The sequence below is a fragment of the Rhizobium subbaraonis genome (assembly GCF_900220975.1).
In the GTDB taxonomy this organism is placed as follows: domain Bacteria; phylum Pseudomonadota; class Alphaproteobacteria; order Rhizobiales; family Rhizobiaceae; genus Mycoplana; species Mycoplana subbaraonis.
Genome location: NZ_OBQD01000002.1, coordinates 432,558 through 479,667, shown reverse-complemented (window position 1 = coordinate 479,667; position 47,110 = coordinate 432,558). Strand labels below are relative to the sequence as shown.

Genomic DNA, 47,110 nt, shown 5'->3' with positions numbered 1-47,110 from the left:
TCTTCTCGAAAGTCATGACACGGTTCCTTCTCTGAGTTGCGCAGAATGATCTTAGCATCTCGCGCGACGGGTTCGGAGGGCCGTCCACATCATCAATTTTACTGTCGGCAAGCTGGTGAAATTCGACAAGCAGCCGGTCAGTTTCACCGCTGGACTGCGCTATTGGGCCGACGCTCCGGAGAATGCCCAGGAGGGCCTTGGCTTCCGGTTCGTGGTGACCTTCCTGTTTCCACAATAGGCCTCGACCGGGGACGAACGCGCTGAGCGCATGGTCGCGACCACCAGCCTGCTGCAACATGCGCGACCTGCCAGCTTCGCCAATTGCCGCGCATGGGGCGCCATCCTGCCGCCGTCCATGATCGGGTCATGGGTTGCAGCCGACTGAGCCTGCTGCACTGGAAGGGGACGCGCGCTCGTTTCCAGTGCGATCTTGCCGAAGGCTTGTCGCCCGCCTTCGAGATCCACCACGGCGGGCCGGTGAAGACGATGGGTGACGGGCTACCGCCAAGCCTCCCCAAGGTCTGGGTGCAACCGGTGGGATGAACATGCGACGTATCCATCTAGCATGTGCGGATGCCGGCCGAGCAAGAAGCGAGGGCTAATATTACAGTCACAGCGCATCGTTGATTCCGCTATCTTTTCGCGCCTAGTTGATGAATAATGAATTTGAGGGCTGATTTATTTCGTGAGCATCGCCTGCCGCACCTGCGGAGCGAGAACTATGCCTAGAGTGGCGCCGGCCGAGCGTGCACTCCAATCCTACATTGCAGCCAGAGACAGTGGAATTCCCCGATACTGACGCATGGAGGGCCGAGGATCATGGGCTTCAACAAAATTTCTCGTCAATTTCGATCCGGCCTCGCCGTCGGCATGCTGCTGGCGGGGACGGCCAGCCTGGGTTGGGTCGATCCCCTGTCCGCGCAAACTCAAACTGCAGCGACCCCTGCGACGCAAGATCAGGCACAGGAACAGGAGCCTGACCTTCTCACCGAGGACGAACTGGAAGTCCTGGTCGCGCGGATCGCGCTCTACCCCGACGAGCTGGTCGCACTGGTCAGTTCGGCATCCCTCTATCCTCTTCAGATCGTCGAGGCCCAGCGCTTCCTCGACCAGAAGAAGACGAACAAGGATCTCCAGCCCAAGGAAAGCTGGGACGACAGTGTCATCTCGCTGCTCAACTATCCCGAGATCGTCAAGATGATGAGCGACGATCTGGACTGGACCCAGTCGCTCGGCAGTGCGCTGGCCTATCAGCAGAAGGACGTGCTGATGGCGATCCAGACCCTGCGCGACAAGGCGGTCGCAGATGGTGTCATCAAGACGGACGACAAGGTGAAGGTGGTGAACGAGGGTGACAACGTCGTCATCCAAGCGGCGGATCCGGAAAAGATCTACATTCCGCAGTATGAGCCGCAAATGCTCTACGAGCCCGGTTATGCGCCGGCGCCGATCACCTACTACGACGACCCTTATCCGAGCTACTATTATCCGACCGCGCCCTATTTCGCGGCTGCGATCGCGGGGGGCGCGATCTGGGCCGCGACCGTCGACTGGGACGACTGGGGTGTCTGGGGTGGCAATTGGGGCGGAGACGTCGATATCGACTGTGACAAATGCTTCAACGACATCGATATCGACCGCGACAAGTTCAAGATGGGCGATGTCGACTGGAAGAACATCGACCGGTCCAAGATCAACTTCGACAAGAACCAGTTTGCCAACGTCGATCGCGACAAGTTCAAGAATGAGTTCAAGGGCAACCGCGACAACAACATCGCCAACCGGGCCAAGGATGTGCGGCGCAGCGGCGGTGACAAGATTGCCAATCGTCCAGGCAAGGTTTCCGTCGACGATATCCGCAAGAGCAAGGTGGATGCCGACCGGGCGCGTCAGCGCGCGGGGAACGCGGACCGTGGCGACGTCCAGCGCCGCGCGGATGCCCAGCGCCGGGACGGCCAAGCGGCCAGTGCCCGTCGGGACGGCGGAAACGTGGCCAATCGCGCCAGTGCAGGCGCCAAGCAGAAGAGTGCGAACCGGAAGGTCACCAAGCCGAAGCCCGGAGGACAGGTGCAGAAGCGCTCGGGCAATCGCCCCTCGGCCATGGGCAACGTCAGCAGCAAGAAGCACACGCAGGTCTCGTCCAATCGTGGGCGCCAGTCGTTGAGCGGCGGCGGTAATCGCAGGCCGCAGGCCAGCCGTGGCGGCGGTCGAGGCGGTGGCCACGCCCGGGCCTCACGCGGCGGCGGCGGTCGCGGCGGCGGTCGTCGTTGAAGATAGCGATCAGGAGGCACAGATGTTGAAAAATGCGCGTATCAGGATCGCATCGTCGGTGTTCGGAGCGGTCATTCTTGGCGGAACGGTCTTCTCGCCGGCGGTTCTTGCGGCGGAGCCGGCAGAGGACCTGTCGCTTGACGACTTCATCTCGGCGCAGGAACCGCCCGAGTTTGCCACGCCGGAGCAGGCCGTCGAGGCATTCAAGGCGGCCGTGAACAACAGCGACTTCGACAAGGTGGCGGAGCTTCTCGGCCTCGATCCGGCTAAGGCAAAGGCCAGCCCGGGCGCCATGGACACGTTTGCCGACATCCAGGCCGGCGTGAAGGAGAAGGTGGTGCTCGATGACCAGGGACCGGACAAGGTCCTCGAGATCGGAAACATTCTCTGGCCGCTCCCCTTCCCCCTCGTGGAAAAGGACGGAAAATGGGCCTTCGACACCCATGCCGGGCTGGACGAGATCGCCGACCGGCATGTCGGCGAGAACGAGCTGGCGACGATCGATACGCTGAAGGCCTATGTCGATGCTCAGGAGGACTATGCATCGGAAGACCGGGACGGCGACGGCGTGCTCGAATACGCACAAAAGGTGATCAGCGCCGAGGGGCAGCGTGACGGGCTCTACTGGCCTTCGGATCAGGGTGACGGCGGGGAAAGCCCAGCCGGTCCGGCCCTTGCCGATGGAGACGCGTTCGAACGGGCGAAGGCGGGCCAGGGCTATCACGGCTATCGCTATCGGATTCTCACCGGCCAAGGCGATAACATTGCCGGCGGTAAATACGACTACGTCATCAACGGCAATATGATCGCGGGCCACGGCATTGTCGCGTGGCCGGTCCACTATGGGATCACCGGCGTGAAGACGTTCCTCGTCAACAAGAACGGCATCATCTACGAGGCCGATCTTGGCGAGAACACGGCGCAGATCGCATCGAGGATCCGCACCTTCAATCCGAACGATGAGTGGGATATCGTCAGCGACTAGAACGTCTCCTCCTCTTCCGGCAGGTCGAGCTCCTCGGGTAGACAGGCTTCGGCGTGCTTTTTGCGCATGTCGTTGTCACAAACCGCTGCACACTTTTGCCCGACATGCCTGGAAAAAGCGCGGCGATGCCGTCGATCGGCATAGCAGTTCGTCGCATCAAACTCGGTCGCCCCTAACTTGATGTTATGTTTGCTGCGAACTGGGTATTTGCCGTTAAACGACAATTCGGAAATGCTGCTTTCGACCCTGCAGGCGGGTAACGCCCTGACCTGACGCATAGGGGAAGAAAGGGCAGGCCATGACTGAAACGATCCGCCTTGGTCTGGTGGGCGACAATATTGCAAAGTCGCTTTCTCCGCGTCTGCATGTGCTGGCTGCCGCGCAGAACGGATGCCATGTCGTCTATGACCGGCTGATGCCCGCTGAACACGGCAAGACGTTCGACGTGCTGTTCAACGAGGTGTCCGCTGGCGGTTATCGGGGCGTGAACATCACTTACCCCTACAAGGAAGATGCTGCCGCCCGGGTCAAGATCGATGATCCGCTCGTCGCCGCCATCGGCGCCGTCAATACTGTGCTGTTCGATGAGGGTGGCCCGCACGGCTTCAACACCGACTATTCCGGTTTCATTGCCGCCTACCGACGCATTCGAGGCGATGCGCTGCCCGGTGCGGTGCTGATGATCGGCGCGGGAGGGGTCGGCAAGGCGATCGCGTTTGCCCTTGTCGCGCTCGGCCTGCGCGAAATTCGCATCGTCGATCGTGACCTGCCACGAGCTGACGGGCTCGCTCAGGCACTGAAGGCTGCGTGTCCCGCTCTGCTGACGGAAACGGGCGCGGATGCGGCCGTCCGTGCCAGGGGCGTGGCCGGGATGGTCAACTGCACACCGGTCGGCATGGTCGGGCACGAGGGGACGCCGCTTATGCGCGCCGCCATGGTCGGCGCGCAATGGGCTTTCGACGCGGTGTACACGCCGCCGGAGACGCAGTTCCTGCAGGACGCGGCCGCGGAAGGTCTGCAGGTGATATCCGGCTACGAACTTTTTGTCGGTCAGGGTGTTGACGCCTGGCGCATCTTCACCGGCCTGCCCGTCGATGAGGCGCGCCTGCGCGAGGCGATGGCTGGCTGAAGCGCTGTTGATTGTGGCTTGCCACCCGCACCGCGCAGATGCTCAATCCTTCAGGTCCAGCGGAGAGAGGTCGACAGCCACGGCGCATCCGCTCTCGGCTGCCGCGCGAATGGCATCCAGCACGATCAGATTGGCCGTTGCGTCGCGCGCGGATACCAGCGGCGTTCCGCCTTCCCTGATCAGGTTGCCGAAGTGCCGGAGTTGCTCCTCGTAAGGATCAGCCGCCTCCACTTCGAGAATCGTCGGCTGCAAGCGGCGCGTCCAGTCCGGCTCGCCCTCCGGTTCCCACAGCGTCAGGTCCGGGAGGGACAGCCCTGCCCGGCTTCCTGCGTAGTGGTGGGCGGTCACCGGATGGGCCGGGAAGCGGACGGGATTCTCGCCCGCAGTCAGATCCCAGGCCCACGGGCCCGTAGCAGCATCCGATATGCACAGGGTCGCCAGGCCGCCGTTCGCAAAGGTCAGCGCCACGGCAGCGGTGTCCTCGACGGCGAAGCCGCGCCGACCGTTGCTGGCGATCGCCTGTACCGTGGCGACTTCTCCGAAGAAATGCCGAAGCAGATCGATTTCGTGGACGAGGTTGATCAGTAGCGGCCCCCCTGCCCCCGGCGTGCGGCGCCAGGCTGCCTCGAAATAGGAGGGCGGCTTGGCGAGCGAGCAGGTGACGGTGGCCATCACGAGATTGCCGATCCGGCCGGCTCGTATGGCTTCGTGCGCCTTGCGGATGATCGGGTTGTGGCGACGATGATGGCCGACCAGAAGCGGCCTGCCGCCTTCCTCGGCGATTTCGATCAGCCGAAGGGCGGAAGCGAGGCTCTCGGCCACCGGCTTCTCCAGTAGCACGGGGATTCCCGCTTGCAACAGGGCTTCGGAGATCGGCAAATGGGTTTCGTTCGGCGTGGCGACAATGGCCGCATCGGCAATTCCCGCATCGATCAATGTGGCTACGTCCGGCAGGCAGGGCACGCCCAGCGATCGGGCCAGAGCCGCGCCCGGCGGCGCGGGATCGATGATTGTCGCAAGGTACTGGCCCTCCATCCGTGCCAGCGTGTCTATATGTGTGCGTCCGATGGCGCCGGCGCCGATTACTGCCACACCGATTGATCCAGTCATGATATCCTCCCTGATCCGCCCTGAGGCTACCAGAGCAGCGATATTATTGGAACTAAAGTTTATTGTTGAATGACATTCTATTTTTTGCGATATTGATCCGCGCCGGCCGAACGCCCGCGCCATTTTGGGAGGAATGCTGAATGGGAGCCGTGTGGGCGAAAACGGTATGTGCACTTCATGCCGCGCGTAGTTCGCCTTGTGCCGCAATGCAGGCCGGACGTGTGCAAGGGGATTGGCCGGCATGAGGCGGATACTCGTCACCGGCGGCACCGGTTTCGTCGGCGTTCGCAGCATTGCCGCGCTGCGTCGTGCCGGTAACGCCGTTCGTGTGTTCGATCTGGCGCCGAAGCCCGATCGCCTTCCTCCGTCCCCCGACATCGAGGTCGTCACCGGCGACATTGCCGACACCGCGGCCGTTATCGCTGCGGCAAGCGGTTGCACCGGAATCGTCCATCTCGCCGGCCTCATGACCGCCGATTGCGCAAGGGATCCGCTGCTTGGAGCACGCGTCAACCTGATCGGCAGCCTCAATGTGTTCGAAGCGGCAAAGGCAGGTCGCCTTCCTATCGCCTATCTGAGCACCGCCGGCGTCTTCGGGCCGGAGGATCCGGTCCATCCGAACCCGATGACCATCTACGGCGCGACCAAGCTCGCGGTCGAAGGTGCTGCACGCGCCTTCAACCTCGATCACGGCGTTGCCAGTCTCGGCTTGCGGCCGTACATCATCTATGGGCCCGGCATCAGCGCTGGAATCGCGGCCGGTCCGTCGATCGCCATCGCGGCGGCAGCGCGCAGGGAGCCGGCCGAAATCCGCTTCTCCGGCCGCGTTGGCTTCGTCCACGTGGACGATGTTGCGCATATGCTGGCTGCGGCAATGTCTGTGCCGCTGACCGGCGCAACCGTCGTGACGATGGCGGGTGAAACGGCCGACATGACAGATTTCGTCTCCGAACTTCGCCGTCAGACCGGATGGTCGGATGTAACCATCAGCGGCGATCCGTTGCGTATTCCCGCCGATCTTGCTTCCGATCCCGTTCCCGGTTTTCTGGGCTCCCAGCCCGTGACCGGCATCGCTGCCGGAATTGAAAGGTCGCTCGCCGAATTGCGGCAGGTTGCCGGCAAGGAATCGTCCAATGTTTAGCGACCATCGTCCATTTCCCGGATGCAGGCGGCGTGATTTCTTCGAGGATCGAAGGAGGAGCAGGGCGAGTGCTTTTCGGGTCGGGATTTCCGTAGACCTGAAGCCTCGATGCCAATGTGTGGATATGCCGGACTGGCGGCTGCCACTTAACATGATGTTATGGAAATAGCCCAATCGGTATTCGTCAACAAGCCGTCTACGCGGATATAGTGACACAAGTTGTCCATCTGGGAGATGGTGGGGAGTATCGACTGAAAAGAAATCGCGGCGCCGGGAGGAGATCAAGGTCGCCGCGTTCCGAGGAGCAGTCCGTTGGCCTGTCGATCGGATCGTCAGCAATGATCATTATTGGGAGGAACGCAATGATCAGAAGACTTCTTTCGACGGCCGCCATCGTGATGGCGCTCGGCGTCGCACCCGCACTCGCAGAACTCAAGATCGGCTCCATCATCGAACTCTCCGGCCCCGGTGCGGCGGCCGGAACGAACTTCCGCGATGGCGTGAAGATGGGTTTCGAGGAGATCAATGCCCAGGGCGGCATCCTGAAGGAGCAGGTGTCGGTCCTTGAATACGACAGCCAGACCGACCCGCAGGTTTCGCGCGCCATGGTGCAGAAGGCCATCGACGATGGCGTCTATGCGATCACCGGCACGGTGTTCTCGTCGTCCACGGTGGTGAACATGCTGGTTGCAAAGCAGTACGGCATCCCGCAGTTCACCGGCTCCGAGGCGCCTTCGATCACCGCCAAGGGCAATCCCTACATCTTCCGGACCGCGTTCGGCTCGCAGAAGGGCGTGCCGAAGATGGTCAAGTACATGGTCGAGAACATGGGCGTGAAGAAGGTGGGCGTCGCCTGGGCGAATACCGAATTCGGCAAGGGCGGCCATCAGGCATTCGTCGCTGAGATGGAGAAGGCTGGTATTCCGATCGTCGTCGACGTGCCGGCCGAGCAGGCGCAAGCCGACTTCTCCGCCGACGTTTTGAAGCTGAAGAATTCCGACGCCGACGCCATCTTCGTTTATTTCACCGAAGAGGAGAGTGCCCGCTTCCTCCGCGAAGCGCGCAAGCAGGGCATCGACAAGCCGCTGATCGGCGAAACGACGCTGATCGGGCACAAGGTGATCGAGCTGGCCGGCGATGCTGCCAACGGCGCCATGGGGCATGTCGGGTTGACCCCGGATGCCAACATCCCTGCCCTCACCGAAATGGTGGAGCGCTTCAAGACGAAGTACAACTACACCCCCGACCATAACGCCATCAAAGGCTATACCGCTGCCTGGACGTTGAAGTACGTCACCGAGATGGTCGGCAGCCCGGATAGCAAGGCGATTGCCGAAAAGCTGCACGGCCTAACGCTCAAGGCTTCCGAGTACCCGGGCGTGCTGATGGACGTCAGCTGGGACGAGACGGGCGAAATGTCCCGCGAGAGCTTCTTCGTGAAGGTCGAAAACGGCAAGCAGGTCGTGCAGGCAGTCCTGCCGCCGAACTAAGCTCGATCCGCTAATCAAGGCCGGCGACGGATGACGCCGCCGGCCGCCATTCATCATTATTCGCAGAGCCGACCAACAGCCCTTGAAGGACGAAACCATGGCCGAGCTTATCCAGATTCTCGTTTCCGGCCTCGCCGCCGGTTCCATCTATGCGCTCGCCGCCGTAGGCTTCACGCTGCTTTGGCAGGCGTCGCAAACGATCAACTTCGCCCAGGGCGAATTCGTCATGCTCCCGGCCTTCTTCGTGCTCATCGGCATGACCGTTCTCGGCCTGCCGATGTGGACATCCATCCTGCTGGCACTGGTGCTGTCGCTGCTGATCCTTGGCGTGGCGTTCAAGCGGCTGATCGTGGAGCCGATGCTGCCGCACGGCACCCTCCCGCTCGTCATCGCCACCATCGCACTCGGCCTGCTTCTGAAGGAGAGCGTGAAGGAGTTCTACGGCGCCACGGCCCAGCCCTTTCCGGCGATCTTCCCGCAAACCGTCTACAATGTCGCCGGCGCCAGCGTTTCCGTGCAGGACATCTGCAATCTGGTCGTCTCGATGCTGGCGATCGGCGGCCTGCAGCTGTTCCTGAACCGCACCCGGACGGGCCGCTGCATGCAGGCCAGCGCCCAGAACCCCGCCGTGGCCGAAATTCTCGGCGTCAACGTCAAGCGCATGGTGCTCTACACCTTCCTTATCAACGCCGCCCTGGCCACGATCGCCTCGGTACTGATCTCGCCGATCTACCTCGCCAAGTTTTCGAACGGTGAGACGCTGGGCCTCGTCGCCTTCATCGCCGCCATCGTCGGCGGCTTCAACCAGATCCGCGGCGCGCTTGTCGGCGGTCTGCTGATCGGCGTGATCGACAACCTCTCGGCCGTCTACATCTCCGCCCAGTATCGCTCCGCCATGCCGCTCCTGCTGCTTATCGCCATCATCCTGCTGCGCCCGCAGGGGCTGCTCGGCACCCCGGAAGGGAGAACCGTATGACCCGCTACCAGCCCATTCTCATCGCACTCGGCATCGCCGCACTGCTCTTCGCGCCGATCGGCCAGGGCAACTACATCATCTACACGCTCTGCTCCTGGCTCTTGTTCTCGATCGCGGCCATGGGCCTGAACCTGACGCTCGGCTATGCCGGCCAGGTCAGCCTCGCCCAGGCCGGCTTCATGGGCATCGGCGCCTACATCACCGCGCTGATGACGCTGAACGGCATCCACTGGAGCGTCGCGGCGCTGATCTCGATCTTGTCGAGCTTCGCCGTCGGTCTCCTGCTCGGCTATCCGGCGCTGCGCGTGCAGCATCACTTCCTGGCCTTCGTGACGCTCGCCTTCAACACGCTGCTCTTCCTGGTCCTGCGCAACGAAGAGGAGATCACCGGCGGTTCGTTCGGCCTCGTCGGCATGGAACGCCCCACCTTCTTCGGCATCAGCACGGACAGCAACCTGGCCTTCTACTATTTCTCGCTGGTCTGCTTCCTGCTGGCTGCAGCGGCCATGTGGTGGATCCTGCGCTCACCGTGGGGCCGGGCCTTCAAGGCGCTGCGCGAGAACCCGATCCGCGCAGAGAGCCTTGGCCTCAAGATTCGTCGCCAGACGCTGCTCGCCTTTGCCATCGGCTCTGCTTTCGGTGGTCTTGCCGGCGCGCTGCAGACGCCGCTCGTGCAGTTCATCGAGCCCAGCAGCTTTGCCCTCATCCATTCGCTCAAGCTCCTGCTGATGGTGGTCGTGGGTGGCTCCGGCTTCTTCTTCGGCCCGATGCTCGGCGCTGCCGTCGTCATTCTGCTGCCTGAAATGCTGCGTTTCACCGAAGGCTATTACCTGATCATCTACTCGGCGCTTGTGATCGTGCTGATGGTCTATTCGCCGAACGGCCTGATCGGCCTCGGCCAGAAGCTCGCCGAGAAGATCAAGCCCCGGCAAGAAGCCCGCCGCGATCTGAAGGAAGGGGTCCAGCTATGAACATGCGCGCCGATACCACCAATGCACCCATCCTCTCGGTACGCAACATCTCCAAGCAGTTCGGCGGCATCCGGGCGGTCAACGGGGTCAGCTTCGATGTCCGGAAGGGCGAGATCCTGGGCCTGATCGGACCGAACGGCTCCGGCAAGTCCACCCTCTTCAACTGCATCCTCGGCCAGCTCAAGCCGACCGAGGGGCATTGCGAGATCAACGGCCGCTCGACCGACGGCGTGCGCCCGGCTGACCTCTCGCTGATGGGGGTTGGCCGCACCTTCCAGCAGCTCTCGGTCTTCCCGAAGATGAGCGTGCTGGACAACGTCATCCTCGCCGGCCAAGAGCACCAGGGCTCGATGCTGTCGCGCCTGCTGGGCAAGCCGGACGCGGGGCTGACCGAGAAGGCGGAACAACTGATCGAATTCTTTCGCCTGACGCCTTACCGCGACACGCCAGCCGGTTCCCTCTCCTACGGCCAGCAAAAGCTCGTGGATGCCGCGATGGCCTTCATGGCGGGGCCGGGGATCGTTCTGCTCGACGAGCCGGCCGGCGGGGTGAACCTCACCATGCTCGGGCACCTGAAGGAGCGGTTGATCACCTATAATCGCGAGCACGGTACGACCTTCGTCGTCATCGAACACAACATGGAGTTCGTGATGTCGCTTTGCACCCGTATCATCGTTCTGGCGCAGGGCGAGATCATCGCCGAGGGAACGCCCGACGAAATCCGGTCGAACCAGATGGTCATCGACGCATATCTCGGAGGCTGACATGCTGGAGCTGAAGAACATCACCGGCGGTTATGGCCGCATCACGATCCTCAACGGCACCTCCTTCACCATCCCGAAGGCTTCGATCACCACGGTGATCGGGCCGAACGGCGCGGGAAAGTCGACTGTCTTCAAAGCCATTTTCGGCCTGCTCAGCATCCATTCCGGCGAGATCCTGCTGGATGGCGAGACGGTGACGCGCAAGTCGCCGGCGCAGATGATCGCCCGCGGCGTGACCTATGTCCCGCAGGGGCGCAACGTCGTGCCGCAGTTGTCGGTGCTGCACAATCTCGAGCTCGGCGGCATCACGTCGAAGGACCAGGCAAAGGTCAAGCGGCGCATGGAAGAGGTAATGGATCAGTTTCCGATGCTGCGCGAGCGAAAGGACCAGAAGGCCATCGAGCTTTCCGGCGGCCAGCAGAAGCAGCTGGAGATTGCCCGTGCACTGCTGCTGGATCCCAAGCTCATCCTGATCGACGAGCCTTCCATCGGGCTTTCCCCGAATCTGGTGCAGGAGGTCTTCCAGACGCTGATCCGCCTGCGCGACCAGGGTGTCACCATCCTGATGGTCGAGCAGAACGCCAAGGCGGCGCTTGCCATGTCCGACTACGGGCTTGTGCTCGAGCTCGGCCAGACGCGGATGTTCGACAAGGCCGACAAGCTGCTGAAGGATCCGCGCGTCGGCCAGCTCTTCCTCGGCGGCCATATCGAGGACGCCGCCTGATCTGAAATTCTCCCAGGACGAAAGAAACGCCCGGCGACAATCGCCGGGCGTTTCTCTTTTATGGTGCTCTCTGCAGGGTCGTGTTACGTCGAAGCGTCTCCGAAATCGCCGAAGGCCGTCCAGCCTCCATCGACCGGTAGCACCGCGCCGGTGATGCCGGAGGCGAGCGGCGAGGCAAGAAACGCGACGGCGGCGGCCACTTCCTCAGCCCGGATCAACCGCCCGATGGGGGTGCGCCGGCGCAGTGTGGGTAGATCGACGCGACCCGCATCCGCAAGCTTCCGGACGAGCGCCGTCTCGACGAAGGCCGGCGCCACGGCATTGACGCGCACGCCGCGTCCCGCCCACTCGCAGGCCATCGCCCGGGTCATGGCGACGATGCCGGCCTTGGCGGCGCCATAGGCGTTGCGCTTGGGTAGGCCGGTCAGGCCGGCGATGGAGGAGAGGTTGACGATGGCGCCGGAACCGCGCGCGACCATGCCTTTGGCCGCCTCGCGCGACATCAGGAACGTGCCGGCGAGATGAACGTCGAGCACCTTGCGAAAGGCGGTGACGTCCTGCTCCAGCGTCGGCAGATGGCTGTCGCCGATGCCGGCATTGTTCACCAGCACGTCGAAGGCAGCGCTTGCGGCAACCGCTGCAGTCTGTGCCTCGTCGGTGACGTCGCAGGCGATGCCGCGATGCCCCGTGCCGAGTTCTGCCGCCCGCTTAGTCGCTTTCGCGCCGTCGAGATCGGCAATCGTCACGCGATGACCGGCCTGCGCCAGCGCCCGCGCTATTGCCAGGCCGATGCCCTCGGCCCCGCCCGTCACCAACGCATCACGCATAGCCCGGCCTCGGCACCAGCCCCATGAGCGATTGCGACAGGCCGCCGTCGACGACAATGTCCTGGCCGGAGATGTAAGAGGCACGCGACGACGCCAGGAACAACGCCACGTCGGCCATATCCTGCGGCGTGGCGATGCGGCGCAGCGGCACCATCTGTTCGCGCTGTGCTTTCACCTGTGCATCCCGATAGAAGGGCTCGGACATCGGCGTGCGCACGAGGCCGGGGCTGAGTGTGTTCGAGCGGATGCCCATCGGTCCCCATTCGTAGGCCAGCTGGCGCGACAGCATCAGGATCGCCGCCTTGGATGCGGAATAGGCGCCGCTCGCCGGTTGGGGATGGGAGCCGGAAATGCTGGCCACATGCACCAGCGCGCCTTGACCGCGCGCCATCATTCCGCGCCCGAAGGCCTGTGCCGCCGCCAGATATCCGTTAAGGTTCACAGCCAGCATCGCGGACCAGTCGACCTCGGAGATGCTCTCCAGCAGACCCGGACGCAGAATGCCGGCATTGTTGACCAGAATATCCGCTCCACCCGCAGCTTCGACCTTCTCTGCTGCCGCCGCGATTTCATCGGCCCGGGAAAGATCGCAGCCGAGTGCGAAAGCACCGCCGCCGAGGTCGGCCACGAGCGGCGCCGTGCGCTCCGTATCGCGATCGAGGGCGACGACGCGCGCGCCCTGTTCGGCGAAGGCGCGGGCCAGCGTCTGCCCGATGCCGCCGCCGGCGCCCGTCACCACCACCGTCTTTCCTGCCAGTCCCAGCCAGCTCATGCAGCGTCCTCCCTCTTTGCAATTTCGGGTGCAAGGCCCGCCAGATGCCGTCCCGTGATCCATCCGAACGTCATTGCCGGGCCGAGTGTGATGCCGGCACCGGGGTAGTTTCCTCCCATGATCGATGCGCGGTCGTTGCCCACGGCGTAGAGACCGGCGATGGGCCGCCCCTGCCTGTCGATCACTTCACCCGGAACGGTGGTCTTCAGGCCGTCGAACGTGCCGAGATCGCCCATCTCCATCTTCACGGCGTAGAATGGCCCCTGCTCCACCGGGGCGACGCACGGGTTGGGCTTTTGCTCGGGGTCGGCCAGATAGCGGTTGAACGAGGTTTCACCGCGATGAAATTCCGGATCCCGACCTGCGCGCGCACCTTGATTGAAGGCGGAAACCGTTGCTTCGAGGCCGGCAGCATCGATGCCGCAGACACGCCCGAGATCGGCGAGCGTCTTGCCCTTTTTCAGATAGCCCGATCGTATCCAGGGCAGAAGCGGCATCGGGGCAGGTTTCGCGTGGCCGAGCCCATACTTGCGGATGGTGCGATGGTCGCAGATCAGCCAGGCGGACGCCTCGCCGGCGGCGACCATCGCCGCGCCGACGTCGTGATAGCTTTCGCTCTCGTTGACGAAGCGTTTTCCGTTCGAGAGCACCGCGATCATGCCCGGCTTGTAGCGGTCGAGGAGATGGGGGAAGACGCCCTTCCCCGGCACCCGGCTGACCGGCATCCATGCTGCCGGCTGCGGGAACTCGGCCTCGAAGGCACCGCCGGCCTCCTCGCCCAGTCGAATGCCGTCGCCGGTGTTGCTCTCCGGCACGGGCGAGTAATGTCCAGCCCCTGCTTTCAGGTGCGCGTAGACGCCGGCGCGGCGGGCGAGATCCTGAGCATAGCCGCCGCAGGCGAGCACGACGCCGCGCCGTGCCGTGATCGTGCGCGGCTCGTTGCCGCCGACTTCGGCGCCACTCAGGCGGCCACCCTCCTTCGTCAGGCGCAATGCGGGCGTTTCGGTCAGGATCGGTATGCCGAGGTCGAAGCAGCTCTTGGCAAGCCGGGCTGCCAGCGCATTGCCACTGGTCACCTGCACGCCGCGACCGTAGCGGACCACTTCGCCGGCATGGGCGGCGAGCCGCTTCAGGACATAGGCGAACGACGCCAGCGACTTCGTCGCGTTGAAGAAGTGCTTGATGTCGGCATTGGAGGAATTGAACATCATCCCCATGAAGGTGATGGTCGAAAGGGGCGGCTGCAGCCGCTTCAGATTGTCGCCAAGCGCGCTCGTATCGAAGGGGGCGGCAAGGACGGAGCGGCCGATGTCGGCGCCGCCCTCCACGGTAGGATGATAGTCGGGATAGAGCGTCGGGACGAAGCGGACGTCGGTCTCCGCCTCGAACCAGTCCAGCATCTTCGGTCCGGCTTCGAGGAAGGCGTCGACCGCGCCCTCGTCGAACCAGTTTCCAGTTTCGGCCTTCATGTAGCGCCTTGCCGCTTCGCGTGTGTCGCTCGGATTGTTGGTCTTGCCGTGCCGGTTTCCGGGTATCCACAGTACCCCGCCGGAGAAGGCAGTCGTTCCACCGAATACCGGCTCCTTCTCGATGACGATCACCGATAGCCCGTGCTTCCTGGCGGTGATGGCGGTAGCGAGACCGCCGGCGCCGGAACCAATTACAAGCACGTCGCAGACCTGCCGCTCCTCGATCGACCGCTCCATCGCTTCCTCCCTGTGGCGCATGACATGAGGATTTGCTACCGCACGGTCCCGACCGGACCAATGGACGCACCGGCGCAATTGTTGCACAATTCGGTCGGGACGCATTCGGGAGGATTGATGGCGAACGTGGCCGGAGGCGGCATTCCGCACTACTATCTCTATGGCGATCAAGGCGCGGACGTCGAATTGGACTTCCTGCACATCGAGCCCCTCCGCGACCGGAGCGGCCCCAACGACTGGAGAATCCGTCCCCATTCGCATCCCGACCACATGCAGGTCCTGTTCGTACGCGGTGGCGGCGGAACGATCCGCATGGAAGAACAGATCCTGCCCATTCCGGTTCCCGGTGTTCTCGTGGTGCCCGCGGGCATCGTTCACCAGATCGATTTCGACCCCGGCACCGACGGTTTCGTCGTCACTGCAGCTTTGGGCTGTCTGAAGGCCGCGGCAGCCGGCGACGCGCGCCTGACCGAGGCAGCGGCGCGCCCGGCCGTCTATCCGCTGACGGGCACGGGCGTCAGCATTCCCGCCGTCAACGACACATTCGAATGGTTGCATCGGGAGTTCATCTGGTCGGCGCCGGGGCGGCGTACGGCGATCGTGGCGCAGTACATGCGGATTCTGGTCGTGGTGCTCCGCCTCTATGTGACCACCGGGGATCCGGGCGTCGCCGCACCGGATCGTGATTACGACCTGCTCGTGCGCTACCGCGCGCTGCTGGAGGAGCATTTCCGCAACGAGCGCTCGCTCGCCTTCTATGCCGGCGATCTGGCCGTCACGCAGGCGCGGCTGAACGCCGCCTGCAAGGCCCGCGCCGGCAAGACCGCGTCCGACCTGCTGTACGAGCGGATCGTCATCGAGGCCAAGCGATACCTCGTCTATACTGAAAGCAGCGTGGCGCAGGTGGCACACCTGTCCGGCTTTGAGGACCCCGCCTATTTCAACCGGTTCTTCACGCAGCGCGTGGGTCTGTCGCCGGGCGCATTCCGGAAGCAGAAGCTGCACCAGGAGGCGTGAAGAAAGCCTGCGTCCGGGTATCGTCCAATCTTTCCGACGCTCCGTCCATTTCCGAAAACGTCTTCCTTGGCCACTGTTTGCTTGAGGAGGACGACATGATCCATGAATGGCGATGCTACCGGCTGAAGGCCGGTGCTGCTCCGGACTATCTGGCCCTGCTTGCCGACGAGGGGCTGCCGCTTGTCACGCGGCATCTGCCGCTGATGGGCTACTGGCTTGCGGAGACAGGGACGCTCAACACCATCCATCATTTGTGGAGTTATGCGGACTGGGCTGACCGGGAAAGCTGCCGCGCCGCGCTTGCGGCGGAGGAGGCCTGGGTCCGCGGTTTCGTTCCAAAGGCCTTCGCGCTCGTGGAAGAGCAGCGCAATCGCCTGCTGAAGATCACACGGACATCCCCCGCATTCGATGCTGCGCTGGTGCGACGCCGCGAGCAGCGCCCGGCGCGGGCGGTGGGTGCGCCGCTTTTTGCGACGGATTGCGCGACCCTGTCGTCCGGCCCTTCTGCAAGCGGCGCGGTCGCGGCGTGGGAGGCGGTGTCGGGGGAGCCTGCGCCGCTGCTTTCCCTGTTGCCGCGCACCGCCGACCCTGTTCCCGGCAAAGCTCTTTCCGGCGCCGACCATGTCGTGCTGCGTCCGCTTTGCTTCTCACCGCTTTGATTTTACGGAGACAACCGACGATGCGTCATCAGGTCTGTATCATTGGCGGCGGCCCGTCCGGGTTGCTTCTTTCATTGCTTCTGCGTCGCGCCGGCATCGATGCCGTCGTGCTCGAACAGCGTACCCGCGACTATGTGCTGGCCCGCATTCGGGCCGGCGTGCTCGAGCAGGGCTTGTGCGACCTTCTTCGCGCGGCAGGCGTCGGCAAGCGGCTCGATGCGGAGGGTTTCGTGCATGACGGAACCATCATCGCCGCGCATGGCCAGAAGGTCCACATCGATTTTCGCGCGCTCACCGGCAAGACGGTGACCATCTATGGCCAGACAGAAGTCACCCGCGATCTCTACGACGAACTGGACCGGACCGGCGCGCCGATCTTTCACGAGGCCGAGGAAGTCGCGCTGCACGATGCCGACGGCGATGCGCCCCACGTCACCTTCAGGCAGCATGGCCGCAGCCATCGCATCGACTGCGACTATATCGCCGGCTGCGACGGCTTCCATGGCATCAGCCGCCGCACGATCCCGGAAACGGTTCGGCGGGAATATGAGCACGTCTATCCGTTCGGCTGGCTGGGTATCCTGTCCGAAACGCGGCCGCTCTATCGCGAACTGGTCTATGCCGGCCACGAGCGCGGCTTCGCGCTCTGTTCGATGCGCAATGCCCATCTGAGCCGGCACTATCTTCAGGTGCCGCTGACTGACAAGCCGCAGGACTGGAGCGACGACTCCTTCTGGGCGGAGCTGCGTCGCCGCCTGCCGCCGGACCTTGCCGATACGCTGGTGACCGGGCCTTCGGTGGAAAAATCGATTGCGCCTCTGCGCAGCTTCATCTCCGAACCGATGAGCTGGGGCCGTCTCTATCTTGCCGGCGACGCCGCGCACATCGTCCCGCCGACGGGCGCGAAGGGGTTGAACCTTGCCGCATCCGACGTCTACTACCTGTCGCGAGCGCTGATCGCACGCTATACCGGGGACGAGGGCCTACTGAAATCCTACTCGGCCACCGCGCTTGCCCGCGTCTGGAAAGCATCGCGCTTTTCCTGGTCGATGACCCGGATGCTGCACGACTTCCCCGCCGAAGGCGAGTTTCTGCAGCGCATGCAGCGGGCGGAGGTGGACTATCTTGCGGGATCGAAGGCCGCGCAGACCGCACTTGCGGAAAACTACGTGGGCCTGCCCTACTGACGCCATCGGTCAGACGGCAGCGACGCGAACCCAAAGTATCCGCGTACTCGGGGGGCGTTTCGCCAGGTGCGCGAGGATGCCTATACCAGCATCCTCGCCAATTCCTTCTGTACGGCGAGCAGCGGCGCAAGATAGCGCTCGGCCAGCGCGGAGACCGGTTCGGCCGTCACGGCCGCCAGACCCACGTTCAGTGCTGCGACGGTTTGGCCGCGGACGGTCTTAAGCGGAACGGCGATCGATCGAAGCCCGATTTCCACTTCCTGGTCGATCAGCGCATAGCCGCGCGACCGCGTCTCGTCGATTTCCGCCATCAATGCATCGATATCGGTGATCGTGTGCGCAGTGCGGGCCAGCCGGGGCGAAGCCTCAAGGACGGCGAGCACCTGATCGCGATCTTGGGCTGCCAGCAGCACTCGCCCCATGGAGGTGCAGTAGGCGGGCAGCCGCGATCCCGGCATCAGTGCGATCGACATGACGCGCCGCTGGGCCGCACGCGCGACATAGACGATCTCCGTCTCGTCCAGGATCGAGACGGAGGTGCTTTGGCCGATCTCTTCGGAGAGCCGGTCCAGGATCGGTTGCACGATCCGCGGAAGCGGCATGGTGGCGAGGCACCCTGTGCCGAGCCGGAGGATGCGTGGCGTGACGGTGAAGAATTTGCCGTCATAGGCGGCATAGCCGAGCTCCGACAGCGTCAGCAGGCAACGGCGCGTCGTCGCCCGGTCGAGACCGGCGATTTCGGCCGCCTCGGCAATCGACAGGCGCGGATGCTCGGCGCTGAAGGCTTCGATGACCCTAAGGCCCTTCGCAAGGCCGCCCATCATGTCGCGTTCCTTGACCGTCATGGCATCGCTCCGGCGTTAGATAATGTGCGATATGCGAACAAAAATCATATAACGCACAAATCGATTGCCGTCGATGGCTTTCCGGGGGTAATTTCCGCCTCGAAACGGCGGCGGGGCGACGTGGCTACCGCGCCGGACGGAGGATTTTCGGATGGACAAGACAATTGCGAACGCGGCGGAAGCCGTTGCCGGGATAGGCGACGGCGCGCGCGTCATGATCGGCGGTTTTGGCGGCTCCGGCGCGCCGATCGAGCTTATTCACGCACTGATCGACAAGCGCCCGCGCGGACTGACCGTCATCAACAACAACGCTGGCAATGGCCGCATCGGCATCGCTGCGATGATCGATGCCGGCATGGTCAGCAAAATGATCTGCTCCTTCCCGCGTTCGTCCGACCCGCGGGCCTTCACCGATGCCTATCTGGCCGGCAAGGTCGAGCTTGAACTGGTGCCGCAAGGCACACTGGCCGAGCGCATCCGCGCCGGCGGGGCCGGCATCCCGGCCTTCTACACCCCGACCGCCTACGGAACCGAGCTCGCCGACGGCAAGGTCATCGCGGAATTCGACGGCCGTTCCTATGTGCAGGAGCGCTGGCTAAAGGCAGACTTCGCGCTCATCAAGGCGCATGTCGGCGACACCTATGGAAACCTCACCTACAACAAGGCCGCGCGCAACTTCAATCCGCTGATGTGCATGGCGGCTGCCGAGACGATCGTGCAGGTGTCGCGGCTTGTCCAGCCCGGCGGCATCGATCCCGAAGACGTCGTCACGCCCGGCATCTTTGTCAATCGTGTCGTCGAGATCGCCGATCCCCAGCAGGAAGAAGTGCTCATCAAAGCCGGAGTGGCCTACGTATGACCGTCGATACGCGCGAAGACATCAAGCTCTCCAACGCCCAGATTGCCTGGCGCGCTGCGCAGGACATCAAGGACGGCGCCTATGTGAACCTCGGCATCGGCTTTCCCGAAATGGTTGCCCGCTACCAGTCGCCTGGTCGTTTCGTCACCTTCCATACGGAAAACGGCGTGCTCGGATTCGGTGAGCCGCCTGCGGACGGCGAAGAGGACTGGGACCTGATCAATGCCGGCAAGAAGGCGGTGACGCTGAAGCCGGGCGCCGCCTTCTTCAATCATGCCGACAGCTTCGCCATGGTCCGCGGCGGTCACCTCGACGTCGCCATTCTCGGCGCCTACCAGGTGGCGCAGAGCGGTGATCTTGCGAACTGGCGCGTCGGCTCCAAGGGGGTTCCTGCCGTTGGCGGCGCGATGGATCTGGTGCATGGCGCCAAGCAGGTCTTCGTCATCACCGAGCACGTCACCAAGACCGGCGAGCCGAAGCTCGTCGAGAAGTGCACCTTCCCGCTGACCGGCGTGGGCTGCATCACCCGCGTGTATACCAGCCACGCCGTCATCGACATCGTCGACGGACGTTTCGTGCTGCGCGAAAAGCTGCCCGGCATGACGGTCGAGGAACTGCAGGCAATGACCGGCGGCGAGCTTCATATCGAGGGCCCGGTGGCCGATCTCGTCGCTCCGGCGCTGTGAGGAAAAACCCATGACCGAAGCCTTCATTTGCGATTACATCCGTACGCCGATCGGCCGCTACGGCGGCTCCCTCTCATCCGTCCGCGCCGACGATCTGGGTGCTGTGCCACTGAAAGCGCTGATGGAGCGCAACGGCGGCGTCGACTGGGAGGCGGTCGACGACGTCATCTACGGCTGCGCCAACCAGGCGGGCGAAGACAACCGCAACGTTGCCCGCATGTCGCTGCTTTTGGCGGGACTGCCGGTATCGGTGACAGGCACCACGATCAACCGGCTGTGCGGCTCGGGCATGGATGCCCTTGTCGCCGCCGCCCGTGCCGTCAAGTCGGGCGAGGCGGAACTGATGATCGCCGGCGGCGTCGAAAGCATGAGCCGCGCGCCCTTCGTGATGCCGAAGGCCGAGACGGCGTTCTCGCGCAGTGCGGCGATCTACGACACCACCATCGGCTGGCGTTTCGTCAATCCGCTGATGAAGGCGCAGTACGGCGTCGATTCCATGCCGGAGACCGGGGACAACGTCGCGATCGACTACAAGGTCTCGCGTGAGGACCAGGACGCCTTTGCCGTGCGCAGCCAGGAAAAGGCCGCCCGCGCCCAGGCGAACGGCCGGCTTGCAAAGGAAATAGTTCCCGTCTTCGTTCCGCAGAAGAAGGGCGATCCCGTTGCAGTAAGCCAGGACGAGCATCCGCGCGCAACGAGCCTCGAGGCACTGGCCAAGCTGAAGCCGGTCAACCGGATGGAAGGTGCTACCGTCACGGCGGGTAACGCCTCCGGCGTCAACGATGGCGCAGCCGCCCTCATCGTCGCCTCGGCAGCGGCGGCGAAGAAGTACGGCCTGACCCCGATCGCCCGGATCGTCGGCGGCGCGACGGCTGGCGTTCCGCCACGTGTCATGGGTATCGGCCCGGCTCCGGCCTCCAGAAAGCTGCTCGACCGGATCGGCTGGAGCGCGGATGAGCTCGATGTGATCGAGCTTAATGAGGCCTTCGCCTCGCAGGGACTTGCGACGCTGCGCCAGCTTGGCATTGCGGACGACGATCCTCGCGCCAACGCGAATGGCGGCGCAATCGCTCTCGGGCATCCGCTCGGCATGTCCGGTGCGCGCATCGCCGGTACGGCGGCACTGGAACTGGCACTGGGCGGGAAGCGGCGTGCGCTGGCCACCATGTGCATCGGTGTCGGCCAGGGTATCGCTGTGGCGCTCGAACGCGTTTGAACCAGGGATTATCGGCTGACAACCTTCATCGGCCGCACGCGGTTGGCGCGTGCGGCCTTTTGCGTCGGTAACCATGCTCGCTCCGCCGAAATAGCTTGACTGCTTGGGGGGGCGTGTCAAAACTGGAATGATAATCCAGATTGGAACGCCCATGAGCATCCTTGAGAAGTCCCTGAATATCATCGAGTTCCTGGCCGAGCGGCCGGCGGGCCTGTCCGTTTCCCATATTGCGCAACGCGTGAACCAGCCGGCAAGCGGCGTTCATCGTACGCTCAACGAATTGATAAGACTGGGTTATGTGCGCCAGGTGCAGGACCAGGGAGACTATGCGCTGACGATGAAGCTGGCCGCGCTCGGCGTCGGCTTTCTCGGGCGAACCGGTGTCGGCGACGTGGCGCAGCCGATTCTCGACCGGCTGGCGCAGGTGAGCGGCGAGCTGATTCGACTTTCGGTGATCGACGGCGACGATTTGATCTGGGTTGCGGTGGCACAGGGGGCGACGGGTGGCTTGCGCTACGATCCGGGCCAGGAACAGGGTGTCGTGGTCCATCTCGCAAGCAGCGCCGGCGGGCAGGCATGGCTCGCCTCGATGAGCGATGAGGAGGCGCTGGAGAGGGTCTCGCGCCAGGGATTGATCAATCCGAGCAAGCCGTCGGGGCCGGGCGCGCCCCGCACCATCGCCGAGCTTCTGGAAATTCTCGCCGAGACGCGCAAGCGAGGCTATGCGCGCTCGGTCGACAGCTACATCATTGGCATGGCTGCTATGGCAATGCCGGTGCGAAGCGGCGGACAGGTCATCAGTTGCCTGTCGATTGCAGCACCTGCCGTTCGCATGACGCCCGAACGGATGGCGGAGCTTGCGCCCCATCTTTCCGCCGCGGCCGAAGAGATCGGCCTCGCGGCCAACGGCTCCAAATACTTTCCCGGGCTGCACAAGCACGGCTGAACGGCACCAGACGAGAAACGGCCCGCCCCTGTTGCGGGCGGGCCGCTTTCTGGCTTCATGAAGTTACGGCTTTCTATTTCAACGGGGAGTTCGCCGTCGGAAACGCGATGGTCGAGCGCATGTCCGTCGTCAGCCAGTCCGGCCCGCCCTTTGGCGGCCAGACGCCCTGGGCAACGGAATCCGCGCGGATCTGGCCGCGCTCGTTGACGGACGCAAACGGCCAGATGTGCGTCATGCGCGGTTTGCCGTCGATGCCGTACATGCAGATCGCCAGCTTCGACAGTTCGGTGCGTGCCGGGACAGCGGCTTCCCAGGCGCGGATTGTCGGCTCCAGTCCGCCGGTCTTCAGCACGTAGGTGCGAAACTCGTAGGCCGGACCGAAGCTGCCGGTCTCGACCGGAGGCAGGAAAGGAAATGGTGCGTAGCCCTCAAGCTCCAGCCCGGTCAGCCATTCGGCCGAGCCGAAGGGGTTCGCAGCCCGCAATGTGCGCTCGCGCTCCGCATCGTAATCCGCTGCGGTTTCGAAGCCGCGGAAGACCAGCACGCGGTTGAGTACGCCGATGTCGGCATAAAATATGCCGAGAAGGCGTCCCTTTCCTTCGCTCGCAAAGGCCTCGATTGCGGGCGCGGCCTTAGGTGCGGCCCCCATGCTGGTCGAAAGTGTCGCAATTTCATAGCGTTGCACGGTAATTCCTTTCATCTGTCCCTGCGCCGGCGCTGTTGTCGGGCGTGTCCTTGAGCTTGCCGGCCGCATGCTTGGCGACACGCCAGCCGAAGACTATCGCCGGGCCGATGGTGGTTCCCGGTCCGGGGTAGGTGCCTCGAAAAATCGAGGCGAGATCGTTGCCGCAGGCGTAGAGGCCGGCGATCGGCTCTCCTTCCCTGTCGAGGACCCGGCCGAATTCGTCACCGGAGAGGCCGGCGCTCGAGGCGAGGTCGGAGGGGCGGACTGCCATTGCATAGTACGGCCCGTTTCCAATCGGCCCGATGCAGGGGTTGGGGCCTATGGCCGGATCGCCGTTGAAGCGGTTGACGACGGAGCGCCCGCGTCCGAACGCCTCGTCTACCCCCGTCGCAGCCGAGTGATTGTAGGCTTCGACCGTGGCTGCAAGTGCGGGCGCCTCGCAGCCGATTTTTTCCGCAAGCTCGCGAAGGGTCTTTGCCTCGGTGACGTAGCCTGCCTTGATCATCGCGCGCAGATTGCGCGCCCCCGGCAGGATCATCCCCATCCCGTATCGCCGGATGAAGGAACTGTCGCAGATCAGATGCGCGGGGATTGCGTTGTTTCTGATCTGTCCCATCGCGAAGTCGTGATAGGAATCGGATTCATTGACGAAGCGTCTGCCGGATGCGTCAACCGCCAGAAGGCCCGGCTTGGCACGGTCGAGGATGATATGCGGCCACACTGCCAGCGAACCATCCGCGCGCCGGTAGGACGAGCACGGCATCCACAGTGCCGGGCTATCGCCGCCGTCATCGAAGCCCGCGCCGACGGCTGTTGCAACGTCCGCCCCGTCGCCGGTGTTGCTGACCGGGCCAAGCGAATAGTCGCGCGTGCCCTTGGGGAAGAGCCGTTCACGGATCGTCCGGTTCCAGCAGACGCCGCCGGTGGCCAGCACGACACCCTTGCTGGCGCGGATGCGGCGCGTGCCGGACGGACCTTCCATGACCGCGCCGACCACGCGGCCGTCTGCGACGATCAGTTCCGTGACGCCGGTTTCGAAGAGGATGGGCACTTTCGCCTTGCGCAGACTATGGAGCAGCCGCGCCACCAGAGCATTGCCCATCAGCAGCCGCGTTCCCCGCCGGTAGCCGAGGCGATCCAGCAGATAGCGGCCGACGATCGTCACGGCACTGCGGAAATTTCCGATCGAGCGCAGCGGTGAAAGCAGCGCGTCGAGTTCGTTCCGGCCGACCATCATGCCGCCGAGGCCGACGAATTCGGGGCGCGGCGGGCGTACACGGGCGAAATCGTCCCGCCCGAGCAGGCGTCCGTCGAACATCACGGGCGCCAGCGCCCTACCGCCGTAGGCGGAGCCCGGTCCGTCGAGATAGTCCGGATGGGCGGTCGCTGCGACGAACTTCACGTCCGTGCGGCGGTCTAGTTCCTCGATCGCCGGCCTGCCGGAGTCAAGAAACGCCTCGCGAAGACGGATGCCGCCGCGATTGGCAACGACGGATTCCAGGAACGCCCGCGCATCCTCCACTTTGTCGGGCACACCGGCCAGTTCGGACAGATGCGTTCCGGGCACCCAGGTCGTGCCGCCTGAGGTGGATGTCGTACCTCCCACCTGGCCGGTCTTTTCGCAGAGAACGACGTTCAGTCCCTCCAGAGCTGCCACCAGCGCGGCCGTCATGCCGCCTGCACCCGCTCCGCAGACCAGCAGGTCGACCTCCTCGATCGTTCCCGGCTCAGTGTCAGACGACATTCTCTTTCCTCCCGTGGCTTTCAGTCTCGCCCGCATCGCGCCCTGCAATGGCTTCGGCGGCGAGGAATCCGTAGGTCATGGCCGGACCGAGCGTGATGCCGCCGCTCGGATAATTGCCACACATGATGCTGTTCATATCGTTTCCCGCCGCATAGAGCCCCGGGATCGGTGTACCGGCGCCGTCCAGCACCCGGGCCCGAGTATCGGTTTCGACGCCGGCGAAAGTGCCGAGGCTTCCCGGAACGACACGCACCGCATAGAACGGCGCACGCACGATAGGCGCAATGCAGGGGTTGGGTCGGTGGTCGGGATCTCCCTGGGCGCGCTGGTAGGGCGTCGTGCCGCGGTGAAACTGCGGATCCTCTCCCTTTATCGCATGACGGTTGAAGTCCGTGACAGTCCGCTCCAGGCCGGCGGGATCGATGCCGCAGAGTCTCGCCAACGCCGTGATGGATGTTGCCTTGATCAGGTATCCGTTGCGCAGCCAGCGTCCGAAGGGAACCGGTGCCGGCTTGACTGCACCCAGGCCGTAGCGGCGCAGGAACCGATGGTCGCAGATCAGCCAGGAAACGGCGGGTTCGCCTGCTGGCGTGGCGGCAATCATCTCGCGGACATAGTCATGGTACGGGCCGCCTTCGTCAACGAAGCGCCTTCCTGTTGCCATCACCGCGATGATGCCCGGCTTGCCACGCTCGACGAGGTGCGGAAAGCGGCCGACGGTGCCGTCCGGGCGCGGGACGAGCGAGACCGGCGCATAGGCTGCGGCGTGGCTCAACCGTTCCGACACATGCCCGCCGGCGCTTTCCGCAAGTCTCAGCCCGTCACCGGTGTTGGCCTCCGGCGCGGCAGAGCAATGCCGCGTTCCGGCGCGCACATGCGGCAGGAGATCATGCAGCCGACCGGGATCATGAGGAAATCCGCCAGTGGCCAGCACCACGCCGCGTTCCGCAATGACGGCAACGCGACCCGAGGGGGTATCGACCACCGCCCCTTTTATCCCGCTGCCGTCGCTGATCAGTTCGCGGGCGGGCGCGTTCGGCCAGAGCGTCACGCCCTTGTCGGCTGCCGAACGCAGCAGGCGTGCGGCGAGTGCATTACCGTTGACGAGTTGCATCGCGCGGCGATGGAAGAGGAGGTCGCGTGCATGCTTCAGCACGCGTCGCGTGACATAGGCAAACGCGGACGGCGAACGCATGGCGGTGAGAAACATGCGCATGTCGACGCCCGACGCTATGCCCATCCCGAGAAACGTCGTCTCGGGGATGGGCGGGCGCAGGCTCTGGATGAGGCGGCCGAGCTTGCGACCGTCATAGGGGGCGGCGGCGACGGATCGCCATCCTGTTCCGGCACCTGGCGCGTTGCCATGAAAATCCGGTACGCCACTGCCCGGCAGAAAATGCACGCACGTATGGCGCTCGAAGAAGTCCAGCATCCGCGGCGCGGCGCTCAGATAGCCTTCGATCATCGCTTCGTCATACCGGTTGCCGAGAATGTGACGCAGATAGGCTTTTGGCCCCTCAGGGTCTTCACCCTTCCCTGCGGCGAGCGCATGCGGGGCGTTCGGCACCCATAGCCAGCCGCCGGAATAGGCCGTCGTGCCACCGAACATTTCGGTCTTCTCGGCTACGATGACGTTCAGCCCGAAATGCGCGGCCGCGACGGCTGCGGACAGTCCGCCGGCACCCGAGCCGACCACCAGCACGTCGCATGTGACGCTCTCGTTCGCTGCGGCCGGTGCAACCGTATTCCCAGCCTTAGGGACTGCATTCATTGCCGCCTCCTCCATGAGGCAAGGCCTTGCCTGTTCTGCCAGCATCGCGACACGACGCTAACTCCAAGCGCGTATCTCCTCCTGCGTACGCGGGTACGCACTTGCCTCCGCTCATCATGCACAAAATGGAATAATATTCAATATCGGAATATCATTCACAGAGTATTCGCTATGGTTGCCTTTGCGGCAGCGAGCGCCTGAGTGGCCCTGTCCCGGGGCGACAGCCGGTGCACGAGGTCCGCAGATGCGATCTCGATGCTGACCGGTACATCCGCAGGCAGGGCGCGAACAAATGCGGGGAGGTCTATGCCACCCTCGCCCGGCAGCAGCCTTCCCCCGCGCGCGATGCTGATCAGCCCCGCGTCACTGCGATCGTATTCGGCCGGCGCGTCGCAGAGTTGGAAGTAGTGAATGCGGTTGGCAGGCAGGCTTTGCAGATCCTCGACCTTGCCGCCGGTACGGTCCCAATGCAGCGCGTCCGCAAGCACGCCGCCGTTGGGCTGGCCGGCCCCCTCTACGATCGCTTTGGCTTCCGCGGCGTTGCGAACTCCGGTCCAGGGCATGAATTCGAGGTCGGCGGTGAGGCCATAGCGTGCGGCCAGTTGCGCAAAGGCGCCAAAGGTCTGCGTCAACCGCGCCGGTTCGGGATCGTCTCCGGCAACGAGTATGTTTGCAGCGCCGAGTGCGGCGGCACATTCGAGAAAGCCTGTGAATTCGTCGACCTTCGTGTGCGGTTTCAACCGGACGATCTCCACGTCGCCGACGCGAATGCCGGTATCGTCTAAAGCGGCGCGCGCTTCGGCCAGCACGGAGGCGTCCGTCAAAATGGGATAGGGCCCCTCGCCGCTCGCCGCTGCCGGCAGGAGCCGAAGGCCCACGCTGTCATATCCGGTTTCGGCCGCGACGCGGATCGCCTCGGTCGGGCCGAGATCGGGAACGGTCAGAAAGGCGAGTGCGAAACTGCGGCTCATGATTGGATCCTCACGTCCTGCAGAGATAGTCGACCATCAGATCGCGCACTTCGACGAACATGTCCGTGCCGGTAATGGCATTGCAGCCGATCGCGCGCGCTTTGGCGACGAGGGGCGAGATCGCCGGCTTGGTGATCACTTCACCAATGAACATGTCGGGTGTCAGCTTGTCGGCATCGAAGGGCAGCGGGTCGCCCTCCTTCATGCCGGCAGGCGTCGCGTTGACCACCACATCAAAACCGGTCGGATCGGCGCTGCCCGCCGTAATCTTTGCGAGGCCGAGCGAGGACAGCCGCTCGATCAGGCTTCCGCGCCGTGCGTCATCCATTTCGTGTATGGCCAGTTCGGCGACGCCGGCGAGAACGAGTGCGTGCGCGATCGCGCTGCCAGCACCGCCGGCGCCGGCAAGCAGCGCCCGCTTGCCTTCCAGCACGCAGCCGGCTTTCCGCAGGGCGGCGACATGGCCGATACCGTCGAACATGTCCCCTTCCCAACCGGTCTCGGTGCGGCGCAGCGTGTTGACGGCGCCGAGGAAGGCAGCTCGCTCGGAGAGCCGGTCCGCCATGGCGATCGCCGCGATCTTGTGCGGCACGGTGATGATGACGCCGTCGAGGTTCTCAAGCGTGCGGACACCGGCCCAGAATGTTTCGAGGTCCGCCGGCGCGACGCGCCCAGGGATGCAGATGGCGTTGAGACCCCGGGCCTGGAGCATGTCGGTGACGCCGGCCGGAGACTTGACCTGCGCGATCGGATCGCCAATCACGAAATGTAGGCGCAGGGCACCGTTGAGTTCCATATCCGTCTCCTCCAACGAAAATTGAATTTCATTCCACTATTGAATATAGATCAATAGTTATGCGGTCCAGCAAAATTTGAGGATGCAATGCGGAGGATGGCGGTAGCTCGCGGGGCGGCACCGAGAGGAAGGGGAAACGCGAAAAGGGCGGCCACCGCAAGACGCTGTCGAAGCGCTTTGCGGTGGCCGTCCTTGAGATCAGGTACTCACTGGCCGTAAGGATGCCGACCGTCTTCGGCCTCAGGCAGCGCGAACGGTGACGGTCACGGGGATTTCGATATCGACTTCGAGCGTCGTGACGTGCTCGCCGCGCTCCATCTTGACGCTGACCTTCTCGTCGTCGATCTCGACATGCTTGGCGATGACCGCAAGGATTTCCTCCCTGAGGATGGCGACGAGGTCCGATTGGCCCACCGATGCACGCTCATGCGCCAGCAGGACCTGCAAGCGTTCGCGCGCCGTGGGAGCGGAGTTCTGCTTGCGGAAGAGGCTGAAAATACTCATGCTGCCCTCCGTCCGAAAATCTTGCCCAGGAGCCCGCGCTTCTCGCCGGGAATGGTCATCGGGACGGTTTCGCCGGCAAGGCGGCGGGCGGCGTCGAGATAGGCAAGTGCCGGAGCGCTGCGGCTGTCCGCCAGCGTGACCGGGGCACCAATGTTGGACGCCTTCAATACGTCCATGCTTTCGGGCACGATGCCGAGCAGCGGAATGGACAGGATCTCAAGAACATCGTCGACCTTCAGCATGTCGCCGCGTTCGGCGCGGACGGCGTCGTAGCGCGTGAGCAGCAGATGCTTCTCCATGCGCTCGCCCAGCTCCGCCTTTTCGGTCTTGGAATCGAGAAGGCCGATGATGCGATCGGAATCGCGGACCGAGGAGACTTCCGGGTTGGTGACGACGACAGCCACGTCGGCGTGGCGCATGGCCAGCGTCGCGCCGCGTTCGATGCCAGCCGGGCTGTCGCAGATGATCCAGTCGAAGTGCCGCTTCAGATCGTTCATGACCTGCTCGACGCCTTCCGCAGTCAGGCTGTCCTTGTCGCGGGTCTGGGAGGCCGGCAGCAGGAAGAGCGTTTCCAGACGCTTGTCGCGGATCAGGGCCTGCGGCAGCTTCGCATCGCCCTGGATCACGTTCACGATGTCGTAGACGACCCGGCGCTCGGCACCCATCACCAGGTCCAGGTTCCGCAGGCCGACGTCGAAGTCGACCACCACGGTCTTCTCGCCGCGCTGGGCAAGCGCAGCGCCGAGGGCAGCGCTGGACGTCGTCTTGCCGACGCCACCCTTGCCCGATGTAACAACAACCACTTTCGCCATCTTCCCGCTCCTGTTGCTGGCCGGCAGCCGGCTCAGTTTAGTCTTTCCGCCTTGATCGAATCGCCGTCGAGCCAGAGCTGCACCGACTGGCCGCGCAGGTCGGGCGCCATGTCTTCGGCGGTCTTGTAGACGCCGTCGATTGCGAGCAGTTCCGCTTCCAGCCTGCGGCAGAAGATCCGCGCTGCCGCATTGCCCACCGAGCCCGCCAGCGCGCGTCCCCTGAGGGTGCCGTAGATGTGCACCGAACCGCCGGCGATAATCTCCGCGCCCGAGGCGACCGATCCGATGACCGTGACGTCGCCCTCGGGAAAGATGATCGACTGTCCGGAGCGCACCGGCTCCCTGACGATCATCGATGCCGGTGCCCGTATCGGTTGGGCCTCCGGTAGAGCAGCGGCAGCCTTCTCCGCGGCCGGCGCGGGTTCTGCCGCCGGCACTTCGACGTCCGGGGCCGGTCTGCCACCGCGCATGGCCGGCGGCATTCCGGGGCCCATGATCGATGGGCGGCCGCCCTCGATGCCCATGATGCGCACGTTCCGGTTTGCGAGCTCGGCGAGCAGGTCCTTCAACTGGCTCCGGTCGATGTCGAGCTCGGCGACGTCGAGCACGATCGGCCTTTCCAGGAAGAACCCCGCAGAACGACCGGCCAGATCGTCGAGCCGGGTGAGCCAGTCGTCGAGGGGCAGTTCCGGCGACAGCATCAGCGCAAGGAACGACCTACCCTTGATCCGGATTGAGCGAGCTTCTGTTAACACGTTGGAAATCTTCGTTAATTTTTCGTTCTCGATAGGTACGCGATTCACGGTTAACAAAAGGTTAACGGGCGGGTGACTTGCGTAACGAATGCGGTCCGGCGCATGTGCGCAAGTTATGCCCCCTCGGGGTGATGCGCAGCGGGAAGTTGCAGGCGCTGGTGCTGTTGGCTGAACAGTCCGTTCGCCATTGCCCGACTATTGCGCCTACGCCGCTTGTGGCAACAATGCGCGTAACACTCAATGAGAAGATCGGACAGCAACGTCATGAAGAAAATCGGTTTCCTTTCCTTCGGCCACTGGTCCCCCTCGCCACAGTCGCAGACCCGCTCCGCAGGGGACGCGCTGCTACAGTCCATCGATCTCGCCGTCGCCGCCGAGGAACTCGGCGCGGACGGCGCCTATTTCCGCGTGCATCATTTTGCCCGGCAGCTGGCATCGCCTTTTCCTCTTCTTGCGGCCGTCGGCGCGAAAACAAGCACAATAGAAATTGGCACTGCGGTCATCGACATGCGCTACGAGAACCCCCTCTACATGGCCGAGGACGCGGGAGCGGCCGACCTGATCGCCGGCGGACGGCTGCAACTGGGTATCAGCCGGGGCTCGCCCGAGCAGGTGATCGATGGCTGGCGCTATTTCGGATACCAGCCCGAGGATGGGAAGACCGACGCCGACATGGGCCGCAGCCATGCCGAAGTGTTTCTCGAGGCCCTGAAAGGGAACGGCTTCGCAAAGCCCAATCCGCGCCCGATGTTCCCCAATCCGCCGGGCCTGTTGCGGCTCGAGCCTCACTCGGAGGGTTTGGGAGAGCGCATCTGGTGGGGAGCCGGGTCGAATGCCACGGCCGTCTGGGCCGCCAGGCTCGGCATGAACCTGCAAAGTTCGACGTTGAAGGACGACGAGACGGGCGAGCCGTTCCATGTGCAGCAGGCCACGCAGATCCGCGCCTACCGCGAAGCCTGGAAAGAGGCGGGACATACGCGCCCGCCACGCGTTTCCGTCAGCCGCAGCATCTTTGCGCTCACTGACGATCGCGACCGTGCCTTTTTCGGACAGGGTGGCAAGGAGAGCGACTCGATCGGTTTCATCGATGAGAACACGCGGGCGATCTTCGGCCGTTCGTATGCGGCCGAGCCGGAAGCACTCGTCAGGCAGCTTGCGGAAGACGAAGCGATCGCCGAGGCTGATACCCTGCTTCTGACCGTTCCGAACCAGCTCGGCGTGGAGTATAACGCGCACGTCATCGAAGTGATCCTGAAGCATGTCGCACCGGCGCTCGACTGGCGATAAGGCGTGACGCGCAAGAGCGGGCCAATGAAGCGTGTCGCGTGGATCTCCTCTTTGACGCGGCATGCTTTCGCAGGCGGACGGTGCCGGCCACGCTTTTGAGCGTTGGCCGGCAGGCCACGGTCAGGCGGCCTTGGCGGCTGCGACCTTCAGAACGTCCTCCGTGATCTGCCGGTCGTCGACGAGCGCGCGTGTCGGCGTCAGGCCGAGTTTCTGCAACTCGCCGTGATAGGCGCGAACGGCTTCTTCCGGGCCGAGCGTACCGTCGGCGACGGCGCGCATCAGCACGATCAGATGCAGAGGCGCCTCGGCGAGGTTGATCTTGCGGCCAAAGAGCGCAAGTCGCGCGCCGTATCGTTCGGACTGGGCGACGAGCTCGAACGTGTCACGGGTGGTGCCGGCGCCGCCGCCCAGCACGCCGACGATGAGTTCGGAATCGAAGTTCACCAACTCTTCCAGCGCCTTCGGCCCGTTGTAGGGCGTCTTGAGGAACAGCGGGCGATCCGCGCGCGGCACGCTGGCGAGCGACTTGATGATATGGTCGTTCACGAACTCGCCGATCTGCTCGCGGTCAAGGCCGATGTCGACGCTCGGATTGAAGACCTCGTAGAAATACTTGAAATTGTTGCGCGCGGCTTCGGCGCGGAATTCGGCAAAGGCGTTCAGCGTTCGGACGTCGCGCTCGACGTCATTGCTGAACGAGACCGAATAGAGCGCGAGATCCGTCCCCGACGTCGGATAGTTGGCGATCGCGCGCGCCAGGTTTGCGTCGCGGAATGGCATCGACGGCGTCTGTGTATAGGTTCCGTGACGGACGGCGCCCCAGCACATCGTTTCCAGATTGCCGCGGATGGCGGGCTTCACCTCGCTGCCGAGGAAGGCGCCACGTTCGTCCAGAAGATCCAGATTGGATTGCGACACCAGCATGATGTCGACGATATCCTGCTGGATGATCTCTTCGATCTGGGCAATGAATTCCTGGCGGCTGCGGCGGCGCGGCGGCTTGACCGAATAGTCGAACCCCGTCGCGGTGACGCCGGCGCCGACATCGCTGTCCTTGGCGTCGGCAATGATGAAGTCGGTCGGCTTGTAGCGACCGGCGCGGATGTTCGCCAGCTTCCTGTCGAGTCTCGTGAGCATCGGTGTTCCTCGCTTTGGATCGTCTTGTTCTGCGTGGAGAGTTGGCCGTCCCCACTTTCTTGCTCCATAAGGAGAGAATTTCCATAATCTGTCAATAACTATCTATATCTCTCTAAGCGATGTTGCTGGATGCGGCCTGCCGTCTTCATCAATGCGCAGCGGCCGAGCGGATGTCTGAAAAAAATTAAATTAGGTCAATAAAATAGAGAAGATTCCGGAATCATCTCGGTGGCGTCAACGCCTCGAGAATCTGCACGAATTGCTGCCCGAAATGTCGAAGCACTGCCGGAAATCTCCGTCGAATTGCGTCGACTGTCGTGCCGTTGTCGGCCGAATCCGCCGCTTACAGCATTTTCGATGCGCGAATCTTCGCGTTTCCTGCGCAATATTCGCGCAATTGCGAATTCCGCATTGACGATATGGAAGAGAATGATAGCAATTGACGGCGTAGCCGGGTGAGGAGGAGTGCGCGGCAATGGGTGACGTCTTCAACGGGGCGTGGGCGGACCGCTATGCCGCCCTGTCCGAGCCGCAGACCGGTCCCCTCGGCAGGGCGGCCCTGTCCGAGGCTGGGCTCTTTCTCTGTGGCATAAGCGCCTGCATCGATGCACGCGTCGACATGCAGGATATCCAGCCGCTTCTGGACGCGCCCGCAGAGAGCCCGGCGGGGCAGCTTGCCAGTCTGCTGCTTGCGCGCGCCGGACGCGGCATCGGCGGCGAGGTGCGCTTCGATTGGGCGGACGGCCCGGCATGGCTCCGGGAGCGCCTCAAGCTCCGTTTTGCCCTGGGCGGGACTGGACCGCAGGCGGCCTGGGTTCTCGGACAGCTCGGCGTCCGGTCGCTGGTCGCCGTCGAGGATCGTCACGCGGCCATGCTGCGCGAGATCCCGAAAGGCGTCCTGCTCGCCGAGAAGGGCGCCTTGAAGACCGCCGATACCGTATCCGTTCGCGGCTCGCACATACCGGAGATTTTCATATTCGAGTTTACTGCCGGCCGGCCGATCGGCGGCATCGTGCCCATCCGCTCCTCACGGGTGATCGTCCGCTTTTGCGACCGTGGCATCCAGCTTGATGCAGAATTCGAGGCGATGTCCCGCCGTCTGGCGTCTTCGGCCGCGGCCGGTCTCTTGTCCGGGCTGAACGACGTGGCCGTGGATAAGGTTCGGACATCCAGCCGCCATGTCTTCGCTCTCAGTCGCGACTGGAAGGCGGCGGGCCTCGCAACAATTCACTTCGAGCTGGCCGGCTATGCGACGCGGCAGGCGATCGAAGACGTGCTTGCGGAAGCGGGCGGCGCCATCACATCGCTCGGCATGAGCCACTCGGAGCTACTCGCCATGGACCCCGAGGCGCATCATCCGATGGAAGCGCTGCTGGAGCTCGGTGAGCGGCTCGGTCTGGAGCGGGTCTGTGTCCATGCCGACACCTGGGCTGCCGCTGTGACGGTCAACGATCCGAAGGAAGAGGAACTGGCGCTGATGGCGGGCTGCGCGATCGCCAGCGCCCGGGCGGCGCATGGTGCGCCTGCCGGGACGATCGCCACCGATCCCGCAGCCGAATTCCACCCGGTGCCGTTCGAAAATTTCGTTCGCAAGGGTCGGTGGACTTTCGTCGCCTGCGCTTCACCCTATGTGGAAAAGCCCGCCACGACGCTCGGCCTTGGCGACAGCTTTACCGCCGGCTGCCTGCTCATCCTCGGCCGACATCGCAATGCCGCAGTTCGCCCTGCACTCCATCAGGCGTGAATGCGCTCGATCGCTGCCTCCCGATGGTAGATTGCGGCGAAGGAATTTGATAGAGATTGGCGGAATTTGATCCGCAATCGGCCGGCCGCAGGGCCGTCCACCAGCCAGGTGAAGCATGGAGTCTCCCAGCAAGCGCGTCGACATCGTCCCGGCAAAGCGCCGGGCACTGATTCTGGAGCACCTTCGCGTCAACGGCGCGGCCAGTATCCAGGAACTGGCCGATACGATCGGTGGTTCGCAGTCGACGGTGCGTCGCGACCTGGAACATCTGGTGGAGCGCGGCTATCTCGAGCGTACCCATGGTGGCGCCCATCTGCTGCAGCCGATGCGGGCGACCTTCGAGCGCGAGATGACCGTCAACGCGGCGCTGCAGCATCCCGAGAAGGTTGCCATCGGCCGCGAGGCTGCGCAAAGGCTGAGCGCTCGCGACAGCGTGATCTTCGACAGTTCCTCCACCGTGATGGAGGCTGTCCGGGCGGCGGCGGAGCGGGACCTGCCGCTGACCGTGGTTACGAACAGTCTGGAGATCGCCGACTTCGCCGCCGATATCAAATCCTGGCGAATCATCCTGCCCGGCGGCACGGTGCGCCCGGGCTATCGCCATCTGGCCGGCGAGCCTGGCGAGAGCTTCATCAAGACACTGCATGCCGATCTGTGCATGACCGGCGCGTCTGCGGTGACCGGTACCCTTCTGACGGAAACGTCGCTCGAGGTCGCCTCGCTGAAGCGCGCAATGATTGCTTCTGCCCGCAAGACCATCCTCCTTGTGGACAGCTCTAAATTCACTGCGCCCGGCTTCTGCACGCTCTCGGATATTTCCGAGATCGACGAGGTCATTACCGACGAGGGCATCACGCAGGACGCGCTCGGATCGCTCCGGGCGGCCGAGCGCAAGGTGACGATCGTTTCGTCGCGCCGCCTGGCGGGTGCGCCCCTCTTGGGCGGCTGAGATGCTCTTTCATCCCGCGTCGAGATATCGCGGTTCGGATTTCATCTTCAGGAAGCGCTTCATGAGCGCCTCGATGCGGGCCGGCGAGAAGACGTCGTCGAGCAGCAGATAGGCCGCACCGAAGATCGCGCTGTCTTCGCGCGAACCGGAGAGCACGATCGACAGGTCGCGCGTGGCAAGCGGCAGGCAGCGCTGGTAGACGAGTTCGCGAATGCCGGAGAGCAGAAAATCGCCGCCGCGGGCAAGTGTGCCGCCGACGACGATCAGGCTCGGATTGAGGATGCTGACCGCGTCCGAGACGGCTTCGCCGATCGTCCGCCCTGCGGCACGCAGCAGCATGATCGCTTCCGGCTTCTGCTGTTCGACGAGATCGATCACGTCGCGCGCCGTCTCGGCCACGAAACCCCGGGCTGAAAGGTCGCGGGCGATCGCCCAGCCCGCAGCGCGCGCCTCGACGCAGCCGAATTTGCCGCAGCGACAGAGCGGGGCGTCCGGGGAGGGAAACTGGATATGGCCGATATCGCCGGCGGCACCCTGTGCGCCACGGAAGATGCGGCCGCCGGCAATCATGCCGCTACCGATGCCCGTGCCGATCTTGACGAACAGGATATCGTCGGCCGCGGGGAAATTCCGCCGGTACTCATAGATGGTCATCAGGTTAACGTCGTTTTCGACATAAACCGGGACGACGAAGCGATCGTGGAGCCGGCCGATGATATCGAACTCATCCCAGCCGGGCAGCACCGACGGCCCCACGACCCGACCGCGCTTGAAGTCTACCGGCGTCGGCAGGCTCAGGCTTATTCCAAGAAGCGGGGCGTCGTTTTTCCCTGCTTCTGATGCCAGGAGGGCAAACGCTTCTGCCATCTGAACCAGCGTGGCTTCCGGCCCGCTCTCGATATCGAAGGGCAGCGTGCGCTCGACGATGACGGCGGGGGTAAGATCCATCGCGGCTAAATGGATGTGGGTTTCGCCGATGTTGGCGACCAGCATGAAACCGGCGGCGGCGTTGACTGCAAGCATCCGGGTCGGGCGGCCGCCGCTCGGCAGCGTCCGTTCGGTCTCGCGCACGAGTCCGCAGGCCATCAATGCATTGAGGCGTTGGGTAACGGTCACGCGGGATAGGCCGGACGCCTGCAACAGCTCGGCGCGTGAGGACGCCGCCCCGGTCGCAATCAGCGACAGGATGCCTCCGGCATTCTCGAGTGCCGCCAGATCTGCGCTGTTTGGCATCTTTCCCATTCACCTCTTCCGTTGATTGACCGCTCTAGCGGCAAAGCGTGCAGAGATAAAGGCATTCCTGCAGAGTGGGACAATTATTATGTAAAAAATCTTACATAAGATAGACAAATATGGTCGCTTTTATATAGATATGCACTGCGCGCCGTGTGCGCGGGAGGAATGACATGACAAAGTCGTACATCGTCGGGCTGGACTACGGCTCGGAGTCGGCGCGCGGCGTCTTGATCGATACCGCGACGGGTGCGCAGGTCGGTAGCCACGTCCACGCCTACCGAAGCGGCATCATGACCCGCAGCCTGGGGGACGGCACGCCATTGCCTGCGAACTTCGCGCTTCAGGACGCCGACGACTATGTGGAGGCGGCCGTCGAAATCCTGTCGCGACTTGGTCGCGGGAGGCTGGTGGAAGGCATCGGCATCGGCTTTACCGCAAGCTCCCCGCTGCCGGCGCTTTCGGACGGAACGCCCTTGTCGCGGCTTTATCCCCATGAACCAGATGCCTATGTGAAGCTCTGGAAGCACAATGCCCAGTGCTATGCCGACGCCATCAATGCCCGGGGTGGGCCGTTTCTCGACAATTTCGGCGGACGCGTTTCCGGCGAATGGCTGCTGGCAAAGGCTGCCCAGATTGCGGCGGAAGCCCCGCAGATTTGGGCTGCGACCGAGCGCTTCATCGAGGGCGGCGACTGGCTCGTCTGGCAACTGACTGGCAAGGAGGCGCGCGGCCTCGGCTTTGCCGCCTACAAGGCGCAGTACAGCGTGGCGAGAGGCTATCCGGTGGGGCTGGTCGATGGCCTGGAAAGTCGTCTTTCGGCGCCCCTGCCCGTCGGATCTGCTGCTGGCCCGCTTTCGCAGGAGTGGCGTTCGCGAACGGGTATTCAGGGGAACGCCATCGTCGCTGTCGCTGTCATCGATTCCCATGTCGTTCTGCCGGCGATCGGCGCGACTGCATCCGGCTGTTTCGTCGGGGCGCTCGGCACGTCTGCGGCCTATCTCTATCTCGGCGCCGAGCCTGCCCCGCTTCCTCGGGGTATCGAGGGCATGGCGTTCGACGGATCGATGCGGAACCTGTGGTGCTACGAGGCCGGCCAGGCCAGCTTCGGGGATACGCTCGGCTGGTTCGTCAGGACGTTTCCGCGGGGCGCAAACATGGCCGAGAGTTTCGAAGCCTACAATGGCGAGGCGGCCGACCTTGGCCCTGCAGCGGGCCGCCTCGTGGCGCTGGATTGGTGGGGCGGCAATCGCGTGCCCTTTGCGGACGGCAATCTGGCCGGGCTATTGGTCGGGATGACGCGGGAGACGACAGCCGCCGAAATCTATCTGGCGCTGATCGAATCCCTGTGCTTCGGAGCGCGAAGTGTGCTCGACCTCTTCATGGACAACGGGCTGACGCCGGATCGGGTGCTGATGACCAGCGGTCTGGCGCGCGCCAATCCCCTGCTGATCCAGATCATGGCCGACACTCTCCGGCAGCCGATTGAAATTCCACAGATCGAGAACGCGACGGCGGTTGGAGCGGCGATCCATGGCGCCGTGGCGGGCGGTGTCGTCGCCGATTACACGGAAGGAGCGTCGCGCTTCGGCGCCCGGGCGATGACGCATACGCTTCCGCGACCGGCCCACGCGGATGCCTACAGGTCCGGCTACGAAATCTATCGCGATCTGTGTGGACAGAGCGCCTTGCGGGTAAGCATGCATGCCCTGCGGCGTCTGCGCGCAGCACCGCAGGGATGATTTGTATATTTTGAACAAAAATATACAAAACTATCTTTATATCATTTGACTTTATCCAAAAGAGATGAGCTAATCCCAATCGGCCTTTGAGGAGAGGCTAGGGCCGCGGAGCGAAAAGCTGTGCGGGATCGTTGAATTTGGGAGGTTTTCATGTCGTTTCGCAGCAGTCGCACACCCGTGCGCTTCAATAGCTTGTTTGCCGGCATCAGCGCGATTGGCCTCATGCTCGGCGTATCGACCGCTTCGGCGGAAGAGGTCATCGTCGGCCTCGTCACCAAGACCGAGGTGAACCCGTTCTTCGTCAAGATGCGCCAGGCCGCAGAAGCCCGCGCGAAGGAAAAGGGTGCCAAGCTGATCGCCCGCGCCGGCAAGTTCGACGGCGACAATGAAGGTCAGGTTGCTGCCATCGAGGATCTGATCAGCGCTGGCGCCAAGGGGATCCTTGTCACGCCGAACAACTCGTCGGGCATGCTCGACGTCATCAAGAAGGCCCGCGATGCTGGCGTTCTCGTTATCGCGCTTGATACCGCTACCGATCCCGCCGAGGCCGTTGACGCGACCTTCGCAACCGACAATTTCGAAGCCGGGGTGCAGCAGGGCGCCTATGCGCGCAAGGCGATGGGCGACAAGAAGGCGGTCGTGGCGATGCTGGACGGCACGCCGGGCGGCACGGTCGATACCTTCCGCCATGACGGCTACCTGAAAGGCTTCGGCATCGCCGAAGGCGATCCGTCGATCGCCGGCGCTGCCATCACCAACGGGGCGCAGGACAAGGGCCAGATCGGCATGGAGAACCTGCTGTCCAAGAACGGCGACATCAATGCCGTCTACACGATCAACGAACCGGCGGCCGCCGGCGCCTATGCGGCGCTGAAGGCGTTCGGCAAGGAAGGCGACGTCATGCTGACCTCGATCGACGGCGGTTGCGCCGGGGTGCGGGATGTCAAGGATGGCAAGATCGCCGCAACGGTCATGCAGTTCCCCTACAAGATGGCCTCGATGGGTGTCGATGCCGTGGTCGAATACGCGTCTTCGGGCAAGAAGCCGAGCGGGTTCGTCAATACCGGTTCGTTCCTGATCACCGACAAGCCGGTGGACGGACTGGAATCCAAGGACACCGCATGGGGCCTCGAAAACTGCTGGGGCGACTGATCGCCGGCCTCCCAAGCGGGATCATGGCCACCGGTGCGTCCTTGCGAAAGCGTGGATCGCATCCGGCGGGCCATGATCCCGACCGGGGTGTCGACTGATCGGGCGGCCCTGTGTTCCGGAGTTTTTAGGCCGATCCGTCGGTTTCCGAGCTTCGGGGCCTGGTTGCCTCCAGCATGCCATGTGGCCGGCGGAAACGGGCCGGCTGCAGGGTTTCCGTGAAGCATGAGGTTTTCATGAGCACAGCCACCATTGCATCGCAGCAGGACACGCCGAGCCTCAAGGCCCGCATCCTGGGGACGCCTTCCGTCGGGCCACTTCTGGTTCTCGTCGGGTTCTGCGTCATCTTCGCGTTGACCAATCCGCGCTTCCTGGCGACCCAGAACATCTCGATCATTCTGCAGCAGACGGTCATCATCGGCACGCTCGCGATCGGGCAGACGCTGGTGATCCTGACCGCGGGTATCGACCTTGCCGTCGGAGCGATCTGCGTGCTGGGCACCATCGTCGCCGGGAAACTGGTCAATCTCGGCTATGATCCCGTCTTGTCGATGGGTATCGCCGTTCTGCTGTGCACCGGTGCCGGACTGGCGGCTGGCTCGCTCATCGCCGGCCTGCGTCTGCCTCCCTTCATCGTGACGCTTGGCATCCTCGGCATTCTGACGGCGGCCCTGCGCCTGATTTCGGAGGGCGGCGCCTTTCCGGTCCGCGACCCCTTCCTTGCCTGGACGGGCAATACGATGAAGGTCGGCGGCTTTGTGCTGACCTATGGCATCCTCATCATGCTCGCCCTCTATGGCTTCGTCTGGTACCTGCTGAACCAGACGAAATGGGGCCGGCATGTCTATGCCATCGGCAATAATCCGGAGGCAGCGCGCCTCGTCGGCATCCCGGTTCGCCGCCACCTGCTTTCCGTCTATCTGCTCGCCGGCTTTATCTACGGCGTCGCTGCCTGGCTGGCGCTCGGCCGCATCCCCAACGCCGATCCCAATGCGATGCAGACGGCAAACCTCGATTCCATCACCGCCGTCGTCATCGGCGGCACCAGCCTGTTCGGCGGCCGGGGCGGCCTGATCGGGACGCTGATCGGCGCCCTGATCGTTGGCGTGCTGCGCAACGGACTGACGCTCGCGGGCATCGATCCGCTCTGGCAGGACCTCGTGACGGGCATCCTCGTCATCATTGCCGTTGCGCTCGACCAGATGTCGCGGAGGAGAAGCTGATGTCCGCCGATAGCTTGACCAGGGTTGCCCCGGACGCCACTTCCCGCGTCGTTCTCGAAGCGCGAAACGTGGTGAAGACCTACGGCCACGTGACGGCGCTCGACGGCGTCGACTTCGAGTTGCGGGCGGGCGAAATCCTCGCCGTGGTCGGAGACAACGGCGCGGGCAAGAGCACGCTGATCAAAGCGCTGACCGGCGCCGTTCACCCCACAAGCGGCGAAATCCTGCTGGACGGCGCGCCGGTACACTTCAAGGGGCCGCTCGACGCGCGCCACGCCGGCATCGAGACGGTCTACCAGGACCTCGCCATGGCGCCGGCACTCGACATCGCGTCCAACCTGTTTCTCGGCCGTGAGCTGCGGTGCCAGGGCGTCTTGGGCAGCGTCTTCCGCCGGCTGGACAAGAAGCGGATGCGCGAGGAGGCCCGCCGTGCAATGAGCGAGCTGAAGTTCCGGCTGCCCTCCATCGGCAATGCGGTCGAGGCGCTTTCGGGAGGACAGAGGCAGGGCGTCGCCGTCGCCCGCGCCGCACTTTTCGCCCGCAAGCTGGTCATCATGGACGAGCCGACGGCAGCGCTGGGTGTGCGCGAGACGGGGCAGGTGCTGGAGTTGATCCGGTCGATTCGCGAGCGCGGCCTGCCCGTCGTCCTCATCAGCCACAACATGCCGAACGTTTTCGAGATCGCCGACCGGATTCACGTCATGCGCCTCGGCCGCCGTGCTGCGGTGGTGACGCCCCAGTCCCACTCGATGAACGACGTCGTCGCGATCATGACCGGTGCTGCCGCCGCATAACTTGCAGACGCGAAGACAGTGTTGGTCTCGTTCGCAGTTCAATGAAAAACGACCAGCGGGGCCTCTCCCTACGCAGGCCCCGTCCGTAAGACGCTTGGGGGCGGAGCGCAGGAAACTGTTAAGGCTGCGTCTTTACCGGACGTTTCGCCTTTGTCCCTACATCTGCAATTGTAACAAATTGGCGGGGCGGGAACGTGGCACTGGCACTCAAGACATCTTCGCATGCGGTCTCGTTAAGCGACTCGCTGGACGAACGGCTTTCGGTCGCTCACAAGCGTATCGAGACCGCATTTCTGGAGGGCGGATCGACACTGGTGTCGGTCATGGAGATGGTCACCGGCCTGATCGGGACACTGAACCGATTCACCCAGACACTCGATGCCGATACGGCCGACTCGACCATCGCGGGCCTGGAGCGGACCGTTTCGGAGCTGGCGATGCTGCCTGACCTTGCGGCTGCGCGGCATGATTCCTTCGACGAGATCGCCCAGCTGTGCGCCGACGCCTTCCGCCACGTCGAGGACATGCGTGAGACGTTCCGCTACCTGAAGGTCTTTGCGACGACGGTGAAGATCACGGGCGCGGGTATCTCCGAGTTTGCCGAATTCGCCGACGAAATCCGCGACCGCATCCATTCGGGCGCCGACGAGATCAATCATTTTGCCGTCGAACTGGAGAAGATGCAGACGGAGCTGGGGAATGCTCGTGGCCTTGCTGCCGGCATCCTGGGCGATTTCCGCAAGACGATCCCGGAGATCGTCGCCAATCTTGGCGAAAATGCCCGCCGCATGCGGACACAGCATGAACAGATGGCCAAGATCGCCACCGAGGCACGCAGCGTCGCCGAGGCGGTGCAGCGCAAGATCGCAACCGCCCTCTCGGCTTTGCAGATCGGCGACATCACGCGCCAGCGGATCGAACATGTACAGCAGAGCTTCGTGATGCTCGACCAGTACGCGGACACCGATGACGGACGCGCACTTTCCGACGCGGAGCATGTGGGCGTCAAGGCGGCCGTCTTCCACCTGGCCTATGCGCAGCTCGATGAGACGCTTTCCGAATTCCGCGAGAAGTGCGCAAGCATCTTTACCACAATCTCGTCCTTCAGCTCCGACGCTTCCCGAATCCTTGCGCTGCGCGAAGACCTGTCGGGATCTCGCTCTGCAGAGGGGGGGCGCGTGCTCGTGATGATGAACCGCGATCTCGGCCACGCTTGCGAGCTCGTGCACGGCGTCGAGGGACGCAGCGCACAGTCGACCGCGCTGGCGGGTTCCGTGGTCGGAGCCGTCCACTCGCTCATCACGTCGATCGAGACGATCCGCGGCATCAAGACCGATATCAGCTACATGGCGCTGAATTCCAACCTGCGGTGTTCGCGCCTGGGCGATGAAGGCCGGTCCGTCAACGTCGTCAGCGGCGAACTGCGCAACTTCGCTGCCAAGCTGGAGACGCCCGCCGACGAGGTTGTCGATCGGATGCATCGTGTGGAAAGGGCGGCCGAGGCGCTGAACTCCGGCTCCGGCAGCCATCTTGAAGACATCGGCCTGCCTCTGGCCAATGCGCGCGATGCGATTGCGGCCGTCTCCGACGAAATGGAGCAGAGCCTTGCAGCCCTCGGAGAAGAAGGAAATGCGGTCTTCAGCCGCATTGCGGCGGCCGTGCGTTCGCTCGACTTCGAAAACAGCCTTGGCGAGGTGCTCGACGAATGCGTCGCGATCGCCGGAGAAATGGCGATGGATGCCGGCACCCCTGCCCCGCCGCCTTCAAGCGCGGACCTGAGCAACCGGATCTATGCGATCTATACGATGGTCCACGAGCGCAACATCCATGCGGCGATCTTCCCCGCGGACGGGCAGGAAACCTCCGATCCGTCCGAAGAGCGTTCGACGCAGAGCGACGAAGAGTTTTTCGACGATGCCCTCTTTTGAGACAGGAGCGCTTTAAGCCGCGCTTGCGTGGGCGAAGGCTGCCATCTGCATCGGCACGAAGCGCGGGACGACCAGCGCCTCCACCTCGTCGGCATAGCGCTCGGCGTTGAGGATGGCCTTGTCGAGGTTGCTGACCCTGTCCGGGTTCATCCGGTGGAGGAAGGTCTTGTACTCGAACATGTCGCGATAGGCCGAACGCTCGATGATCGGCGTGTCCAGCATGCGGACCTGGCGCTCGGAAAGCAGCTGTTTCACAGCTTGCAGGGCGCGGGTGGTGACAAGTGAATTGACGCGCGACAGCAAGACTGCGTGCGGGATGCTGATCTGCGCCTTGCGGTCGAGATAGCCGAGAAGTTCGAGCACCTGCGCTCCGCCCTGCGCGTCCATCGAACTGCCCTGGATCGGGATGATGACGAAATCCGAAAGTCCCAGAGCCGTGGCGAGCAGCGGCGACTGTGCGCCGGGGAGATCGACGATCACATAGTCGCTTTTCGGGCGGTACTCGGCGATCGTTCGCGCCAGTGCCGTCAGCGACACGTAGGTTGCCACGGTCAGGTTCTGTACCGGCTCTGCGCCTTCGAACCAGCGGGAGATCCAGCGTTGCGGGTCGGTATCGACGATTGCGACGCGGTTGCCGCGACGCACCAGTTCGGTGGCGAGCAGAAGAACGGCAGTGGTCTTGCCGGCGCCGCCCTTGGTATTGGCGAATGTGATGGTGGGCATCGGCGAACCTCGCACTGTTCTGCAGAGCAAATCATCGCTCGTATCGAAGCACCTACCCCATGGTGCCGGCTGATATTCGGCCAACATGGTTAACTGGCGGTAAATCCGCCGCCTCGCCGTTAGCGTCTGCGGTCTTCCGCAAGGATTTCCGGGGCGATCTGGCCAAGTGGCACGATGCGGTCTACGCCGCCGCGCGCAATCGCCTCCTTCGGCATGCCGAACACCACGGATGTCGCTTCGTCCTGTGCGACCGTATAGGCGCCGGCCTGGTGCATCTCGAGCATCCCGCGGGCGCCGTCGTCGCCCATGCCGGTCATGATCACTGCCATGGCGTTTGAGCCGGCAGAGCGGGCGGCAGAGCGAAACAGCACGTCCACGGACGGGCGATGGCGCGAGACGAGCGGCCCCGTGCGGACCGAGACGTGATAGCGGGCTCCCTGCCTTTCGAGGAGCATGTGGCGGTCGCCAGGCGCGATCAGCACATGGCCGCGCAGCACCGGGTCGCCGTCGGCAGCCTCCTTGATCTCGACTTCGCAGAGATCATTGAGGCGGCGGGCGAAGGCGGCGGTGAACCGTTCGGGCATATGCTGAACGATGACGATGCCGGGCGAATTGGCCGGCAGCTTTTCCAGCATTTCCCGCAGCGCTTCCGTACCGCCGGTCGATGCGCCGACGCAGACCACCATTTCGGTCGTCCGGGCCATGGCTTTGCCGGAAGGCGGCGGCAGCATCACGTCGGCGGTCAGTTTTTGCGCGGGACCCGACGCCGAGGCGGACCGGGCGGTGCCCGTCGGGCGCTGGCGCAGCCGGGCCTGGGCTGCGCTCTTGACGACCTCGCAGATGCGGCTCGCCTGCTCGGCGAGATGGTCGGCGGCGGCAATCTTCGGCTTCAGGATGACATCGACCGCGCCGGCTTCCATCGCCTGCATCAGTGTCTCCGTCCCCTGCTCGGTAAGCGAGGAGCACATGACGACGGGGATCGGCTTCTGCGACATCAGCTTGCGAAGAAAGGTGATGCCGTCCATGCGCGGCATCTCGACGTCGAGGGTAATGACGTCGGGAATTTCTTCCTGGATACGCTTCGCCGCAATGAACGGGTCGGAGGCGGTGCCGATCACCTCGATTTCCGGATCGGACTGGAGAACGGACGTCAGCGTCTGCCGGACGCTGGCGGAATCGTCAATGACGAGGACACGAACTTTTCGGGCGGTCACTATGCTCATTCCCTGATGAATACGGTGTTTGCAAGCTGGCGGACGGGCAGGTCCATCGCCGTGATCGATTCGGAATGGCCGATGAAGAGATAGCCGCCGGGCAGCAGGCACTCGCACAGCCGCGTCAACACCTGCACCTGCGTCTTCTTGTCGAAGTAGATGAGCACGTTGCGGCAGAAGATCATGTGCATGGGCTCGCCGACCTTGTAGAGCGGATCCATCAGGTTGAGCCGCATGAAGCCCACCTTGGTGCGCAGATGCGGTGCAATGCGTACGACACGCCGGCTCGGATCCTTCGCTTCCATTACGTAGCGGCGCATCATTTCCTGCGGAACGGGCTCTGCCATTTCGGAGGGAAAAATGCCGCGGCGGGCACGGTCGAGAACCTCGGTCGAAAGGTCGGTCGCCAGGATCGAATAGTCCGGGCCGGCGGAGTTCTGGCGGAAATCCTCCAAGACCATCGCCATCGTGTAGGGCTCTGCGCCGATCGAGCAGGCAGAACTCCAGGTGCGAATGCGCCGCACGCCCTTGCTTTTCAGGTCGGGCAGCGCCACGTCGCGAAGGTAGTCGAAATGGTTGGGTTCGCGGAAGAAGTCGGTCTTGTTGGTGGTGACGACGTCGATGAGGTAAATGGACTCGCGTGCGAGCCCGTCCCTGTCGAACAGGAAGTCGCAATACTGGTCGAATGTGTTGAAGCCGGTCGCCCGGAGCCTTCGGCGCAGGCGACCCTCCAGCATCGTGATCTTGCTGGGCGGCATCTTGATGCCGCTGTAGTCGAAGATGTAGGTGGACAGCCGCTTGAAGTTCCGCGAACTCAGGCGGTCGTGATAGGCCAAGGCGGTTGCTGCAGACACTGTGTGGAGCCTCTTCAGGCGGCCGCGTTGTTTGCTACGGAAGCAAGAGCGGGCCCACTGTCGGAAAATAGCTGGGCGAGGTTGATGACGACGACGAAATCGCCCTGCCGACGAACGACGCCCTCGATATATTCGGAGCGCCAGCGCACACCGATGTCGGGGGCGCTTTCGATCGCATCCTGCCGGAACGGCGTGACCTCGAAGACCTTGTCCGCGACAAGACCGAGGGTGAGAATGCGCTGTCCCAGCGGGATGTCGAGGACAAGGACACGGGTGTGCGGCGTCTTCTCCGTCGCCGGCATGCCCAGACGCAGCCGGAGATCGACGATGGGAACGCCCTGGCCGCGGACGTCGCGTAGGCCGAGCAAGTAGCTCGGCCCATGCGGGATCTTGAAGGCGTCCTCGTGGTCCAGGATTTCCCGGACCACGCCGACAGGCACTGCGAATACCTCGTCGCCGAGCGCAAACGTCACGAACTGGGATTCAGCGTCGTTGGAGATCATGGTCATGCGCTCTGCCGGAAGTCGGAATCTTCGCTGTCGGGGCCGCCCATCGACATGTCGAGCGCGAAGCCCTTGGCGCGGGCCTGCTGGGCGGCAACGGTGTGGCCCGCGGGCTTGTGTGCCGGAGCATGCGCCGTCTTGGTTGCGGCCGCAGGGCGCACGGCCTGCCGGACGGGCGCCGCCTGCGCCTGACGCGTGTGTGCGGTGTCGATCCGGAAGAAGGCGATCGAGGCCTGAAGCTCTTCTGCCTGGGCGGCGAGCTCTTCAGACGTTGCCGACATTTCTTCCGAGGCGCCGGCGTTTTGCTGGGT

Annotated in this window: 44 protein-coding genes and 2 pseudogenes; 26 read left to right on the top strand and 20 right to left on the bottom strand. The window is 63.8% G+C overall.

Annotated elements, in window-relative coordinates; genetic code table 11:
* Nucleotides 1–91 precede the first annotated feature (91 nt).
* The 5 genes and pseudogenes from CRO48_RS32800 to CRO48_RS04485 all read left to right on the top strand — a co-directional run.
* Nucleotides 92–238 (top strand): annotated as a pseudogene (locus tag CRO48_RS32800) (transporter); the annotation flags it as partial.
* 128 nt (nt 239–366) lie between these two features.
* Nucleotides 367–543, top strand: a complete 177-nt coding sequence (locus CRO48_RS32060) for a hypothetical protein (RefSeq protein WP_176526650.1) — start codon at nt 367–369, stop codon at nt 541–543.
* Between the two features lie 276 nt (nt 544–819).
* Nucleotides 820–2,271: a DUF3300 domain-containing protein gene (locus tag CRO48_RS04500; RefSeq protein ID WP_097136702.1), complete on the top strand. Its 1,452-nt coding sequence runs from the start codon at nt 820–822 to the stop codon at nt 2,269–2,271.
* 22 nt (nt 2,272–2,293) lie between these two features.
* Nucleotides 2,294–3,256 (top strand): DUF2950 domain-containing protein, encoded by a 963-nt coding sequence (locus CRO48_RS04495; protein WP_097136793.1) that lies wholly within the window; start codon nt 2,294–2,296, stop codon nt 3,254–3,256.
* 298 nt (nt 3,257–3,554) lie between these two features.
* A complete protein-coding gene (locus tag CRO48_RS04485; protein WP_097136699.1) occupies nt 3,555–4,385 on the top strand; it encodes a shikimate dehydrogenase family protein in 831 nt (276 codons plus the stop codon).
* A 42-nt stretch (nt 4,386–4,427) separates the two neighbouring features.
* Here the strand turns inward: CRO48_RS04485 and CRO48_RS31710 are convergent, their stop codons facing one another.
* On the bottom strand, nt 4,428–5,495 hold the full coding sequence (locus CRO48_RS31710) for a Gfo/Idh/MocA family protein (protein ID WP_176526649.1): 1,068 nt from the start codon (nt 5,493–5,495) through the stop codon (nt 4,428–4,430).
* A gap of 241 nt (nt 5,496–5,736) precedes the next feature.
* On the opposite strand from CRO48_RS31710, the gene CRO48_RS04470 reads away from it, so the two are divergent.
* From CRO48_RS04470 to CRO48_RS04445, 6 genes are all read left to right on the top strand, one after another.
* Nucleotides 5,737–6,636, top strand: coding sequence for an NAD-dependent epimerase/dehydratase family protein (locus CRO48_RS04470; RefSeq protein WP_141402007.1), 900 nt, complete (start codon nt 5,737–5,739; stop codon nt 6,634–6,636).
* Nucleotides 6,637–6,998: 362 nt separating this feature from the next.
* Complete coding sequence (locus CRO48_RS04465; protein WP_097136695.1) at nt 6,999–8,126, top strand: ABC transporter substrate-binding protein; 1,128 nt, start codon at nt 6,999–7,001, stop codon at nt 8,124–8,126.
* A gap of 97 nt (nt 8,127–8,223) precedes the next feature.
* Nucleotides 8,224–9,102 carry a branched-chain amino acid ABC transporter permease gene (locus CRO48_RS04460; RefSeq protein ID WP_097136693.1) on the top strand — a complete coding sequence of 293 codons (879 nt, stop codon included), beginning with the start codon at nt 8,224–8,226 and terminating at the stop codon, nt 9,100–9,102.
* Nucleotides 9,099–10,073 (top strand): branched-chain amino acid ABC transporter permease, encoded by a 975-nt coding sequence (locus tag CRO48_RS04455; RefSeq protein ID WP_097136691.1) that lies wholly within the window; start codon nt 9,099–9,101, stop codon nt 10,071–10,073. The genes CRO48_RS04460 and CRO48_RS04455 overlap by 4 nt, the downstream gene beginning before the upstream one ends.
* Nucleotides 10,070–10,837, top strand: coding sequence for an ABC transporter ATP-binding protein (locus CRO48_RS04450; protein ID WP_245423423.1), 768 nt, complete (start codon nt 10,070–10,072; stop codon nt 10,835–10,837). The genes CRO48_RS04455 and CRO48_RS04450 overlap by 4 nt, the downstream gene beginning before the upstream one ends.
* A 1-nt stretch (nt 10,838) precedes the next feature.
* On the top strand, nt 10,839–11,561 hold the full coding sequence (locus CRO48_RS04445) for an ABC transporter ATP-binding protein (protein ID WP_097136689.1): 723 nt from the start codon (nt 10,839–10,841) through the stop codon (nt 11,559–11,561).
* An 83-nt stretch (nt 11,562–11,644) separates the two neighbouring features.
* On the opposite strand, the gene CRO48_RS04440 is transcribed toward CRO48_RS04445, so the two are convergent.
* The 3 genes from CRO48_RS04440 to CRO48_RS04430 are packed head-to-tail and all read right to left on the bottom strand — an operon-like array spanning nt 11,645 to nt 14,866.
* Nucleotides 11,645–12,388, bottom strand: coding sequence for an SDR family NAD(P)-dependent oxidoreductase (locus CRO48_RS04440; RefSeq protein WP_097136686.1), 744 nt, complete (start codon nt 12,386–12,388; stop codon nt 11,645–11,647).
* Entirely contained in the window at nt 12,381–13,160 is a 780-nt protein-coding gene (locus CRO48_RS04435) for an SDR family NAD(P)-dependent oxidoreductase (protein ID WP_097136684.1), read from the bottom strand. The genes CRO48_RS04440 and CRO48_RS04435 overlap by 8 nt, the downstream gene beginning before the upstream one ends.
* Nucleotides 13,157–14,866, bottom strand: a complete 1,710-nt coding sequence (locus CRO48_RS04430) for an FAD-dependent oxidoreductase (RefSeq protein ID WP_097136682.1) — start codon at nt 14,864–14,866, stop codon at nt 13,157–13,159. The genes CRO48_RS04435 and CRO48_RS04430 overlap by 4 nt, the downstream gene beginning before the upstream one ends.
* Nucleotides 14,867–14,983: 117 nt before the next feature.
* Here CRO48_RS04430 and CRO48_RS04425 point away from each other — a divergent pair, with 117 nt between their 5' ends.
* From CRO48_RS04425 to pobA, 3 genes are all read left to right on the top strand, one after another.
* On the top strand, nt 14,984–15,883 hold the full coding sequence (locus CRO48_RS04425) for a helix-turn-helix domain-containing protein (RefSeq protein WP_097136680.1): 900 nt from the start codon (nt 14,984–14,986) through the stop codon (nt 15,881–15,883).
* A gap of 95 nt (nt 15,884–15,978) precedes the next feature.
* Nucleotides 15,979–16,542 (top strand): NIPSNAP family protein, encoded by a 564-nt coding sequence (locus tag CRO48_RS04420; RefSeq protein ID WP_097136788.1) that lies wholly within the window; start codon nt 15,979–15,981, stop codon nt 16,540–16,542.
* Between the two features lie 20 nt (nt 16,543–16,562).
* Complete coding sequence (pobA, locus tag CRO48_RS04415; RefSeq protein WP_097136678.1) at nt 16,563–17,729, top strand: 4-hydroxybenzoate 3-monooxygenase; 1,167 nt, start codon at nt 16,563–16,565, stop codon at nt 17,727–17,729.
* Between the two features lie 80 nt (nt 17,730–17,809).
* On the opposite strand, the gene CRO48_RS04410 is transcribed toward pobA, so the two are convergent.
* Complete coding sequence (locus CRO48_RS04410) at nt 17,810–18,574, bottom strand: IclR family transcriptional regulator domain-containing protein (RefSeq protein ID WP_097136676.1); 765 nt, start codon at nt 18,572–18,574, stop codon at nt 17,810–17,812.
* Nucleotides 18,575–18,725: 151 nt separating this feature from the next.
* On the opposite strand from CRO48_RS04410, the gene CRO48_RS04405 reads away from it, so the two are divergent.
* From CRO48_RS04405 to CRO48_RS04390, 4 genes are all read left to right on the top strand, one after another.
* A complete protein-coding gene (locus tag CRO48_RS04405; RefSeq protein WP_097136674.1) occupies nt 18,726–19,433 on the top strand; it encodes a 3-oxoacid CoA-transferase subunit A in 708 nt (235 codons plus the stop codon).
* On the top strand, nt 19,430–20,119 hold the full coding sequence (locus CRO48_RS04400) for a CoA transferase subunit B (RefSeq protein WP_097136672.1): 690 nt from the start codon (nt 19,430–19,432) through the stop codon (nt 20,117–20,119). Before CRO48_RS04405 ends, CRO48_RS04400 begins: the two co-directional genes overlap by 4 nt.
* A 10-nt stretch (nt 20,120–20,129) precedes the next feature.
* Nucleotides 20,130–21,335 carry a 3-oxoadipyl-CoA thiolase gene (pcaF, locus tag CRO48_RS04395; RefSeq protein ID WP_097136670.1) on the top strand — a complete coding sequence of 402 codons (1,206 nt, stop codon included), beginning with the start codon at nt 20,130–20,132 and terminating at the stop codon, nt 21,333–21,335.
* Between the two features lie 151 nt (nt 21,336–21,486).
* Nucleotides 21,487–22,281 carry an IclR family transcriptional regulator gene (locus CRO48_RS04390; protein ID WP_097136668.1) on the top strand — a complete coding sequence of 265 codons (795 nt, stop codon included), beginning with the start codon at nt 21,487–21,489 and terminating at the stop codon, nt 22,279–22,281.
* Nucleotides 22,282–22,354: 73 nt separating this feature from the next.
* Here CRO48_RS04390 and CRO48_RS04385 read toward each other — a convergent pair whose 3' ends face one another.
* From CRO48_RS04385 to minC, 8 genes are all read right to left on the bottom strand, one after another.
* Entirely contained in the window at nt 22,355–22,966 is a 612-nt protein-coding gene (locus tag CRO48_RS04385; protein WP_176526648.1) for an NIPSNAP family protein, read from the bottom strand.
* Complete coding sequence (locus CRO48_RS04380) at nt 22,953–24,710, bottom strand: FAD-dependent oxidoreductase (RefSeq protein ID WP_097136663.1); 1,758 nt, start codon at nt 24,708–24,710, stop codon at nt 22,953–22,955. Before CRO48_RS04380 ends, CRO48_RS04385 begins: the two co-directional genes overlap by 14 nt.
* Nucleotides 24,700–26,481 (bottom strand): FAD-dependent oxidoreductase, encoded by a 1,782-nt coding sequence (locus CRO48_RS04375; protein WP_097136786.1) that lies wholly within the window; start codon nt 26,479–26,481, stop codon nt 24,700–24,702. The genes CRO48_RS04380 and CRO48_RS04375 overlap by 11 nt, the downstream gene beginning before the upstream one ends.
* A gap of 155 nt (nt 26,482–26,636) precedes the next feature.
* Nucleotides 26,637–27,452 carry a sugar phosphate isomerase/epimerase family protein gene (locus CRO48_RS04370; RefSeq protein ID WP_097136660.1) on the bottom strand — a complete coding sequence of 272 codons (816 nt, stop codon included), beginning with the start codon at nt 27,450–27,452 and terminating at the stop codon, nt 26,637–26,639.
* Between the two features lie 10 nt (nt 27,453–27,462).
* Nucleotides 27,463–28,248, bottom strand: coding sequence for a shikimate dehydrogenase family protein (locus CRO48_RS04365; protein WP_097136659.1), 786 nt, complete (start codon nt 28,246–28,248; stop codon nt 27,463–27,465).
* 240 nt (nt 28,249–28,488) lie between these two features.
* Nucleotides 28,489–28,752 carry a cell division topological specificity factor MinE gene (minE, locus tag CRO48_RS04360; RefSeq protein WP_097136656.1) on the bottom strand — a complete coding sequence of 88 codons (264 nt, stop codon included), beginning with the start codon at nt 28,750–28,752 and terminating at the stop codon, nt 28,489–28,491.
* Nucleotides 28,749–29,564 (bottom strand): septum site-determining protein MinD, encoded by an 816-nt coding sequence (gene minD, locus CRO48_RS04355; RefSeq protein ID WP_097136654.1) that lies wholly within the window; start codon nt 29,562–29,564, stop codon nt 28,749–28,751. The genes minE and minD overlap by 4 nt, the downstream gene beginning before the upstream one ends.
* A gap of 32 nt (nt 29,565–29,596) precedes the next feature.
* Nucleotides 29,597–30,328: a septum site-determining protein MinC gene (gene minC / locus CRO48_RS04350; protein ID WP_097136784.1), complete on the bottom strand. Its 732-nt coding sequence runs from the start codon at nt 30,326–30,328 to the stop codon at nt 29,597–29,599.
* A 255-nt stretch (nt 30,329–30,583) separates the two neighbouring features.
* Here minC and CRO48_RS04345 point away from each other — a divergent pair, with 255 nt between their 5' ends.
* Nucleotides 30,584–31,606 (top strand): LLM class flavin-dependent oxidoreductase, encoded by a 1,023-nt coding sequence (locus CRO48_RS04345; protein ID WP_097136652.1) that lies wholly within the window; start codon nt 30,584–30,586, stop codon nt 31,604–31,606.
* Between the two features lie 120 nt (nt 31,607–31,726).
* Here the strand turns inward: CRO48_RS04345 and CRO48_RS04340 are convergent, their stop codons facing one another.
* Nucleotides 31,727–32,743 carry a hypothetical protein gene (locus CRO48_RS04340; protein ID WP_097136650.1) on the bottom strand — a complete coding sequence of 339 codons (1,017 nt, stop codon included), beginning with the start codon at nt 32,741–32,743 and terminating at the stop codon, nt 31,727–31,729.
* Nucleotides 32,744–33,218: 475 nt separating this feature from the next.
* Between CRO48_RS04340 and CRO48_RS04335 the strand changes: the two genes are divergently transcribed.
* Both CRO48_RS04335 and CRO48_RS04330 read left to right on the top strand, forming a co-directional pair.
* A complete protein-coding gene (locus tag CRO48_RS04335) occupies nt 33,219–34,487 on the top strand; it encodes an ADP-dependent glucokinase/phosphofructokinase (protein ID WP_097136648.1) in 1,269 nt (422 codons plus the stop codon).
* Between the two features lie 115 nt (nt 34,488–34,602).
* Nucleotides 34,603–35,436 carry a DeoR/GlpR family DNA-binding transcription regulator gene (locus CRO48_RS04330; RefSeq protein WP_097136646.1) on the top strand — a complete coding sequence of 278 codons (834 nt, stop codon included), beginning with the start codon at nt 34,603–34,605 and terminating at the stop codon, nt 35,434–35,436.
* A gap of 9 nt (nt 35,437–35,445) precedes the next feature.
* Here CRO48_RS04330 and CRO48_RS04325 read toward each other — a convergent pair whose 3' ends face one another.
* Nucleotides 35,446–36,678, bottom strand: coding sequence for an ROK family transcriptional regulator (locus tag CRO48_RS04325; RefSeq protein ID WP_097136645.1), 1,233 nt, complete (start codon nt 36,676–36,678; stop codon nt 35,446–35,448).
* Nucleotides 36,679–36,842: 164 nt separating this feature from the next.
* Between CRO48_RS04325 and CRO48_RS04320 the strand changes: the two genes are divergently transcribed.
* The 5 genes from CRO48_RS04320 (at nt 36,843) to CRO48_RS04300 (ending at nt 43,505) form a co-directional block, all read left to right on the top strand.
* Nucleotides 36,843–38,411, top strand: a complete 1,569-nt coding sequence (locus CRO48_RS04320; RefSeq protein WP_097136643.1) for an FGGY-family carbohydrate kinase — start codon at nt 36,843–36,845, stop codon at nt 38,409–38,411.
* Between the two features lie 150 nt (nt 38,412–38,561).
* Nucleotides 38,562–39,563 (top strand): substrate-binding domain-containing protein, encoded by a 1,002-nt coding sequence (locus tag CRO48_RS04315; RefSeq protein ID WP_097136641.1) that lies wholly within the window; start codon nt 38,562–38,564, stop codon nt 39,561–39,563.
* A gap of 233 nt (nt 39,564–39,796) precedes the next feature.
* Entirely contained in the window at nt 39,797–40,783 is a 987-nt protein-coding gene (locus CRO48_RS04310; protein WP_097136781.1) for an ABC transporter permease, read from the top strand.
* Nucleotides 40,783–41,577, top strand: coding sequence for an ATP-binding cassette domain-containing protein (locus CRO48_RS04305; RefSeq protein WP_097136639.1), 795 nt, complete (start codon nt 40,783–40,785; stop codon nt 41,575–41,577). Before CRO48_RS04310 ends, CRO48_RS04305 begins: the two co-directional genes overlap by 1 nt.
* Before the next feature lie 194 nt (nt 41,578–41,771).
* Complete coding sequence (locus CRO48_RS04300) at nt 41,772–43,505, top strand: chemotaxis protein (RefSeq protein ID WP_097136638.1); 1,734 nt, start codon at nt 41,772–41,774, stop codon at nt 43,503–43,505.
* A gap of 12 nt (nt 43,506–43,517) precedes the next feature.
* On the opposite strand, the gene CRO48_RS04295 is transcribed toward CRO48_RS04300, so the two are convergent.
* The 5 genes and pseudogenes from CRO48_RS04295 to CRO48_RS32795 all read right to left on the bottom strand — a co-directional run.
* Entirely contained in the window at nt 43,518–44,228 is a 711-nt protein-coding gene (locus tag CRO48_RS04295) for a ParA family protein (protein ID WP_097136636.1), read from the bottom strand.
* A gap of 119 nt (nt 44,229–44,347) precedes the next feature.
* Nucleotides 44,348–45,442 (bottom strand): protein-glutamate methylesterase/protein-glutamine glutaminase, encoded by a 1,095-nt coding sequence (locus CRO48_RS04290; protein ID WP_245423422.1) that lies wholly within the window; start codon nt 45,440–45,442, stop codon nt 44,348–44,350.
* 5 nt (nt 45,443–45,447) lie between these two features.
* Nucleotides 45,448–46,296: a CheR family methyltransferase gene (locus tag CRO48_RS04285; protein WP_245423421.1), complete on the bottom strand. Its 849-nt coding sequence runs from the start codon at nt 46,294–46,296 to the stop codon at nt 45,448–45,450.
* A gap of 14 nt (nt 46,297–46,310) precedes the next feature.
* On the bottom strand, nt 46,311–46,805 hold the full coding sequence (locus CRO48_RS04280) for a chemotaxis protein CheW (protein WP_407071887.1): 495 nt from the start codon (nt 46,803–46,805) through the stop codon (nt 46,311–46,313).
* Nucleotides 46,802–47,110: pseudogene (locus tag CRO48_RS32795) on the bottom strand (methyl-accepting chemotaxis protein); the annotation flags it as partial. The gene CRO48_RS04280 and the pseudogene CRO48_RS32795, both read right to left, overlap by 4 nt.

Bases quoted from the DNA above. Each gene is read 5' to 3' on its own strand.
- CRO48_RS04280 (WP_407071887.1), bottom strand. From the start codon at position 46,805: ATGACCATGATCTCCAACGACGCTGAATCCCAGTTCGTGACGTTTGCG.
- CRO48_RS04410 (WP_097136676.1), bottom strand. From the start codon at position 18,574: ATGACGGTCAAGGAACGCGACATGATGGGCGGCCTTGCGAAGGGCCTT.
- CRO48_RS04335 (WP_097136648.1), top strand. From the start codon at position 33,219: ATGGGTGACGTCTTCAACGGGGCGTGGGCGGACCGCTATGCCGCCCTG.
- CRO48_RS04450 (WP_245423423.1), top strand. From the start codon at position 10,070: ATGAACATGCGCGCCGATACCACCAATGCACCCATCCTCTCGGTACGC.
- CRO48_RS04470 (WP_141402007.1), top strand. From the start codon at position 5,737: ATGAGGCGGATACTCGTCACCGGCGGCACCGGTTTCGTCGGCGTTCGC.
- CRO48_RS04330 (WP_097136646.1), top strand. From the start codon at position 34,603: ATGGAGTCTCCCAGCAAGCGCGTCGACATCGTCCCGGCAAAGCGCCGG.
- CRO48_RS04455 (WP_097136691.1), top strand. From the start codon at position 9,099: ATGACCCGCTACCAGCCCATTCTCATCGCACTCGGCATCGCCGCACTG.
- CRO48_RS04345 (WP_097136652.1), top strand. From the start codon at position 30,584: ATGAAGAAAATCGGTTTCCTTTCCTTCGGCCACTGGTCCCCCTCGCCA.
- pcaF (WP_097136670.1), top strand. From the start codon at position 20,130: ATGACCGAAGCCTTCATTTGCGATTACATCCGTACGCCGATCGGCCGC.
- CRO48_RS04380 (WP_097136663.1), bottom strand. From the start codon at position 24,710: ATGTCGTCTGACACTGAGCCGGGAACGATCGAGGAGGTCGACCTGCTG.
- CRO48_RS04465 (WP_097136695.1), top strand. From the start codon at position 6,999: ATGATCAGAAGACTTCTTTCGACGGCCGCCATCGTGATGGCGCTCGGC.
- CRO48_RS04485 (WP_097136699.1), top strand. From the start codon at position 3,555: ATGACTGAAACGATCCGCCTTGGTCTGGTGGGCGACAATATTGCAAAG.
- CRO48_RS04440 (WP_097136686.1), bottom strand. From the start codon at position 12,388: ATGCGTGATGCGTTGGTGACGGGCGGGGCCGAGGGCATCGGCCTGGCA.
- CRO48_RS04340 (WP_097136650.1), bottom strand. From the start codon at position 32,743: ATGCTCACGAGACTCGACAGGAAGCTGGCGAACATCCGCGCCGGTCGC.
- CRO48_RS04390 (WP_097136668.1), top strand. From the start codon at position 21,487: ATGAGCATCCTTGAGAAGTCCCTGAATATCATCGAGTTCCTGGCCGAG.
- minD (WP_097136654.1), bottom strand. From the start codon at position 29,564: ATGGCGAAAGTGGTTGTTGTTACATCGGGCAAGGGTGGCGTCGGCAAG.
- CRO48_RS04405 (WP_097136674.1), top strand. From the start codon at position 18,726: ATGGACAAGACAATTGCGAACGCGGCGGAAGCCGTTGCCGGGATAGGC.
- CRO48_RS04310 (WP_097136781.1), top strand. From the start codon at position 39,797: ATGAGCACAGCCACCATTGCATCGCAGCAGGACACGCCGAGCCTCAAG.
- CRO48_RS04400 (WP_097136672.1), top strand. From the start codon at position 19,430: ATGACCGTCGATACGCGCGAAGACATCAAGCTCTCCAACGCCCAGATT.
- CRO48_RS04375 (WP_097136786.1), bottom strand. From the start codon at position 26,481: ATGAATGCAGTCCCTAAGGCTGGGAATACGGTTGCACCGGCCGCAGCG.
- CRO48_RS04500 (WP_097136702.1), top strand. From the start codon at position 820: ATGGGCTTCAACAAAATTTCTCGTCAATTTCGATCCGGCCTCGCCGTC.
- CRO48_RS04320 (WP_097136643.1), top strand. From the start codon at position 36,843: ATGACAAAGTCGTACATCGTCGGGCTGGACTACGGCTCGGAGTCGGCG.
- CRO48_RS32060 (WP_176526650.1), top strand. From the start codon at position 367: ATGGGTTGCAGCCGACTGAGCCTGCTGCACTGGAAGGGGACGCGCGCT.
- CRO48_RS04305 (WP_097136639.1), top strand. From the start codon at position 40,783: ATGTCCGCCGATAGCTTGACCAGGGTTGCCCCGGACGCCACTTCCCGC.
- CRO48_RS04315 (WP_097136641.1), top strand. From the start codon at position 38,562: ATGTCGTTTCGCAGCAGTCGCACACCCGTGCGCTTCAATAGCTTGTTT.
- CRO48_RS04370 (WP_097136660.1), bottom strand. From the start codon at position 27,452: ATGAGCCGCAGTTTCGCACTCGCCTTTCTGACCGTTCCCGATCTCGGC.
- CRO48_RS31710 (WP_176526649.1), bottom strand. From the start codon at position 5,495: ATGACTGGATCAATCGGTGTGGCAGTAATCGGCGCCGGCGCCATCGGA.
- CRO48_RS04420 (WP_097136788.1), top strand. From the start codon at position 15,979: ATGATCCATGAATGGCGATGCTACCGGCTGAAGGCCGGTGCTGCTCCG.
- CRO48_RS04435 (WP_097136684.1), bottom strand. From the start codon at position 13,160: ATGAGCTGGCTGGGACTGGCAGGAAAGACGGTGGTGGTGACGGGCGCC.
- CRO48_RS04445 (WP_097136689.1), top strand. From the start codon at position 10,839: ATGCTGGAGCTGAAGAACATCACCGGCGGTTATGGCCGCATCACGATC.
- CRO48_RS04325 (WP_097136645.1), bottom strand. From the start codon at position 36,678: ATGGGAAAGATGCCAAACAGCGCAGATCTGGCGGCACTCGAGAATGCC.
- CRO48_RS04460 (WP_097136693.1), top strand. From the start codon at position 8,224: ATGGCCGAGCTTATCCAGATTCTCGTTTCCGGCCTCGCCGCCGGTTCC.
- minE (WP_097136656.1), bottom strand. From the start codon at position 28,752: ATGAGTATTTTCAGCCTCTTCCGCAAGCAGAACTCCGCTCCCACGGCG.
- CRO48_RS04495 (WP_097136793.1), top strand. From the start codon at position 2,294: ATGTTGAAAAATGCGCGTATCAGGATCGCATCGTCGGTGTTCGGAGCG.
- CRO48_RS04430 (WP_097136682.1), bottom strand. From the start codon at position 14,866: ATGGAGCGGTCGATCGAGGAGCGGCAGGTCTGCGACGTGCTTGTAATT.
- CRO48_RS04365 (WP_097136659.1), bottom strand. From the start codon at position 28,248: ATGGAACTCAACGGTGCCCTGCGCCTACATTTCGTGATTGGCGATCCG.
- pobA (WP_097136678.1), top strand. From the start codon at position 16,563: ATGCGTCATCAGGTCTGTATCATTGGCGGCGGCCCGTCCGGGTTGCTT.
- CRO48_RS04295 (WP_097136636.1), bottom strand. From the start codon at position 44,228: ATGCCCACCATCACATTCGCCAATACCAAGGGCGGCGCCGGCAAGACC.
- CRO48_RS04425 (WP_097136680.1), top strand. From the start codon at position 14,984: ATGGCGAACGTGGCCGGAGGCGGCATTCCGCACTACTATCTCTATGGC.